We start from the raw sequence: 56,069 nt of genomic DNA, 5'->3' as shown, positions 1-56,069 counted from the left end.
GTAAAATGATGATTTCAACGTCTTGCCTTATTTTTGTTCTGGCATTTTATTGGTTGATTGAAAGATTGTAATTAGGCCATTCATTGATCAATACGAGAGTTAGCGGTATTTTTGCTAGCTCTTTTTTATTATTGCCTCTGGTGACCTCATAATACGAACGTATAGTTCAATAATGAAAGGGCTACCGCTTGGTAGCCCTTTATTCACCTAATGAACAGAATTGTTCAACTTTATTTAATTAGCACAAGCAATATTTTTTGTAATGCAATGAATACCTCCACCTAAAATTGATAATACTCATCGTGCGCTTCATGTTAATTGTGGAGAGCCTTGGGTCGAGGAATGTGAGGAAGAGTTTTTTATTGCGGTTAGACTTTCTAAGGAATGTGGTGAAAAGGACCATGTCCAAAAAATATATAGGATCTTTGATTATTGCGACGAACACCTTATCGACTATGATTTTCCCATTGGTTCGATCATTTGCAAATCCAGTGTGGAGGAAGGGGTCTATGATCCTGATTATTATTCCAATAAAATCAGCTATAAGCATAACAGCGAGCTACTTTATATCAAGCCAAAGGGCAACTATTTGATCATGAATCACAAGGGGTCTTACGAAAGCTTGCCCGCATCCTATGAGAAGCTAAAGTCATATATTGCCTTGCCGCTAGTAATTTGACCATTACGGGCAATGCCTACGAATATGAATTACTTAGTTATTTAGCTGTTGGGGATCCAGATAAGTATGTCATTCAAATCGCGATTCAAATATAAAATTGCATTTCCGCTGTTTAGTGCAGCCTTTCGCTACACTAACGGGCAGCTTAGTAGAGTAATAGTTATAGTATTTGGATTGACAATATCAATGTATGTTATGATGATATAAAGCTATGAGTAAGTTAAAAGATAATCTAGTACTTGGAGGGAGTATCCATCACTAACGTCGTCCTGAATGATGCAATGACCATGTTGAAGAAAACGAGCCGTACTTTTTATATTCCGATAAGTAACTTGGATTTAGGATTGAGGGAGGCTGTAACATCTGCCTATCTGTGTATGCGAGCTATAGATGAAATCGAGGATCATGAGGAACTCACAGACCGATTGAAAGTGGAGTTATTGCTCGGGATACACGAGGCATTTCAATCCCCACATATTATCGATGCAACACAAAAATTACTATCACCTTATGGGGCAGTATTACCTGCTGTTACAATGCAACTCGATGAGTGGGCGCTTCTTTGTCCACCCTCCGGAGCTTCAATCGTATATGATTACATCGCAAAGATGTCGTTACAAATGGCCGAATGGGTTCAGAACGGGTGGAATATTCATACGGAAGAGGATCTGGATCGCTATACCTATAGCGTGGCTGGTATGGTTGGAGAAATGCTATCAGAACTCTGGATGTGGCATGATGGGACGCAATCGGATTTAACGAAGGCGATTGCCTTCGGAAGAGGACTGCAGTCGGTAAATATCCTCCGAAATAGAGCGGAGGATCTTAAACGTGGCGTTGACTTCTTTCCTGACGGTTGGGGATTCAATGAGATGCAACAGTACACACGTCGCAATTTACAACTCGCCGACTCTTATGTCGCAGACCTGAAGGAAGGTCCAGCATTGAAATTTTGCAAGATACCATTAGCACTAGCTCATGCTACGGTAAAACTCATCGCTGTTGGTGGAAACAAATTAACGAGAGATGCGGTTCTAAAAATTGTGAGTCGTGTGACTGGATAACATAATTGTCTTATAGATTTTGATCAACATAAAAAAGACTTCATTCACCGTAAGGAGGAAAGGTGATTGGAGTCTTTTTGCACTTGCTCCTACATCAAAGAATTAACGTTGAAAGCCTTGCAGTTGTTGTTCAGCCATTTGTACCAATCTTTTCGTAATACCGCCACCGATAGAGCCTGCATCGCGTGTAGCGAGATTTCCATTGTAACCATCTGGTTGTAGAGGTATTCCTAATTGTTGAGCTACTTCAAATTTCATTTGATTTAAAGCCGCTTTTGCTTGAGGAACAACTAATGTGTTATTGTTTGCCATGGAAAAAATCACTCCTTTTTCTGGTGTACTCTTATAATGTGGAGTGGAAGGAACTATTATACATTCATATTTACTGCGGTTATGAAAAGGCAAAGTATTGGAAAACATGTACAGTAACGAATTTTGTTAAGATGTTTGTCATAACAGCAAGAGGATAGTCCTGATGATAAAACATCTAGGATTATCCTCTTTTTTGTACCAAACATTTATTCCCCCTTGCTACTTTCTTTCGTACCAATAACCAGGAAGGTCTCTCTCCAGGCGTAGTAGAGCCTCAAGATAAAAATAATCTCCCCAAATGACAAAGTCGTCAGGTGACAGGTTGCCGCGCACATAATAAGATCCGCGTTTCAACAATCCTTCTGCGTCAGGGTCATTCATTGTCGAATAATTCGACACAAGTGAATTCATGGAGCGGTTGACAGCCTCTTTAAAGAATGAAATGTCCGGGTCATCAGCTTGCAGGTGCTTCATCAGCTCTAACATGCCGCAGCACGCAATGGCTGTAGCCGAGCTGTCGCGATAATTGTTGGGATCTTCAGGCAAGTTGAAATCCCAGAACGTAACATAGTCTTCAGGTAAATGTTTGATAAAGTAATGTGCCATTCTGCGCGACGTTTCCAAAAACAGGGGGTCTCCCGTATATTTGTAAGATAAAATAAAACCATAAATTCCCCATGCTTGTCCGCGGGTCCATGTCGAACCATTCGAGTATCCTTGATGCGTGCTCCCTCCGACTGGTTCGCCCGTCTCCATATTGAATGTAAAGGTATGATAAGAGGAATCGTCACCCCTTACTAAAAATTTTCTGCTTTTATTGGCATGTGTAACAGCAACATCCAGGTAACGGGATTCACCTGTTTGTTCGTAAGCCCAATATAGAAGTGGAAGATTTAGCAAACAATCGATAATGATTCTTCCGCCGTTCTTCGGATCTCCAGGTTCACCCCACGCTTGAATATATTGCCCTTCCGGGCGCCAGCGCTCTAACAAACAATTTGCTGCACGCAGTCCAAGTGCTTTGGCGGATTCGTCTTTGTCAATCATCCACTGGGCAACTGCAGAAGGGAGGTACAGAAAGCCGATATCGTGATGGTTAATGACTCTACGCTCTTTCAAGCGGCGATCAAAGCTTCGTACAGTCTGCACAGCTGCTTTCCGGAACGCTTCATCCGAATTGTATTCGTAACACATCCACAACAGTCCGGACCAGAATCCTTCCGTCCAGTCATCATGATAGCTTCTTTTATAGTCTCCGCCGTCTAGACCTGTATAAGGAAACAGTTCCCCAAACTTATTAATATTAATTTTGGTTTTAAGTATTGCGTCTTCAATAGCTGCTGTCCACATATGATTACCTTCCTTTGTTCTTATTAATTTAATACATTCATTATAAATCGGGTGCTATGCCTGCGATATGTTGAATTCCTACAATCAGAGTTTGAAAATAAACAATTCATTAACAATAAATACAATTGGATTAACAATAAGTGCTGAAGTATGAAAAAGATGAGGTCGTGATTTACTTCGTGGATTGAATTATGTCACAATAGGAAAGGTTATCAAGAAGGAGGGACAGCAATGAATCTGGAGAGACTGTGGAGGAAACGAAAAAGCGTCATTTTTGCATGGCTCATCTCCTACACGGCCGTAGTTTTTTTCCCGATTCTAATGAGTGTGATCATGTATCGTGAGGCAAGTATAAATCTAAAAAGCGAGATCAATCGTGCAAATGATGCATTGCTGAAACAGGTACGAGATACAATCGATACTCAGATTGAACGGATGAAACGGTTGGATACAGAAATTACGTGGAATTTAAAAATTCAAGATTTATTTTACACGAACAAAATGGAGAATGAAGCGCAATATACCGCTTATCAGATTGCAAACGAATTGAAATTATATCGATCCTCTTATTCCACTATCAATGATTTTTATGTCACATGGGACAAGCAGCAATCTGTTTTGTGTCCCGGCTGTGTCAGAGATTTTCATGTTGAATTTGATGCTGTACATAATACGGGAGCAATGACTTTCGAAGAATGGGAACAGGCTGTTCTTCATGCTACGGGCAATCGATTCATCATTTTGCCTTATTCTGATGCATTAGCCCCCAAGCAATCGTTTGCTTATCTCACGCACATGCCGGCAGGAACAAGTGAAAAGACGTCCGGTACGGTTGTAGTTATGACCGATGTGGCATGGTTTAAGAAGGCGATTGAGAATTTCCTGGGCTTTAGTGGAGGGCAAATGTTCATTATGGATGAATCCGATCGTGTGTTGATCTCCAACACCAGTGAACCTCCGTCGCAGGGAATTTTGGACCAGTTGAAACAAATGGAAGACGGTTTGTCTGTAGCCCCAAGTGCGTCCGCTCAATCTGAAGTATTTTATATCAAATCGGATGTGTCTGGCCTTAAATATGTCTCGGTGGTCCCAAGCCAAATCTATTGGCAAAAGGCGGAATACGTTCGTCGCTTTACTTACATCAGCATTATTTGCAGCATAATAGGTGCAGGGCTGCTGACTCTTTTCTTTATGCGCCGGAACTATTCTCCAATAAGAAAATTGGTCCAGGTACTCTCTGGAAATGACATAGAAAAAAATGTGTATTCGAACGAGAACGAATTGGGGTTTATCCAAAAAGCGGTTGTCAATACGCTAACGGAGAATGAACAAATCTCCTTGCAGCTGCAGAAGCAAAGTCATATGCTTCGATCCAACATGCTGAATCGGCTGCTTAAGGGGAAGCTCGATGCACATATCCCCATTAGCGAGGCTTTTACTAAATTTGATATTCAATTTGAGTCTGATGACTTTGCCGTTATATTATTTTACGCGGAGGATGTTGAAGCCTTCTATTCGGGTTATCCGGAGATGGATTTGCAAAGTAAAAACAGGCTATTGCATTTTATTTTGACAAATGTAGTTGAAGAGCTTGTTGGGCAAAAGCAGCATCGTGGCTATGTCACCGAGCTGGATGAGATGCTCGCTTGTATCGTTAATTTCACCCATGAAGAGCAGGAGCAGCGTAAAAAAGACTTAAGGTGGATCACTTCGGAGGCTCAGCAATTTCTGTCGGAACGTTTTAAGATTCAACTTACTTTATCTTACAGTGGTTTTCACCAGACCTTGGCCGGAATTGCGCAGGCGTACCAAGAAGCGCTTGACGCTATGGAATATAAGCTGGTGCTCGGAAAGACGGAGATCATTTCATTCGACGAGATTCAAACGGATGTTTGGACTGAGGAGCAGCTAGGTTACTACTATCCGCTTCAAGTTGAGCAGCAGATGATCAATTTTATTAAAGTGGGCGATTTTGATAAAGCCAGCGCTGTCCTTAAAGAAATCAGCGAGAGGAATTTCAACAGGCCGCTCGCTTCGATCACATTGGCGCGCTGTGTCATGTTCAATTTGATCAGTACGATGATCAAGACAATTAACGAAATCGGAGGTATGGAAGAAAGCTTCCTCGCGAAAAATCCTCGTTGGATGGAGCAAATAGCCGCCTGCGGTACGATAAAAGAGATGTATGAGCAGCTCACTTTTTTACTGCGTGAAGTTTGCGAATATGCCTCTTCGAAGCTCGAAACGAATGTCACCAAAGGGAAAGCGGAGTCTTTACGCGGTTTGGTTGCAGAGGTAATGGATTATGTTAATAGTCATTACGAGGATATTAATTTGAATGTCAATATGATCGGAAAGCAGTTCGATTTGAAGCCGAGCTATTTGTCACAATTGTTCAAAAATCTGACTGGGGAAAGCTTGCTTGATTATATCGGGAAATATCGTATTGAGAAGGCTAAGCAATTCATTCGGGAAAAACCGATCCCCATTGCCGAAATCGCCAAGCTCGTTGGTTTCAACGAGGCGGCGACCTTTATACGCGTTTTTAAAAAGTATGAGGGAATTACACCGGGGAAATATAAGGAAATGGAATTGTAATGGGGAGCGGACGAATAAGTCCTCTTCCTCTTTTTTTAGATGGAAAGTGATGAATTGAAGATAGAAATGGACTTTTTGAGCATGTGCGAGCAGGTTTCATCAACGATTTTGGAGCTTTTCAACATTTATTTTTAGTTGTCTGGAAGTCATACTGAGAACTGTAAGCTCAGCGCAAGGCTTCAACAAGATAAATTAAGGGGGACTCTAGCACATGAACAAAAAGAAAAAAGTATTTGCCTCCATGATGATGTTAACGATGGTTGGCAGTTTGATTGCAGGCTGCGCCGGAAAAAGCGATTCCGGGCAAGCGCCGAAAGAGACGACGGCTGGAGCCGAAACTGCGGCAAACGGCAATGTGTATCCGCTTAAGGTAAACAAAAAATTAACCTATTGGGGCGATCTGAATCCGAATGTTGCCAGCACAAAGCCGAACTTTGACCAGGTTCCTTTCTTTCAGGAGTGGCAGAAACGTACGGGTGTACAGCTGCAATTCACTCAACCGCCTGCCAACCAAGCGAAAGAAGCGCTTAACATGCTTATCGCTTCCGGGGATCTCCCTGATATGATTGAATATGCTTGGGGCAGCGACTTCCCAGGCGGCGGGCAGAAGGCAATCAACGACGGATATATTTTAAAACTGAACGATGCCATTGATAAGTATGCGCCCAACCTGAAAAAATATTTGAAGGATCATCCGGAAGTAGACAAGCAAATCAAAACCGATGACGGTAGTTATTACGTATTTCCGTTTATCCGTGGCGATAATGTGCTGAAAACGTATCAAGGCCCGATCGTCCGGAAAGACTGGCTGGATGAGCTCGGACTGCCTGTTCCTACGACAATGGATGAGTGGTATGCCGCACTAAAAGCATTTAAGGAGAAGAAGGGAGTCGCTGCTCCGCTTACTTTCCTCGGAACGCCAACATCCTTGTTTGGTTTAGACGGCGGCGCTTTTGTAGGTGCGTATGGCGTTATCAAAAACTTCTACTTGGCTAACGGTGAAGTCAAATACGGTCCAATGGAGCCGGGCTACAAGGAATTTTTGGCGACGTTCCATAAATGGTATGAAGAGGGGCTAATCGACAAAAACATTGCGACCGTAGATACAAAGACAATGGACTCCAATATGACCTCAGACCGCAGCGGCGCGAGCGTATGGAATACAGGCGCAGGTATCGGTAAATGGACGCCGCTCATCAAGCAGAAGGACGCGAAAGCTCAGCTCGTACCGGCGCCATACCCAGTGCTTAAGAAGGGCGATAAGCCAATGTTTGGACAAAAGGACTTCTCCTATGTGCCAATTGGATCCGTTGCCATTTCAGCAAAGTCCAAAAATATTGAAGCAGCCGTTCGAATGCTGGATTACGGTTATAGCGATGAGGGGCATATGTTCTTTAACTTCGGTACCGAAGGGACAAGCTACAAGCTTGAAACCGATTATCCGAAATATACCGACATCGTGATGAAAAATCCGGATAAACTGGCTCCTGCTCAAGCACTTGCTTTATATGCCCGCAGTGGATATAACGGACCATTTGTCCAAGACAAACGATATATTGAACAATACTTGACGATGCCGGAGCAAAAAGATGCGATTCAAATCTGGTCGCAAACGGATACTGAGAAATATAGGATTCCGCCGATTACACCGAGTCCTGCCGAGAGTACTGAGCTTGCTACAATTATGAACGATGTCAACACATTGGTTGATGAAATGAGCTTGAAAATCATTCTGGGGACCGTGCCGGCCGATTCGTTCGACAGTTATGTCACAAAGATGAAGGCACTTAAAATTGATCGCGCCATTCAAATTGAGAAAACAGCTTTGGATCGCTATAACAAACGCTAATGCACGGTGGCGGGGAAATCCTCCCCGCCTTTCTTGCTCAAAAGGAGGAGCTTGTTCATGAATAGGAATATGCAGGCATCACTTGACACAAGATCAAGACCCTCTGCTAATGTTACTTTCCGTTCAAGATTGCTTAAAGATTTCATACTAAACAAATATCTGTATCTGATGATGCTTCCTGTTTTGGCCTACTATATTATTTTTCAATACGTGCCCATGTACGGGGCGATCATCGCTTTTAAGAACTACTCTCCTATGAAAGGGATATTAGGCAGCGATTGGGTCGGTTTAGACAACTTTAAACTCTTTTTTGGCTCATATTATTTCTGGCGCATTTTGAAAAACACACTCGTGATCAGTCTTTATTCACTCTGCTTTGAATTTCCTATGCCGATTATTCTCGCTCTCTTGCTGAATGAGGTGAGAAATAAGGCATTTAAGAAAACCGCGCAATCCATCGCCTATATGCCTTACTTCATTTCTATGATTGTCATTTGCGGTATGATCAAGGATTTCACCAATAGCGGCGGATTCATCAATACGCTGATCACCCAAGTATTCGGCGGCGACGGTCAAGCCATGCTGCAGAAGCCGGAGTTGTTCCGGCCCATCTATATCATATCGGAAATTTGGCAGCGTATTGGTTGGGAGTCCATTATTTATATGGCTGCATTAACAGGAATCGATCAAGAACAGTACGAAGCTGCGCGAATAGACGGAGCTTCCAGATTACAGCAGATCTGGCGGATTACGCTTCCGGGAATTATGCCTGTCATCGTGATTATGTTTATCTTGCGGACAGGAAACTTGTTGAATGTCGGATTTGAAAAAATTATTTTGCTGTATAATCCTGTTACTTATGAGACGGCTGACGTCATTTCCTCGTTCGTATACCGGAAAGGCCTGCTTGAATTTAACTGGAGCTATAGTACAGCAGTAGGATTGTTTAATTCGGTGTTAAATCTAATTCTATTAGTGGTCGCCAATCGTTTGAGCCGCAAAGTCACTGAAAACAGTCTATGGTAAAGGAAGGAGGCTCCATCATGCCAACAAAAATTAGTTTATCTGAACGCCTATTTGATGGAGCGGTATATCTCATATTAAGTATTCTTATTATCGTGACGGTGTATCCGCTTCTGTATGTTACATTCGCATCATTCAGCGATGCTGGTCGAATCGTATCTCATCAAGGGCTGCTTTGGAAACCACTAGGCTTCAATTGGGAAGCTTATAAGCTGGTTTTTTCAAACTCTGCTATCTTAACTGGCTATAGCAACACGTTATTTATTCTCGTTGTCGGTGTTGTCTTTAACTTGTTCTTAACCGCATTGGGCGCTTTCGTGCTCTCTCGCAAAAACGTGCTATGGAATAAGTTTTTTACCTTTTTGATCTTGTTTACGATGTTCTTCAACGGCGGCTTAGTTCCACTCTTTTTGCTTGTAAAAGGCATCGGTTTGTTGGATTCGCTCTGGTCTGTGATTATCCCGTTTGCGATCAACACGTTCAATTTGATCATTATGCGCACCTCATTTATGTCGATACCGGACGCGCTTGAAGAATCCGCAAAAATCGACGGCGCCAACCATTTTGTCCTGTTGTTCCGGATCATCCTGCCATTATCATTACCGGTCTTGGCCGTTATCTCTCTTTATTACGCAGTTGATAAATGGAACGCTTGGTTCTATGCTTCACTGTTCATTAAAGACCGCGACTTGTTTCCGCTCCAAGTCATTTTGCGCGAAATTTTGATCTCCAATTCGACGGATAGCATGTCATCGGGCGGAGGAGACCAATACCAGATCGGAGAAACGATCAAATATGCAACGATCATGGTTGCGACAGTTCCAATTTTGTTCGTTTATCCTTTCTTACAAAGATTTTTTGTCAAAGGGGCTATGGTTGGAGCTGTTAAAGGCTAAAACTGGGGTTCATTGGCAAAGGAGGTTTTAGTATGCTGATGCAACATCTGGACGGGAGGTCGCCGGAGTCATTATTTGTCTCTTCGGCGGCTTACCGGCCATTTCCGGCACTCCTTGAACGGAGGGCCTGGCTGGAACTACCGAAGCAAACAAGGGATGGGTTACTCAGAGACGGTGAGGATGCTCTCTCGTACACATGGCCTACACTGCCTGCTATTCGGTATTTAGATTATAAACGGGACGGCAATCGAACGAGATTCCAGGAATTATATTTTTCACGCAGAAAGATGCTTGTTAAACTTGTCTTGGCTGAATGCGTCGAAAATCGAGGGAGATTTATTGATGCTATCGTAAACGGCATATGGGCTGTGTGTGAAGAATCGTGTTGGACGTTGCCGGCACATCTCTATTTATCCCCAAAAGCGAAGGATGACGGTCTGCCTGATGTGTCGGAACACGCCATTGATTTGATGGCAGCTGAAACAGGCGGCCTGCTTGCAGCGATTTATTATTTGCTTCGAGAGAGCTTGGATGGGGTAAGTCCTGCAATATCCAAACGAATTCGTCATGAACTTCGGCTGCGTATTTTTGAACCTTATTTGACAAGGAATGATTTCTTCTGGCTCGGGCTAATCTCGGATCGTCCGGTTAACAACTGGAACCCTTGGGTGAATTCGGGCTGTTTGTTCAGTTTCCTGCTGGTCGAGGATGATACAGCTATTCGGATCAAGGCTATAACCAAAATCATAACTAGTCTTGACCGTTTCTTGCAATCGTATGCGGCAGACGGCGGCTGCGACGAGGGGCCTGCCTACTGGGATCGGGCGGGTGGAGCCTTGTTCGATTGTCTCAATATGTTATATGAAGCATCGAATGGCCAATTTGATGTTTTCGACGAGCCGCTGATCCGGCAAATCGGTCTTTATATATGCAGAGCTTTTATCGATCGCGATTTTTATGTGAATTTCGCTGATGCTAGCCCCCGTCTGTCTGTCGACTGCAGTGTTTTATACCGTTTCGGGCTCCGTTTGAATGAGCCGCATATGATTGGTCTAGCGAAGTACGCAATGGCCTCTATGCGGGAAAGGGAAGATAACTCGTCGCTTCACCGTGTGGTGCCGATGTTATTTAAACTGGATGAGATGCAACAAACGGAAAGTACTGCGCCTTATATAAAGGATGTATGGCTACAGCATATTGAACTAATGGCGGCTAGAGAGCAGGAAGGAAGTGCAGCGGGTTTCTTTTTGGCGGCAAAAGGAGGCCATAATGACGAATTTCATAACCACAATGACGTCGGCCAATTTGTCGTTTACTATAACGGATTACCTGTACTTATCGATCCCGGAGCGGAAACCTACAGCGCCAAAACATTCGGCCCGCAGCGATATGAAATCTGGACAATGCGATCCGTTTATCATAATCTGCCTGTCATCAACCAATGCGAACAACAGAACGGACAGTCGTTCACTGCCACTGAGGTATATTATGAAGCAAATGACCTTGCAGCTGAGCTATCCATGAGCTTGGCAAAAGCGTACCCGGCAGAAGCCGGTATTATCGATTGGCGCAGAAGCTGCAGGCTGCAAAGAGAAGCGGTTTCTTCTGTCGTTATTACGGACACGTTTGAATTGCAAGCCTCGACCTCTGACATTCAGATAAATTTTATGACACCGCATGAACCTTGGCTTGAATCTGAAAACAGACTGTTACTTAAGCTTCCCGATGGGACATCGATAGTGATCGAACTGAACCTGGGCGTAGACACACAGATAATGATCGACACCATTCCTTTATCGGATGAGAGGATGAGAAGCGCTTGGGGAGAGCGGCTATATCGTATTGTGTTGTCGCCGAAACTGCCTTTGCGCAGTGCAAAATGGATGTATAGAATTCGTACATGCCAATGAAAAAATGGCGTTGAAATTATGTTTTATCGGGTTTCCTGACAAACGACGACAGGCTGGTAGGGGGTTTCGACAATGACGGCAGAACAGAAGGAACGACTACTCCAGGCGCAGCTGCGCGACGTAGTCGAAATGCAGGCGATCTACGAAGCAGCGGCAAACGGTACAAGCGCTGTGGAAGCTTGCCAGGAAATTCTAGGCGACAGCTTTTCGTTAAGCGCCAACGTAGCCGCTGGAATCGAACAAGGGGGAGCGGTATACGTGTAGTATTGCTTTGCAAGCATAAGGAGCCTATGTCGTTGTCATTTCCAGGAATACAGGAGAAATTTCATGTACGTAAAGTAAAGAAGGTCTGAATATTCAGCCCTTCTTTACTTTACATACGATTGCGAAGCGTTATATCGTTTACTTCATCAATGCGTAAGATCCAGCCTATCCTGGCAATTATCCGAGTGTAACGAAGTGCAAATAGTGCAGGATATGATTGAGGAGTATTCTTACTTAGAAGCTTTCCAAGCATCTATCTGCTTTTGCATTTCGGCAATAATTTTATCGGAGCCTGCTGTTTTGAGTTTGGCTACAAACTCATTATATTTATCTTCAGTAGCAACACCTAGATCGATAGATCTGTAATATTCATCATAGACAGCGCTTACTTTACCGATTTCACCTTTCACTGGCTCAGCATTGAATGTAAAACCCAGTAATTTGGAAGGGATTGCGGAATCGTTAATTTTCTTGGTGTCCTCCCATACCGTTTTAGGCATTCCTTTCTCTACATTTGCCAGATAGTTGGTAGCAAACATCCAAGGTACCTGCGGGTTATATCCTTTTTGATTGTCTCCAGGAACCATATATCCGTCTGCGTCGATCTTGTAGTGCTTATCTTTGATTCCGAAGTTTAACAAGTTATAAAGGTCTTTGTCCGTATTCAACAGCTCAAGCAGCATCATCGCTCTTTCCGGATTTTTGGAATTGCGATTGATGGCATGCATCGTTGCGATAATGCCGCTTGTTGTTAAGTGTGGAGTTCCCGCAGGAATATCAACGTAAGGTACTCCGCCTAAGTTAGATGCGAGTACGTCGCCTCCTGGCTTGAATGCGCCACCGATATTAATAGACCATTTTCCTGCTTTGCCCTCAGCCCAGTCGTCAGCTTTCTTGGAAATGCGTTCTTTGGAATTCAGGTAGCCCTTTGCATTCCAATCCCTCATGATCGAGGCATACTTCTTAACGCTAGCTGATTCGTATTGATTGATTACTTTGAGGCTGTCATCCGAATAAGCTACAGCTCCTGGAACGTTGATACCGACAATTGTTTCAAAATCAAACGCATCTTGGTACATGTTTAAACCTGTGATGAACGCTTTGTCAGGATAATCTTTTTTAATTTTTGCTAAAGTAGGTTCAAGAACCGATAAGTTATCGATGGTCAACTTACCGCTAAGTGCTTTCGTATCGATACTGTACTTATCAACAAATTCCTTCGGCATTTCGACAGCAGGGGTTCTAGCAGAGATCTGCTGGTTGACGAACCCGTAAATCTTACCCTTTACTTTGGTTGCTTCCCAGAACGTTTTCGGAACAGAAGCATAAGATTTTGGTGCATATTTAACGAGTAAGTCATCCAACGGTAGGAAGGCTCCTTTGGCGACGTTTTGGCTGTAGTTATTCATCCAGTTGGATGTGAATGTAAGATCATAGGGTTCACCGGAAGCGATCACCACTTGCATTTTCTGATCGAATTCGCCAAAGCTGAAAGTCTTGAAATCGACTGTTGCATTGATTTTGGATTTAATAACTTTGTTAACCTCTGCAAACACGGCATCTTGCTCAGGCTGTGGGAAGCTTCCTCCGACATACCAAGTGAGCTTCACTTCCGGAAGCGCTGCCGCCGAATCGGTCTTGCCGCTGGTCGCCGGACTGCTGGAGGGGGCTGGTGTCGCACTTGATGTAGTGCTTGAGCTAGTGGATCCGCAAGCAGAAAAAATCATACTGCTAGCAAGAAGTACGGTTGTTACGATGACACCTGATCTCGATAATCGAAGCTGTTGAAACATGTCTAATTCCTCCCTTAAACTTTAATTATATTCTTAAAATGGAATCATCCATGTTTAAGCTAACCTTTCACAGCGCCAACTGTGAGCCCTTTGACAAAATACTTCTGAAAGAACGGGAATACGAGGAGCATAGGGCCAGCAGCCAGGATAGCCATGGCCATTCGAGCGGACTCGGACGGCAGGACAATATTGTTCATCCCCGGAGGCATCATATTGCTAGAGCTCGTCAGATATTGGATGTTGCTCATCATGCGATATAACATGAACTGCAGCGGGACAAGAGATTCTTTCTCGATATACAGTAAGCTTAGCCACCAGTCGTTCCAATATTGCAGCAGGGTAAATAAGGCTATCGTGGCCAGCCCGGGCTTAGCAAGAGGCAGAACGATCTGGAAGAAAATTCTGAACTCGCTGGCACCGTCGATCATGCATGATTCAATAATGTTCAGAGGGATCTTTTGCATGAAGGACCTTAAGATCAAAATAAACCAAGGGATGGCCAAGTAAGGGAGAATAAGCACCCAGATCGTATTTTTCAAATGAAGGAAATTACTGATCAGCATGTAAGTCGGAACTAATCCGCCGTTAAACAGCATCGTAAAGAAAACGTAGAAGCTTAACGAATTTTTGAATTTATAATCTTCCCGAGAGATGGCGTATGAAATCCCGGCCATGATTAACACGGAAAGAAAAGTGCCTATCAAACAAACAAGAATGGATACCTTGAATGCATTCAAAATCTGTACAGGTTTGTATAGAACGTACCTGTATGCGTTTAGGTCGAATATACGCGGAAAAATGCTGTATCCATTTTTAACAATATCGGGTTCATTACTTACAGAAATGGAGATGATGGAGACCAGAGGGATCAAGCAACTAAGACAGAATACGATAAACAAAACATGTATCAATAATTGAGGAATCCTTCTCTTTAAAGTCACGGCAGAGCCTCCCAACCTCTAGAATAATTTATTTTCTTCGTTTACTTTTCTTACCACATAATTACTGAGTATGACTACGATAAACCCCATAAGGGACTGGAATAGTCCGACAGCAGATGACATGCCAATATCGCCAGACACTTTCAACATGCGGTACACATACGTGTCAATAACTTGAGTCACAGGGAATAATTGTCCGATTTCTCGGGGGACAAAGAAAAATAATCCAAAATCGGAGTAAAATATTTTGCCGATAGATAAAAGGGTCATGATCGTGATTAAAGGCATCAGCAGTGGAATTGTAATGTTGCGAATCATTTGGAGCTTGGATGCACCATCGATCGCTGCGGCCTCGAAGTACTCTTGGGAGATGCCCATGATGCCAGCATAGAAGATAATGCTCACATAACCGAGCCCTTTCCAGATATTAATGAATGTAAGGAAAAATGGCCATATCCAGGTTTCAGTATAGAATTCGAATGGAACCCCCATCTGTTCAAGGAATGTAGTAGCGATACCATGAGGTCCAATAAATGAGTAAACCATGTAAGCGACGATGATCCAAGAAAAGAAGTATGGAAAGAAAAATACAGTTTGATAAGCTTTTAAGACTCTTCTGCTGACAATTTCATTTAACAAAATGGCGAACACGACGGAAAGAAAGGTGCCGACCACGATAAAAATGAAATTGTACGCTAATGTATTTCTGATGACGATCCATGCGTCGCTTGAGGTGAAAAAGAACTTGAAGTTCTCAAATCCAACCCAAGGGCTTCGGAAAATGCCATCCGTATAATTGATGTTTTTGAAAGCGATGAATATTCCGCCCATCGGTATATAAGAGAAGATAAAAATAACAACGATAGCGGGCAACGCTAGCAATGTAATCTGGAAATTTTTCTTAGATTGCATCAGCCTTTGTTTTTTGAACTGCAAGTATCTCACTCCTTCATGTTAGTCATTGTCTGGTTTATGGTTTCAATATGACTCATTTTGTTTGGAACCTCAATTCCTCATTTCGTATCAATGTCCTGAAACCGTCTTTATCCTTAGTTCTCATATGATGAATGTATTCTCATTAGGGTTCAAAAAGAAAACTGGCTCAAGCTTGAGCCAGTTTAGTGCAACGCTATTTACATATGACAGTTCTCATTACGTATATGTATTCTCAAATGCACTTTTCTTCCTAGTCATTGCGTTGCTGCGGTATTGATTAGGCGTTACTCCGTACGCTTGTTTAAAAAGATTGTAAAAGTGGCTGCGGCTCAGAAATCCCGACTTTTCCATGATCACATTGATGGTTTCATCGGAATTGGTAATGAGTTCGCTGGCATACTTCAGCCGTATGTTATCGATATAATCGGCAACAGGAATGAAGCGGTGCTTTTTAAAAATATTCCCTAAATAGCGAGGCGATAAATGTACCCGATCGGCAATCGTATTTACAGATAATCCCGGGTTCGTGAATTCTTGGTTTATTGTCAAGATCACGTCGTCAAGAATGTTCAAATACTTGTTGTCTTTCTTGGATGCCAGTTCAAGCGCCAAATTGTCAAATAGTTGAAAGAAGTCCGATTGTATTTCTTTAAGGGTCTCAATTTTCTGGATGTTTTCCAAGTATTTGTTAAAGTTAAAGTCGATTTTTAAACTCAGATTAGTTTCCAGAATTTCTATCGCGTAACGAATGGATAACAATAAACGGATCATAACGGAGTTGATTACGGAATAGCTCTGTGTGGAAGCATTCTCAACCATGTTGGAAAATATGAGTTTCGCTTGGTCAAATTGACCTCGAATGATTGCATCCGTCAATTCTTTATCCTGATCCTGTGGATATTTATAAGTGTCGATGGGGATCAAATAATTATCAGCATAAGTGATCGAACGGTGTCCCAAGATCAATCGATAACAAGATAGATCCACGGTCTTCAAATAAGCGTAATTGAGCCCCGCCAAGGTATGGAAAGCTTCACTGCACGCGATGGATACCGAGATATTCAGGAAAGATTGTAGCTTTTGTTGAAACTCTTGAACGAGGTCGACAAATCGTTGATCATCGGAAGGAGGCTGTGCAGTATCGCCTCGACTCATCAATATGACCATGCGATCCTCGTCCATTTCAATACATTCCTGATGGTGTAATTGAGCTAAAATTTCCGAAACAATATTCACCATACCAAACATAAGCAAATTGCGGTCGGTGCGGTTATATTTGGTACTAAAATCCGAGAAATGATCAATTCTAAGCAGCACGATGACAAAGCAATCAGAGGGTTCGAGTTCAACATGGAATTTATTAAACTGTTTATTAAGAAATTCCGACGATGGCAACTCATTAGAAGCAACCAATGATCTTAGGAATTCTTGTTTCCTCATATAAAAGTCATTTTTCTTCTCGGTTTCCATAAGAAGGTAATTTTGAATAACAGAAGAGATAGGCACGTACAGTCGACGCGACAAATAGAAGGAAAGCAGGATGCTGCCAATAATGAAAGTTACCACAAGCAGTAACGTTTTTTGCTTCATTTTCTCAAGATCATGGATAATATAGGAATAAGGTGTAATGCTGATTAGCTTCCAATCGAACACATCAGTAGCGGCAAATGTAACAAAGGAATCGACACCATCAATCTCCATCCGGAAGTTCCCCATCTTTTCACTCGAGGATTGAATCTTCTGGATGTAGTTTTCTTGCTTCAATTCGCTTAACAAGGGATGCTTTTCATCGTCAGATAATAATAACCCCTCACGATTAACAATAAAGATACGATTATTGGGATCAGACGAACTAATGCTCTTCTTAACCCAATCTTCCGATACATTAAGGATAATTGCTTCATTTACTTTGCCGCTCTGTTCTTGGGAATCAAAAAATAAATAAGAATATACGTTAATAGAATCTGCAGCGTTAGAAGTAATGCCGGATAATATGTTCGGGATGCGTCTTAATACAATGCTATGGGTCTTGTTGTTATGGATATCATCAAGAATTGGGAAAATACTTGGATCATAGAATGAATTTCGATCATATACAAAACCTTCACTTGGAAGCGTATACATATGTTGACCGTTATAGATATAAATCGATTGAAGAAAGGGATAGATGTTTTTATACGATTGCAATTTGCTTTTGTATTTCACGAAATCTTCCGAATCGACATCGGAATACAAAAGATCTTTCACCATACTATCGAAAAAGGCGGTGATCGAAACCGTCTTGACCGATTCTTCCATTACGCTGACATTACGACTTGTATGCTCCAAATCTGTTTTATGCTGATTATAAACCAAATGAAGAGCATAATTCTCGAAATTGTTGTTTAGAAGGGAGAATTGGACAAACAGGAGCAATACCGTGCTCACAAGAAAAGGCAACAAAATCGTTAGAAATAGTTGAAACGGATTTTTAAATATGAATTTTTTAAGCATAATCCTATCCCCCCTTTCCATACATTACCTTCAATATTGAATGGAAACATGTAAGGTTTATAAAATCTCTTTCTCACTGTTTACCTTCACATTTTGTAATCTGTATTCGGTGAGCGAGACACCAAAGTATTTTTTAAAGCTGGTATAAAAGTAGTTCGATTTTTCGATCCCACATTTTTCTAAAATATCATTTATCGGCAATTGAGTTTGTCCCAGGAAGTCCTTGATCTTCTCCATACGCACTGTTGTAATATACTCGGCTACTGATTTACCGGTTGCATTTTTAAACAACTTTCCAAGATAAACGGAAGAAATGGACAACGCTTCGGCGCAGCTTGTTAATGTAAGGTTTTTATCAGAATAGTTAGCGTGGATCATGTCGGCTACGGTGTCGACGATCATATTCTTTTTCTTATCTTTTGTACCATCCTTTAAAAGAATAATATCATCGAATAACGTGAAAAATGTCCTTTCGATTTCTTCTAAGGTCTCAAACCCGGCCACTTTGTTGAAAAAATCGATCGAAATAGCATTGAATGTAGATTGTGAGCCTTCCACGATCCGATTTAGCGAATTGTAAATGGAGAAAAACAAGAATATAACAGATGTTAGGATCGTGTCATAAGATGAATGCTCCATTGATTTAATAATGTCCTTGTAGGCTTCCTTTGCAGCTTCACCGCTCCCTAACTTAAGAGAGTCAATGAGCTGTTTTTCTTTAGAGGCGGGAAATAGGAAAGAGCTGTCATCCACTTCCTTTAACATTTCAGGAGTAATAAGGCTGTAATGCCCTGATTTAATTCTATACATGGACAGGTTAAGCGTTTTTTCATAAGCGTACTTGATTTGATCCGGCGACTCGATAACATATCCAAGCGTTCCGGTTAACGAGATGTTCAAATACTTTTTGACGCAAAATTGGATTTTAGCTATGATGTCGTGAAAGATGTCCATGGACGGATCCGATTGCTCAGAAAGCCGTTCGATGTCAACCAATATTGTAAATTGATCGAATGTAGTTTCTATGACTTCGTTTCTGTAGTGCTCGTTTGTGATTTCCTTGGCTATATTAGCAATTCCAATTTTATATAAGGATCGGTCTTTTTCATTATGTTGGTCAACGAAATCTTTGTAGAAGTCAATTTTTAACAGGAATAAGAACAGATTGTTTTTAAAATTCAGATCAATTTGAAGTTCATTTTCTTTGGCCGACATTTTTTCAAGAGGTAGATAAGTTTGGCCAATGATTAAATTTTTTAGAAAATCATTTTTTAGAAGGGGAGCTGTATTTCGTTTCATATTTTCCAAAAGGATTGTTTTATCGATGATTCCTGTGAAAGCAGTTGAGAGAAAGCCAACCTCATCGATGTTTTTCTCCGGTTTACCATCTTGACCCAGCTTTTGTTTGATCCCCTTCGTGAGCGTTCCAATAGGATGATAAAGCTTCTTTGAAGCAAGGAAGGCGAATAATAGTCCCATTATAAGGACGATAAGACAAAAGGCAAGGGTAATCACCCCGTTCTTTTTAACACTTGAAAAAAACGTGTCATACGGCGTTATACTTATAAATTTCCATTTCAATTCATTGGAAGATACATAGGAAACGACATATTTTTTATGATTCAGTACATTAAAAAAGGTTCCTGATGGTTCTTTTGCATGAAGAATAGTACGGATATAACTCTGATCTGAAATATTTTGCTTGAACATATCGGGCGAGTAGTGGCTTACGATATCGCCTTTATCATCCAAGACGAAAATTTCATTTCCATATTTACCCATTTTATTATCCAAGGATGAAATAGTTAGTCTTAGCCAGTCCGCATCCACATTCAATACGATGGCACTGTCGAAGTCACCTTTATTATTATTTGTATCGAACAAAATATAGGTATATACATTGACATCGTTTACATTTGAACCATTTGTAACTGGGATTTTTCTTGGGATTGGATATAGACTAGGCGATTTGGCTGTTTGGGGACTTTTTAACATGCTTACAATCTCTTTATCATAAAAATCAGGACTATCATAAAACGTTTCTGTTGTGATAAAGGTATCGATTTTTTGGTTGTATATATAAGTAGAATATATATAGCTGTTGGGGATTGTTAAATTATTCAATGTTTTAATGGCACCGCCGATATTTAGAATATCCTGATCCCTGCTGTACGCAAAAGCCTTAATGGAATTATTAAGCATTAAGGATTGACAGAACTTTTTTGAAATATTATCCATATATACAGAGCTGTAGCTGATATTAGATAAAATATTTCCCTTCATTTCTTTTACAGTTTCAATAGAAGAAGAGGTGTAATTGTAGTACAGCAAGGAGGAAAGAATTAATATCAACGTGGTGATACTTGCTATGAAGGTAACAAGTAATTTTTTGTACATGCAATCACCTCTATAGAAGGATAATCGATCGAAATCAATTTTAATATATCCCCCAAAGAAACTCAATTTAAATGTGTTATTTTTCCATGACTGTTCATTTTTTAGAGATTCGGTCAATTATCGTAGCGCTATTTCTATTAAAAATCGGTGTTTTACTGTTTTTTTTCTGTATTCAGATCGTTGGTATTCGACTTATGATAGGAGCATCAAATCATTGCCGCCATGCAAAGGAGAATGCTTGTGGATTCGAAAACAACTATTAAAAAGAGAGTACCTGTCATAAGTGAGTTGATCAAAAACAAAATCTTTTATCTCATGATGCTTCCCGGGCTGATCTTCATAATTGTGATGTACTACCTTCCTATGTTAGGGGTTGTCATTGCTTTTCAACAGTATAACCCGATTAAAGGGCTTCTAAAGAGTAAATGGGTTGGTTTCACGAATTTCAAGTTTCTCTTTCAATCTGATTCACTTTTTCAAATCACATTCAATACGATCGCATACAACCTGATCTTCATAGTACTCGGTATTGGATTATCGCTCGTGTTTGCGATTCTCATCAATGAAATTGGCAATCGCTTTCTTGCAGGAGCGTACAAAAGCATTTTACTGCTTCCCTTTCTCTTATCCTGGGTAGTAGCTGAATATTTGCTGTACTCCTTCCTAAGCATGGACAAAGGTCTAATAAACAATCTTCTAGCACAGTTGGGAGCGGAGCCTGTTCAGTGGTATTCTGAACCGCTCTACTGGTGGTTTATATTACCGGCGGGTTATGTATGGAAGAACGTCGGGTACTTCTCCGTCATTTTTGCAGCAGGAATAGCAGGGATTTCCACAGAGTATTATGAGGCCGCGAAAATGGATGGCGCAAGCAAGTTTCAGCAAGCCATCAAGATTACGATTCCGATGCTGGCCCCGATCACAATTACTTTACTGCTGCTGCAGGCGGGGAAAATTTTTTACGCCGCTTTTGGGGATTGGGGATTGTTTTATAACCTGCCCAAGGAGTCGGGCGTGTTGTTCAGTGCCACGAATGTCATCGACACTTACGTTTACAGATCTCTGAAAAGCATGAGTGATTTCGGCATGTCTTCTGCTGTAGGACTTTACCAATCGTGTGTTGGATTTATCCTCGTTCTTGTATCGAACTTTTTGATTAGACTTTATGATCGCGACAGCGCATTGTTTTAGGAGGATGACAGGATGAGCAAACGACTTACGTTGCCTAACCTTATAATTAATGTTGTTTTTATGGTGTATTGCGTACTTTGCCTGATACCTTTGCTCGTTGTACTTTCCGTTTCTCTATCTGATGAGCAGTCGATATTCCAGTTTGGCTATAAGTTGATTCCCCTGAAATTTAGTTTAAACGCCTATTCCTACATTCTGAACGGAAATTCACCCATACTGAGAGCCTATGCCGTTACCATTATCGTTACACTCGCCGGCACGCTATTACATCTTATGATCTCGTCCTTGTTTGCGTATAGTCTTTCAAGAAAAGAAGTGAAGTACAGAAACATCGTGTCCTTCTTGGTCGTATTCTGCCTTCTGTTCAGTGGAGGGTTAGTACCGTGGTATATTCTGCTTTCGAAATACCTGCATATGAAAGATACGATATTTGTGCTTTTCGTACCTTACTTGGTTTCATCGGTAAATGTACTGATTATGAGAAATTTTTTTACACATACAATCCCAGAATCGATTATAGAATCTGCGAGAATAGATGGTTCAGGCGAGTTTCATACATTTTTAAGGCTGGTCATCCCCTTATCAACGCCAGTGCTCGCAACCATAGGTCTTTTCACTGCTGTCTTTTTTTGGAACGATTGGTTTACTGCTGCTTTATTCGTTGAGAACGGTAAGCTGTATACGCTGCAGTTTCTCCTGCAGTCTATCATGAACAACATCGCGTTTCTCCAAGCCAATTCTTTGACGGCGAAAGCCGTAGCTATCCAACCGGACGAGACGGCCAGAATGGCAACGTGCGTTCTAGCCGTCGGGCCTATTATTCTTACTTACCCTTTTTTGCAGAAATATTTCGCCAAAGGCCTTACTTTAGGCGCGGTGAAATCTTAAAGATTGGCTTTACCGGGCTTGATCCCGTTAAGCATATACAAAACAAATATGGAGGTCAGAACATGAACAAATCGAAGAAAATGGTAAGTTCTCTTGTTACGCTGAGTATTGGTTTTTCTGTCGCACTTACTGGGTGCAGCACTCCAAAGGCTGAGCCAACGGCTTCAGCTCCTGCGCCGAGTACTGCGGCAGCTCAAACGGCTCAACCAACGGCAACTCCATTAGCGCCAGTTGAACTTTCGTACTATTTCCCGGCTGGGCCTCAGAAAGATATGCAGTCCGTAGAAGATGCTGTGAATAAGCTAATCAAGCCAAAAATCAACGCGACGGTTCGCCTTAAGGGCATTGATTGGGGTGCTTACGAAGAAAAAATGAAAGTTACCATGGCTTCTGGCGAGCCCTACGATCTCGTCTGGACAGCGGCAGGCTTTAACAATTACTTTCAAAATGTGGCAAATGGAGCTTATGCGCCATTGGACGATTTGATTGCCAAATATCCTGACATGAAGAAAGGTACTCCGGATATGTTCTGGAATGCGGTCAAAGTTAAAGGACATATTTATGGCGTGCCTGTCTTCCAACAGTCAACCGCAGGGTACGGCTACATCATACAGAAAGCAGTAGTAGATAAGTACAAACTCGATTGGAAGTCTGTGACCAAGCTTTCGGACCTGACGCCTTTCCTGGAAACGGTCAAGAAGAGCGAGCCCAATCTAATACCTTGGGAATATAGCCAAGGGGGGGATCCGTTCCTTACAGCTCCGCCCATGTTTGGTTTTGAAAGTTTAGGAGATTCGAAGACACCTGGAGATCTGTATTTAAAAGATGGAAGCAAGGTTGTCAATCAGTATGAGACACCTGAATTCAAAGCCTATGTCATGATGATGAGAGACTGGTACACCAAAGGATACTTAAGGAAAGACGCAGCGACCTTAAAAGAAACTTCGGCAGATCGTAAAGCTGGAAAGAATGCACTTCAGTTAGGCCAGATCGATATTGACTCCGCAGCATTTGTGCAAGCTGGCATGGAGGCACCTGGAAGAATGTCTTACGCTAATAAAGATGTACAGTCTTACGACTTCCAGTTCGTGAAACCGCTGCTTACAACCGATAAAGCTGCAGCAACAATGACAGCTATATCTGCCAATTCGCCAAACAAAGAAAGAGCCATGATGCTTCTCAATCTTCTTAACACTGATAAAGAAATATACAACACACTTGTCTGGGGTGTTGAGGGTAAGCATTACAAGAAAGTAGCGGATAACCGGATTGAAACGATTAAAGACAGCGGCTTCCAAATGAGTTCTCCATGGGAGTTTGGCAACATGTCGCTGAGCTACTTGTCAGAGGGTGATCCAAAAGGAAACGATCAGAAGTTTACTCAAATGTGGGTAGATCTGAATAAAAACGCAACACCTTCTAATGCGCTGGGATTCGTATTTGACTTTACACAGGTTAAAGCAGAGAAGGCTAATGTTGACGCTGCCGTAGATGAACTTTTCTATGCCATCTCCAGTGGTTCCGTAGACCCTGACAAGTATTTGCCGCAATTCCTGGATAAGTTGAAAAAGGCGGGGTCCGACAAAATTATAGCTGAAAAGCAAAAGCAATTGGATGCTTGGAAAGCTACTAATAAGTAATTGAAGCTAAAGTGGGAACTTTGCATGTAATCCTACTCGTAGTGAATACATAAAAAGTTCCCCTTTTAACTCATTTTTTCATTACACCTATGATTATCTGGTTTTCAATCCATCACCTATGAACTTCCGAAAAAAGCATTAAAAAACTTCAAAAGTTAAATGTTAAAGGAGTGTTTGGTGGACTATGAAAAGCAAATTAAGACTTTTATCAATTATTCTAACCTTATGTTATTTCGTAACAGTTTCGCTTCCGTCATATGTTGCGGCGGCGACGGCAACAGGTACCCCTCCGGGAAATCTTGCACATAATGCCACTGTAACGGGGTCCACTTATGATTCAACTGGTCAGAGTGCCGGTGCTTGGTGGGGAGCCGCCCCATTTTCACTCAAAAACATAACAAGCGGCATAATAAATACCGATTTATGGGTTGCACCGAGCAAAAACGGCACTCCCGGCACTCCCGGCGATACTGCCGACGTATATCTTCTCATCGATTTAGGAACAGCAAAAACGATGAATGCCATTAAAATTTGGAATTATTATAGAAATCACGAAGCAGTAGGCTTAAGAACATATCATAACCAGATTGTTCAGCTTTCGGCAGACGGCATCAACTGGGTCAACGTATTCAATCAGGATGTCAACGATGTCGCTCATCAGGATCCAAATGACTCAAACCAGACATTTGCAAACGGCACTCTTGTAAACGGTGCAATCACGGGTGTTTCGGCCGGAAATGACGCCGAATATCAGGAGGATACAAATGCCGGCGGTCATCAGATTAACTTTGCACCGACAACTGCACGCTACATCAGATGGTGGTCTGGCGGCGAAACCGGCACAATCTCCAACAATAACCTTCCGCAAATGTGCCAGCTACAGGCTTACTATATGAACACCGTCACTTATGATTATAATGACGGAGTTAACCCTTCATCTACTGTAAAAGTAAGCAACGGCACCGTATTAACAAAGCCCAACGACCCTGCTTCCCAAACATTGGGTCAGGTTTTTGACGGATGGACAGTGGATGTTGCCGGCGGACCAGCGTGGGATTTCTCTCAGCCGGTAACAGGTGACATGAAGCTTGTGGCTAATTGGAAAACCATTCATGTATACACCGTTAAATTTTCTTACAGCGAGAATGCGGAACCAATTACTGTAAAGGTCACGGAAGGCAAAACGGTGACCCCTCCTGAAGGTCTGACAAGCGATGGTATGATTTTGGTAGGATGGGAGCTTAATGGAGTTCCTTATGATTTTTCCACTCCGGTTACAAATAATATAACTATGGCAGCGATATGGGTACCTGTGCCCACTCCGGATGCTTATGTAATTCCAGCAGGGTTGTTGAATATCGTGGTAAACAGCGCCGGTCAGGTTACAAAACTTATCAACACTCTTGATGGCACCGACTATGTTACAACCGGTCCGGACAGAAAGGCATCGTATCTGATGTCCCTGATTGTTAACTATGTTCCGCAGTATCCAACAGCGATACATTATGCAAAAGAAAACGGGACCTTAACCTTGGATTTTGCCTCTGTAAAGGGCAAGGCTACCGTAAATATTGATACAAAGGGCGGCTATACCAAATTTACACTGACAGATTTGACATTACCGTCGGGATGGTCGGCGCAGGCAGTATTATGGGGTCCCATTAAGGTTGGCATAACATCAGGCGGTCAGGTTGCAGGTGTTGCATACAACGACAAATTCGGCATCGGGATTCATGACTTGAACAGTAAGACCGTCGGTGGTTGGCCGGTTGAATTTAACAATTTAAGCTACCCATCGAATCTTCCGAACGTTAACGGATTCGCACATCCCCTCAATACCAGAGGTTTCAACAATGTCTCGGCTTCTTTCAGCACATGGGGCAGTGCGTTGCAGTCTTACACATGGGATTATACGAAGCCAACCGAGCGTAAGGTTCAGGCATGGAACGCCGCTTCACCTACGCGCACCATTCCCGCGCTTACCGGTGATTACGCAGGTGATGCGAGCATGATAGGCTCCTCAATTGCCTTGTTCGGAACAAGAACTCCCAACATTCTAAACGTTTTATCCAACATAGAGGTAAATGAAGGCTTGCCGCACCCGACGATTAACGGTAAGTGGCAAAAGACCTCTCTGGAAACAGCACAGGATTTCCTAGTGTTTACCGACAATATGTCCAATAACATTGTTAATGACTCCCAAATGGCCCTCGACGCAGGTATTAATTACATCTACGGGCAATACGGCGCGTCAGGTCCATGGATCACAGACGGCGGATTCCAGTTTAACGGCAACTTCGGCGGTTCCGATGCAGCGGCAAAACAGATGGTAGACACCGCTGCAAGCTACGGCATTAAGGTGGGCGTTCATACCTTGTCGAACGAGATTTCCCCGGGCGATGTGACATATATCAAGCCCCTTGCTAATGCCGGGCTCGCAAGCGCGGGCATTGCGCATCTGACAAGACCGATGTCGGCTACCGACACTACCGTTTATATCGATAACGGCAAGGAATTCTCACCGGATGCTGTCAACGCAGCAGGTTCAAATAGCGTTCTTATCGACAATGAAATGATTGCTTTTGGCACCTGCACTAAAGTGAGTGACAACGAATGGCAATTGACAGGCGTTACGCGCGGTTATCGTGCTACTACGGTAAGCGCTCATGATATAGGAGATGCCGCTAAGCTGCTTTGGTTCTATTATGACAGATATATTGCGGATATAGAATTGAATAAGCAGATGACCGACCGTATGGCAAACATATTTAATAACGTAGGTGTCCATGCAATGTCTTATGATGCATTAGAGGCAACCAAAATGACGACTTACGGTCCTCTTCAATTCAGCGAATTTCCTATCGCAGTTTATAATCGTATAAATGCAGCCGGAAACAAAGACGGATTTATTACAGAAGCAAGTGATATGGGCTCAAATTTATGGGGTGTGTCATCCAGAATCAGCTGGGGAGAATCCAATACACCGGTCAATCTCATTTACAATTATTTGGATTTTTACGGTCAAAATTTTTTCCCGGAAATGCTTGGCTGGACATACACCAGCGGAGGTCATGGAGCTGGCAACGAGCCTAACCTACTTATGAACCTTGCTATGAAGGCCGGTTGGAATGCCGGAACCGGCTGGTATGTTAATGCAAACACATTTAAATCTTTGACTTACATGGCAAATGATATCAAGCTTTGGAACAATGCGATAAAACATGGCGCGTTTGTTGTTGGCGGCAATTTCACGTCTGCGGTGCAGGCTAATATGAGAAAAGCATGGTCTAACGGCATGATCTGGAAGCTGACCGAGGTTGTACCGAATCAGCAATGGACCTTGCAACAGGTTACCAAAAACACTAGCTTCACTCCTATCGGAAACCCCATAACCCTGTATGCAACAAACGATATTCATGTTGTGCAATCCGCAAACGGTGATATTGCCACCAGCACAAGTCTTAACTACTCAAGGGCGCACAGCAGCGACACTGTGACTATTTACACCCAGGCATATTCAGGCTTTCAGCTTGACAAAGCCACTTTGAAAGTTACAGGCGCGGATAACACCGTATATCCGATAACGGCAAACGGTGACGGTACTTACACATTCCCAATGCCGTCGCAGGACGTGACAATAACGGCACAGTTTAAAGGATCTGATACCACTTCACCAGTTACCTCTGCAACAGTAACCGGAATTGCAGGAGCTGACGATTGGTATACGTCGAACGTAACGGTTTCGCTCCAGGCAACGGATGACGTATCCGGCGTTGCTTCGACTGAATATGCGCTGACAGTCGTACAAAGCGTTTACGGCACGCAATCGACAAGCGGCTTCGTTCCATACGCTTCGCCGATTGTGCTTGGCAACGGAATTTATGAAGTGAAATTTCGCTCGACGGATCAAGCGGGGAATTTAGAAAACGTTAAATCCATTCTCGTTAAGTCCGATAATGCGGCACCTACGTTCAAGGTATTGGCGAACGGAAATCCGCTGGCGGACGGCGATGCATTCGAGGATAGCCAAACGGTTACGTTTAATTTGCAAAGCGGGGATAACTTATCTGGAGTTGCTTCTCAAACCGTGACGGTGGATGGAAGTCCTTATGTGCCAGGAACAGCACTGAACTGGGCGGGGCAGCTCCGGGCCCATGTCATTCAAGTAACCGTAACGGATCAAGCGGGTAACTCTACGCAATGGAACGCAAACGTAACCGTAACGACAAGCGGCAATTCGATGCAGCTTCTTTTGAAAGCATTCTCTACATCCGGCGATGTGTCCGGGCCGCTGCTGATCCAGCTTTCCAACAAATTGACTCAAGCGCTGGATCATTTTGCCAAAGGTCATATGGATCAGGCGGTTAAACATATGCAGGATTTCCTTAAGCATATGGATAATACAGCTCTGGAGAGTAACATCTCCAACGATGCGAAGCAAGTACTGACTACAGATGCAAATGAGGTAATTAAAGCGTGGTCAAAATAAAAATTTAATTAAGCAAGAGGCCATGAAGAGCAAAAATGCTTTTTATGGTCTCTCTTTTGATTCTACGCAGTTTTCTTTTTTGTTGAATGTACGGAAATGAATTTTCGCCAGAAATCGAAGATTTTTCATTTTTTGTTGTTTTCGTATGTGAGGTAAGCAGGTATGATCAGGTCAATAAGTTGACTTATTGTTAAAAGGAGAGAATATCAAAATGGCGACCATGACAGCGGTATTGATAGGAGCGGGACAACGAGGTGCCGAAGCTTATGCTTCCTACGCATTGGACTACCCCGAAGAAGTGAAATTTGTGGCGATTGCAGAGATAGACCCTCTAAAGAGAACACGTTTCCAGCAGGCTCACGCTATCGATGATGGGTATGCTTATGAAGGCTGGGAGCAGCTGTTTGAAGGGCCAAAGCTCGCTGATGCGATCTTGATTTGCACGCAGGATCAAATGCATTTTGAGCCGGCCATCCGGGCTTTGGAGAAAGGGTATCATGTTCTTCTCGAAAAGCCGATGTCCCCTAACCCGACCGAATGCATTCTCATGGGGGAATACGCTGAAAAATATAAGCGAGTGTTTTCCATCTGTCATGTGCTTAGATATACCGAGTTCTATAAAAAGCTCAAGCAAATGCTTGTAGATGGAGCGATAGGCAGACTTATTTCTATCCAGCATACGGAAAATGTGGAGCACCGGCATCAAGCGCACAGCTTTGTAAGAGGGAATTGGAGAAATTCCGAAACTTCCAGCCCAATGATTTTAGCGAAGAGTTGTCATGACATGGATATTTTGCTGTGGCTAGCCGATGCAGACTGTACGAAGGTATCGTCATTCGGTGCGTTAACACATTTTCGCTCCGAAAGTGCCCCGGAAGGAGCGCCATTGTACTGTTTGGACGGCTGCCCTGCCCAGAACGAATGCCCGTATTATGCTCCTAAAATGTATTTGGAGAGAGAGGATTGGGTAGGTTCTGTGCTACGAAAAGTCGTCAGCAACGATGACAGCAGCGAGGGTGTCCTTCAAGCTTTAAAAAAGGGGCCATACGGTAGATGCGTATATCACTGCGATAACAATGTGGTGGATCATCAGGTTGTAAATCTGGAGTTTACGAACGAGGTTACTGTCGCTTTTACGATGTGTGCTTTCACGAAAGAAGGCGGTAGATCGATGAAGCTGATGGGAACACGAGGTCAGATCAGAGCCGATATGGAGAAAAACGTCATCGAAGTGAGCAATTTTGTTTCAGGTGTGACCGAAACGATTGAGATTGACGCTCCATTGGAAGGACATGGCGGTGGCGACTACGGCATCATGCGGGACTTCGTTCGGTTAGTGAGCAGAGGTGGGGATGAAGTTGGACTTACTGGCGCACGGAATTCCGTACAAAGCCATCTGATGGCATTCGCTGCCGAGAAGTCGCGTTTGGAGAGTCGGGTGATTAGCATCTGCGATTATAGGTTGGAGCTGAGAGAAAGCATCCATAAATAACGAATTTCATCATTCAACATGCAAGGAGTGATTGGTGTGAAAGATCTGAAAGGCAAAGTAGCACTCGTAACTGGATCAACTAGTGGTATCGGCAAAGCAGTGGCGATTGAGCTGGCTTCCCATGGCGCAAAGGTAACCGTCCATGGCATGAACGAAGAACGCGGACGTCATGTGGTGAGTGAGATTCACTCGCTCGGAGGCGATGCCATATTTGTACAGATGGATTTGTCTTCTCTAGAAGCCCCAAGGAAGCTTGTCGAACAAACGACGCAGCACTGGGGGGGACTGGACATTCTTGTCAACAATGCGGCGCTCATTTGCAATAAACCGCTGGAAAGCATTGAACACGGCGACTGGGATTCGCTGTTTGCGGTAAACGTGAAGACGCCATTTTTCCTAACAAAGGAAGCGCTTTCGTTACTCAAAGCAAGCGACAGCGGCGTCGTCATTAACGTAAGCTCGATCAACCGGCTTGTGAATAGCCGAAATAACCTCGTTTACGACGCTATGAAAGCCGCTTTAAACCATATGACGCGCGGTCTTTCGCTCGATTTGCGCGAGTCGGGCATTCGGGTGAACGCCGTCATGCCGGGGGGCACAGCAACGCCGCTTCTGAAGAAATGGTTTGATATGACGAACCATACGCCTGAAGAAGCTGAGAATCTATTGCAGACAGCGCGGAACATTACAACTCCGGAACAAATTGCACATGTGATCGTCTTCTTGGCCAGCAGCCAGTCTGCTTGGATTAACGGGGCGGAAATTCCGTTGGACGGCGGTTATTTCATCGGTTGAGGCAAGCGAATGGAGGACAATAAGCTATGACTGTTAAAATCAGCTTCCGAAAGTTAATACGTCGAACATGTGGGATCAGACGTTTCAAATCTTGAAAGACCGCATTCTAATAGGCGAGTGGCGCGAGTTGCGCTATGGCGCGGGAATGGATCAATTCGGTTTTCTATATGTTTGTTTAGGTACCGGAATCGGCGCAAGCTTAGTGGTCGATCACCATATCTATCATGGGGATCTCGGTCCGGCTATCATTATCGGCGGCGGGTTCAGTCAATCTGGCGATCTACTTCTGGAAGCTACAAGAAAAACGGTGCGGGCAAGGTTTCCAAGCGAAGATGTGATGAAAGTGAATATTTTACAAGCCGCTTTCCCGACGACGGCTGGTATGTTAGGAGCAACGGCGAATATTTTTCAAAAATAAGCGTAGAAGGTGGATGCATATGCTTCTTGATCAATATATCAGAAACATTCAAGAACAAATCGCCAACATACAAACCACACAGAAAAATGCCCTTATTTTAGTTTCCTGCAAAATTGCGGATTCGATAGAAAATGGTGGCATTATGCACGTTTTTGGGAGCGGTCACTCTCATATGATTGCGGAAGAAGTGTTTCATCGCGCTGGCGGACTTGCTTGCGTAAATGCAATGCTTGAGCCGTCGTTGATGGAAATCAACGTAGGCCGGGCTTCGCTGCTGGAGAGGTTGCCTGGTTATGCGGAAGTATTGCTAAGTGGATACGATTTGCGACCGGGGGAAGTCATTGTGGTCGTTTCCAATTCCGGCATTAACGCCGTCCCGATTGAAGTTGCGCTGGAGAGCAAAAAGCGGGGATTGTTCGTCGTTGCGTTAACGAATATGGATCATTCCTTAAAGACGGCGTCGCGTCATCCCAGCGGGAAAAAACTGTACGAAGCAGCGGATATCGTATTGGATACTTGCGGGGTACACGGTGATGCCACCTTGTCTTACGACGACAGTTTGCACAAAATAGGGCCAACTTCAACGATTGGCGGCATTGTGATTATTCAAGTTTTAACGGTAGCGGTTGTTGATGAATTAACGCAGAGAGGAACTGTTCCTCCGGTTTTGGTTAGTGCCAATCGGGATGGAGGAGACGGACATAACCGAGAATTAATTGATCGGTATAAGCAACGGGTCAGGTATTTATAAGAAGCACAAAAAAAGGCAAACAGGGAGAGGAGCCGAGTCCCATGCAGTATACCATTTTCGGCAACACAGGACTGAAAGTATCCAAGCTCGGCTTGGGCGGTGCGCCGCTGGCCGGAGACTTCGGGAAAACGGATGAACAGGAAGTTCATAACCTCATCCACGAGGCGATCGATAGCGGCATCAATTTCATCGATACAGCGCCCTTGTACGGGCGCGGCGAGTCCGAGCGGCGCATTGGCAAAGCACTTGCCGAAGGCCGCCGAAACCAAGTGATTATCGCTTCGAAAGCGGTTCGGTCGGATATTCGCTATGACTACGAAAGTACCATTCGTTCCGTTGAAGAAAGCCTGCAAAGGCTGCAGACGGACAGGATCGATATTTTGCAACTCCACGATGTCGAGTCTCAGGCTTACGATTTGATTATGAATGAAACAATTCCGGCGCTGCAAAAGCTGAAGCAAGACGGCAAAATTCGGTTCACCGGCGTGACGACCCGCAAACTTTCGCTGCTCATGGACTATATGAAAACGGATAGCTTCGACGCTATTCAATTTTACGCTCGCTATATGTTGATCGATCATACCGCCAAAGACGAGGTATTGCCGCTGGCGAAGAAAATGGGTATTGGGGTCATCAACGGAAGCGTACTGGGACTGGGTTTGTTGGCGGATGCGGCGGCGCATTTTTTGAATCCTGACATTTTGGAGAAAGCAGCGTTGCGGATGGAACAACTGAAATTTTTGCGCAAAACGGAGCCAAGAGGGTTGATCGAACCCGCCGTGCGCTTTAGCCTCAGCAACCCGGATATTCACGTGACACTGACGGGGACGTCGAAAGTTAGCTCTCTGCGCACGAATTTAGCATTTTGCGATGGGAAAGGGCTTGAGCCGGAGGAACTGCAAAAAGTATACGAACTGTTCCATGATCAGCCATTGTTGGATTAATAATAACCGCCAAAACGAAGGGAGAACCATGCCGTGACCAATTCTCAATTAAAGAGTTCCATTGCGAGCATCACCGCCTCGGAGCGTGTAGCCCTGCCGCATTGGGCGCTGCAGGAGCAGTTACTATTTGATACGTTGAACAAAGCGGCAAAAGAATTCGTCGCGCGCTATACCCGTCCGGACGGAACGCTCATTTGGTTCGATCATTGGCCGGGAATGGACGGATCGGATGATACTTATGAGGGTTTTATGAATTTGGCACTTCTGTACATGCTTGGGGGGAGCAGCGAGCTGCATGAAATAGCGCGACGCATTTTCGACGGTATCACCTGGCAATGGACGCATTACGGCCAAATCCACCGGGAGTTTGACGCTTATTACGACTGGATGCACCACGGTGAAGGTTATTTATACTTGTATTTTCTCGGGTTGGCGGGACCAGCTACGCTGAAAGATCGCCAGCGCGCACTTACATTCGCGAGCATGTACACGGGAGATGATCCGGAAGCGCTCAACTACGATAAAGAACGGAAGCTGATCCGTTCGCCGCTCAACGGCAGCCGCGGTCCGCGGTTTGTCGTGAACGAAGAGGACTGGAGTACGCACCGGGGCATTTTGGACGATTATCTTGCGCCCTATGAGGACATTCCCGGAGTCGATTTCGCCAGCGGCAAATGTGCCTGGTCGAACGACGAGGTGTATAAGCATCTCATTTCCATAATGAACGAGAGGATGAACCGTGGAGACGTGCCACTGAACTTGAACGCGACCGGGCTAGTCACGCATGCGTACATGCAATCCGGCGATCAGAACTTGCGCAATTGGGTTGTCGAATATGTGCAAGCGTGGCAGGAGCGGAGTGATCGCAACGGCGGCATTATTCCGGACAACGTCGGACTGACCGATCAAATTGGGGAGTACAATGATGGCAAATGGTGGGGCGGCTACTACGGCTGGCGCTGGCCACACGGCTTCATGACGATTATTGAGCCGTTGACGAATGCATGTATGAACGTAGCGATGCTGACAGGCGATTTGACCAGGCTGCAGCTTGCGAGAGAGCAGCTTGATCGGAATTGGGAATTGCGCAAGGAACAGGACGGCAAGTGGCTCGTCCCGTACAAGCATTTTGACAGCGGTTGGACGGATTACCGCGAAGCGCTCCCGAAATATCCGATTTACTTATGGTCGATGTCGATGGCAGATGAAGATTTGGATCGCATCGAGCGCATTCCAAAAGACCACGATTGGAACGAAGTGATCGTACCCCGGTTTTCAGGTCGCGACCCGAAAACAGGAAGGGAAACGAAGCATTACATCGGTAACACGCAGCCGTGGTTTCAGTACATTCGCGGTCTGAATCCCGACTATCCGGAGCAAATCTTGCGCGCTAACTACGAAATGATTGGCAATCAACTGGCGAAAATGCGGGCGCCAGACGGAAATCCGCACAATTGGACGGAGCATTATAATGAAGGAATGTATTCCGCCATTCATATTTGGCAAGAAATGTGTCCGGTTTACTTCGAAGGTCTCGTGCAGTTGACGTTAGGGGGGCCGATGCATATCTCTCATGGTGGGCTGCAGCACGGCCGAGTCCGTTATTTCGACGATGCAGAGAAGCGTCCGGGGTTGCCGCAAGGCGTTTCGGCTTTAGTCGAACAGCTAACGCCGGACTCCGTAACGGTCCAGCTCGTGAATACGAGCTTGTTCGATACGCGTGAGCTCATTATTCAGGCTGGCGTGTTCGGCGAGCATCAATTTACGATCGGCGAAATCATCGGCAGTAACGGCGAAGTCACTGGGACGGTGGCGGTGAATGGAAAGTGGCTTCGTGTGGAATTGCCGGAGGGGACGGGCATTACGCTTCGCCTAGGCATGAAGCGCTTCTCGAATACGCCGACCTACACGATGCCCTGGCCGGAAGATGACAAGCAGCTTATTCAAGGGCGGGTTGGTTCATGATTATCGATGCGCATCAGCATTATTGGAAGCTGGACAGAGGCGATTACGGCTGGCTGACGCCTGAGATGGGGAGAGTGTTGTACCGGGATTATCGGTCGATTTACTCATTAGACCTCAAGCGTTTTTCGGAATAAGACAATTATTAACACTTGTGCCTAAGATGAAAGCCGTTGTCGATCACATCGGATTTCCCGACATTGCGAGGGGCTGGGATACGGCTTGGGAGAGCGGCATAGCTCAAATGGCGAAGTTTGCCAACGTGGCATGCAAGTTGTCCAGTTTGGCGACCGGAACGGGAGGCTGCAATTGGAAAGCGTCGGACTCGGCGCCTTACATCAAGCGTGTTGTCGACGTATTCGGCCCGGAACGGATGATGTTCGGCAGTGATTGGCCGGTGTGCTTGCAGGCTGGAGGCTACGAAAACATGCTTCAGCTAGCAGGCGATTCGCTGCCCCCCGAGCTCGGTGAGGGGGAGAGGAGTACCATTTTTGGCGAAAACGCTATGAATTTCTATCGATTGCAAATGAAAGTTTGAGGTGGATGCCATGTCGACAAACGCAACCCGCAAAACGGAAATCAAGATCGCCAAGCTGCACCCCGAACAAGTGCAACGATATCAGCAGCTGCATGACGAAATACCGGAACAGAATATAAAGCATATGCAAGAAGCAGGTATCCTGTCGCTACGAATTTTCCGCGAAGGTTTGACCTTGTTTATGATCGTAGAGTCGGATTCATCGCTGGAAGTACCGGGTCGGAACGTGGATGAATTCGTGGAAAGGGAATGGCAACGGCTTACCGGCGCATGCTTCGCGAAGATGTGGAAAGAAGCAAATGAAATTTACACCTTCACCCTTAGAAATATATAATTTCAACATGATATCTCCATTTCTTGAGAAAACGATGGCCTTACGAGAAATCGTAGGGCTTTTTGATTTTTCAAACTTGGGTAGCAAAGATCAGAGGTATAACAAACTATAACATCAGGTACCATGCCATTTCTTCTCCATTAGGCAACACAAACAAGACAGGGGAGTAGGCTATTGTCGTTTTTGACTTATTTAACAACATTTTTCCTGAAATGCCCCGGCGTTTCCCCCGTTATTTTCTTGAATGCGTTTGAAAAATGGGGGACGTCTGAGAAACCGCAAAATTGTGTGATTTCTTCCATGGTGTAGTCCCCTTGTTTGAGTAGCTCTTGAGCATGCTGTATGCGTAAATGTAAAAAATATTGATGGGGTGAAACACCAAATTTTTCTTTGAATAGAGCAGAAAACCTTGAAGGCGAGAGTCGTGCTCTCTTAGCCATATCATCAAGTGATAACGATTCCGAAAGATGGCTGAAAAAGTACGAAGTGATCCAGTTCAAAGATTGTGGCTTTAACGATTTATCTTCTTGCTTCAAATCACTAAATTCTTTCAATAAACTAATGATCAAATCCTGGAGCAAATGATTGGCTTCCATTTGGCTGATCACATCCCCATTTTGCCAAAGCCCAACCATTTTTAACAAAGACTCTTTGTAAACGGAGCGATGTGTAAGCTTAAATTGGACAGGGATCGAAATGTTCATGAAGTCGTTCAATCGAGGCTGCATAAGATGCTGGTATTCTCTTAGATCTATCTGTCCCGGCTTTGTTGGAAAGCTTTGTTCACGTGCTGGATTATAGAAAAGATCGAAATGTGCAAATGGCGTTATCGTTCGAGTGATCCCCTTTAAAGAACACAGTTCACCCGGTTGAATAAGGCAAAAGTCGCCTTCCTGAAATTCGAATAAGCTGCCGTCTAGCTCGATTTGACAGCTTCCTTCCTGAATGTAGATGAGTAAATAATCCAAGAGTTTCCGATTAGGTACGGTCCACCCTGGTTGTCTTACTGCATAGTCGGATTCTCGGATGTAGGGGGCGATGGGGCGCTCTTTTATGGCTTCAAGAAAAGATTGTTTCAAGGGGACAGCTCCTTCTAGAACTTTTAAAGATAATAAGATTTTACAAGAAAACAGTAGGGTTTCACAATGCTTTTTTAAGATAATTACTATATATTTAAGATAATTCTTAAAGATTGGAAAGGGAGGATTATACATGGCAAGAGTAAATAATAACAATTTAGGCTTGATCCCACTTGCAGGTGTTTGTAGTTATGAAGACGCTTGCAAAGTTGGCTATGACATCGATCATAACGTGAATTTACTAAGAAGATATTTGTATTCAGAAACGCAGTTGAACCAAATTTTCGCAGCGCATATCTCGAATACCCCTGAATGGGAAGTAAAGGGTGCTTTTGGGTTGCATATTTGGCTAGACGCTGAGCATAGTGCCGCACTTCGGAAACGGGTTATGGAGATGAGGGAACCGCCTTTGCATTTGGATAAAGTGCCGGACGCTCAGATCGAGGCATTCTTTGGCGAAGTGATACGCGCAGAGACCACACTGGAGCTTCTTGTGGGAATTTATCGAGTTGCAAAACCGGAATTAGTACGTTCCATGAAAAAGCATTTATCGGAAACAAATCCGTTAGTCGACCAACCAACCTGTCGTGTCTTGAAGTTGATATTAGTAGAAGAGGAAGAAATGATTCAATGGGGAGAGGCTGCTGTACAAGCGCTTATCCGTACGGATGAAGATCAGCATGCCGCAATTAAGTGGCAAAAGCATCTGGAGTCTTTTCTGTTCGCCGCAGGAGGCATTTCAGGGGATCTGGCAAAGCCTGAAGACTGGCAGCCTTCGGAGCCCCGTTCAAACGGGCAGCCTTTTGCAATTAAAGTTGAGCCTCGTCGTGATGCCAGATTTTCGGATACCTATAATTCAGCAGCTAAAATCGACCATCACTATAATGATGGAAATCGCCTAGCGGACGAAAGAACGTATGCGCTACTCTATAAACGTCTGCGTGAGATGGACGTACCTGAGTGGATGGGACCTATTATCTATAAAACCAATGGCAAGCCGTGGGAGTACTATCAGGACTTGAGTCGACAGCTATGGGACGAGGCTCGTCATTCGATGATGGGTGAAGTTGGACTATACCAGGACGGCGTTGAATTTTACAAATATCCGGTAGAATTTTTAACAAGCATGGCATTGAACAGTACAGCTACACCACTGGAGGCGCATCTTGTTCTTTGGTACATTGAGCAAGGATTAATGCCCAAAGACACTGGCAAACATCTTGAATGGATCATAGCCAAAGAGTCGGATAACGATCTTGCAAAAACGTTTCAGGATTATGATTGGGCCGATGAAGTATTGCACGCGCAAATCGGCAGAAAATGGTTGGTTCCTGAGTTTAAGAACATGGAAGAGCTTAAACAGCAAGCGGAAAGTGTAATGAAACGGAACCTAGAAGAAAAGGTCAGATTGAGTGCACAATCGGATCAAAAAGATTGGTGGCCTGAATTTCTCGCAGAAATTCGTGCCGGAAGAGAGAGAACACGTGGAGGAGTGACAGCATAATGAATTTGACTGATAAAGTATGTGTGGTCACCGGAGCAGCAAGAGGGATTGGTTTCTCTCTAGCGAAACAACTTCTTGCTGCAGGCGCTAAGGTCATGCTTAGTGATGCCGACGAGAAGGGATTACAAGAAGCTGTGAAAGGCCTTTCTTCCGATCGTGTCAGCGCATGGAGGACGGATGTACGCTTGGAATCAGATATCTCTATGTTGGCAGAGAACGCAGAATCTCAGCTAGGGCCGATTGCAGTATGGATCAATAATGCAGGCGTTGCAAGGCATAAGCTGATCACGGAATATACCGAGGATGATATCGATTGGATGATGGATGTTAATTATAAAGGAACTGTCCTAGGCTGCAAGCATGCGCTTCGAAGAATGAAAGATCAGCGGGCAGGCCACATTATCAATATCATTTCTACAGCTGGATTGACGGGTGTGCCTACAGAGTCCGTCTATTGCGGAACTAAATTTGCAGTCAGAGGATTTACACAAGCGCTTCAAGAGGAAGCCGCACAATTCGATATTCGTGTTTCCGGCATCTTCCCAGGTGGCGTTAATACAGCTTTCTGGGATACGGCTCGCGACCAAAAATCACCTGTAGAGAAATATTTAACGCCAGACGATGTTGCAAAAGCCATTGTTTCTGTCATTGAAATGGACGATAACTGCGTCACACATGAGATTGTGCTCCGCTCGATGAGAGATGCGAATTTTAACTTACAGGAATTAACTAAATGAGGGTGCAATTATATTCCGAAAGCTTTCAATCAGCAGCTTTAAACGCACGTCGAGTCTACCGTCTTTTGCTGCCGGAACCGCGTCCAGTTGATAGACTGCCCTTATTGGTTTTGTTGCATGGTGTCCATGGTTCCGAGATCGATTGGACGGAACAAGGTCATGTACTTCAAACCATGCAAGATTTGTTAGAGGAAGAGCGGATAGGTCCTATGGCGATCCTCATGCCATCGGATGGATTGACCGCCATTGGTACCGGTTATCTGAACTGGGATGCTGGCAGGCCGCATCTGTATGAAGATTATTTATTAGAAGATCTGATCCCACATGTTGAACAGAAATGGAATGTAGGCGGTAAAAAGGAAACACGTGCGATCAGTGGTTTATCCATGGGGGGATATGCATCCATTCGGTTGGCTTTCACCCAATCGGAACGATTTGTATCTGTCTCCAGCTTAAGCGGATTCTTCAATGTTCAGGAGTTGGCACAACTGATTGGTTCAGAGGACTATGCTCCAATTTTTCAGACGAACGAGAAACGAATGGAGGAGGTATCGCCTTTAACGATGGCGATCCCTACCTCCAACGACTTGCCCAAAATTTACTTTGATTGTGGTGTAGAAGATTCCTATATCCATATGAATCGTCAATTGCATGAACGGTTGGAAGGGATTGGAGCTCCCCATACCTATGCTGAGCATCCGGGCGCTCATTCTTGGGACTATTGGCGTGAACATATTAAGAGACATCTGATTTTTCACTCACATGCTTTTCAGGAGTCCTCTTCTTGAGGGCTCTTTATTTACGTATAATAGAGAAAAGTGCAAAATTTATGCATCGGGAGAGAACTCCATGGCAGCTAAATCAGATTACAAGAAGATGAGCCACATTTTAAATGAAAACGCAGTCGATTTGCACGGTGAAGATATAAGTTTTAAGGTGCATTATTGGGGGGCTATGCCGGAACACTTTGATAATCCTCTACATCGACATTCCTTTTTTGAGGTTTGTTATGTTCTGGCAGGTGAGGGGAGCTACTTGGAGTCAGGTGAAGAATATCCGCTCCAGCAAGGAACATTGTTTTGTTCAAGACCTGGCAAATGGCATCAAATTAAAAGCGAGGCAGGGATCGAACTCTACTATGTTGCCTTTGAAACAGACAGTCCTAGGTCTTCGGAAGAGACATTAAACCGTTATTTACAAATGATGAATTTGAATAAAATTGTTGTGCCCATGGCAGACGAAACGGTAACCGCACAGACTTGGCGCATGTTATTTACGCTGTGTAAGCAGGATCGTACCATGACAAAAGAAATGATTCGCAGTTTTTCCTACGCATTGCTTGTTTCTTTTTGTAGTGAATTTGCGGAGGTTATCGAAAGTGACGAGTTTCCGGAGCATCAACCAATTTCTTCCTATTATTTGCAGCGAGCGAAGCTTTTTATCGAGGACAATCTAACTTCTTCCTTAAGTCTTCACCAGTTGTCAAACTATCTCCATATAACAGAGCGTCACTTATCGCGATTATTTGCTATGAAGGTCGGGCAAACTTTTTCTCATTATGTGCAAGAGAGAAGAGTTAGGAAGTCTATGGAGCTTCTTCTCGAGACGGATTGGACCATAAGCCGTATCGCCCAGGAGGCTGGGTTTGATTCAGTTCACTATTTTACAAGAGTTTTTACCCGAAAAATAGGCGTTCCCCCAGGACAGTTTCGCAAATCTCAATTGTCAGAAATACCCTTTAACTAGTTGTGAATGTCCATATAGTGCAAACGAATGTCCTCTTATTTCAAAGACAGTGAGTCTTTGAAAGTTTATCATTTAAGAAAACGCTAACACATGGTGAACTAGGAGGCAAACCAGTGTCCGATAAAAACTATAAAAGAGATTACTCACTCACAGGACCAGAAAACAAGCGAGCACAGGAAAAAGGATTAGTAGCGGCTGAATGGTACGTGAGCCCGATTCCACGTCAGCGTCTTAAAGAGCTAATGAAGCGTAAGGATGGGCCTGCAATTCGGGATACGATCATCATGTTTGCATGGCTCATAGTTACGGGAATTCTTGCCTATTATTCGTGGGGTACATGGTGGGCTATACCCGCATTTGCCTTATATGGAATTAGTTATGCTTCGACTGCCGATTCAAGATGGCATGAATGCGGTCATGGCACAGCGTTCAAGACAGCATGGATGAATGATGCCCTTTATCAAATTGCCTCTTTCATGGATTTAAGACCACCAACCCCTTGGCGTTGGAGTCATGCTCGTCACCACACTGACACCTATATCGTCGGTCGTGATCCGGAAATTGCTATGACTAGACCACCCGTTTGGCATATCATTTTTGGAGAAATCGTGCATATCTATGGCGGTTCAAGAGATCTCAAAAGCATATTAATGCACTGCTTCGGGAAGTTGACTGACTCGGAAAAAGACTATGTTCCAGAGACTGAATTCAGAAAAGCTGTTTGGATTTCACGCATATGGGTGCTGATCTTACTAGGCTTCATTATCTGGTCCATTCAGATTGGGAGTATTTTACCGCTTATGTTTGTGGGTCTTCCGACCTTCTATGGTCCGATTCTCCTTTTATTAGTCGGTCTAACTCAGCATTTAGGTCTGCATGAAGACGTTCTGGATCATCGTTTAAATACGCGTACGATTTACTTGAATCCTTTCTTTAGATTCCTCTACTGGAACATGAACTATCACATTGAGCATCACATGTTTCCGATGGTTCCTTATCACGCATTACCTGCCCTTCACAAAGAATTGAAGTTTGATTATCCGGCACCAAGTCCTAGTCTTTGGGCGGCACTGAAAGAGGTTATTACAGCACTAATTAAACAGAAGAAAGACCCGAATTATGTGGTTGATCGCCCTCTGCCTAGTACAGCAAACCCTTATTATTATGGCGCACACGCTGAAAAGGTAGTGCCTTCGCGAGTAAGTGCTGAACCACAAGCAATGACTAAATAGAAAATTTGAAATCGTCCACATGGTCTTGTTAAATAAACCTACACTTAATTACTTGGAGGTACGTATGCAGCATTTAGAGGGTTGGGTTGAAGCTTGTGAAGTCGATGAAATTGATGAGGAAGATGTCATTCGATTCGATCATGGAGATCGTACGTTTGCTATTTATCGCACAGCTAAAAGTAAGTATTATGCGACCGATGGGTATTGCACCCATGAGAAGTTTCATTTATCCGAAGGGCTAGTTATGGGCAATACTATCGAGTGTCCCAAGCATAACGGTCGATTTGACTATACGACGGGTGAAGCGAAGCGTACACCGGTATGCGTTGATCTTAAGACTTATCCTGTAAAGATTGAAGATGATAAGATCTTCATCAAGATAGACTGAGGAGAGAAAAGGAAATGGCTGATTTAGGAATGGTTATTGTAGGTGCAGGTGAAGCCGGTGCGCGAGCGGCTGTGGAGCTCCGAACGGAGGGTTGGAGTGGGCCGATCACGCTAATAGGAAAAGAAAAGTTGGCACCTTATGAACGACCGCCGCTTTCCAAAAGCTCATTGGTCGATGAAGACGAGCCTTCACCAATGACTATCCTTGATGAGGCTAAACAATCGCAGTATAACATTCGCTTAATAACGGATAGTTCCGTTGTTAAGATTGATCGGGATCAACATGTAACAGAACTTAGCAATGGGCAGCAGATAAGGTATGAGAGGCTCTTGCTTGCCACAGGAGCCTATCCACGTCGATTGAACATGGAAGGCTCCGATACCACGGATTTATTATATCTACGGACGTTCGCTGACTCGCTTGTACTCCGCAGAAGATTTCAATCAGGAAAGCACATTGCTGTAATAGGGGCAGGCTTTATTGGTCTTGAATTAGCGGCAAGCGCGCGAGAAAAAGGATGCTCGGTTACCGTTATTGAGGTTGGACCGCGTATTCTGATGCGAGGAGTTCCTGAGGAAATTGCGAACATTGTAGAGGCTCGTCATCGCAAAGCAGGTGTCGAGTTTAAACTTGGGGTAGGGATTGGACGCATCGAAAAAACGCGGGATGGACATTCGATTACACTGGTCGATGGAACTGTCATCCATTGCGACGCGGTTGTCGTCGGTATCGGCGCTATTCCTGAAACATCGTTAGCTGCTCAAAGTGGGCTTTCGATAGATAACGGTATATGGGCGGATGAGAGACTCGCAACGAGTGACTCGGATATTTTTGCTGCAGGTGACTGCTGTTCCTTCCCGCATAGTCTCTACGGAGGCAAGCGTATTCGTCTTGAAGCTTGGCGCAATGCACAAGATCAAGGAACGCTCGCAGCGCATAACATGCTAGGCGCTTTTAAACCTTATCTAGATATCCCATGGTTTTGGTCTGATCAATATGAACAAACCTTACAAGTCACTGGATTGCCGGATTTTGGTGTGAAGACAGTGGTTAGAAATTTGAGTGAGTCCGACAAGTTTTTCTTCCATTTGTCCGGTGAAGATCAATTGGTTGCGGCAAGCGCAGGAGGTTTAAACTCGAAAATTGCCAAGGATATTCGTCTTGCGGAAATGCTCATTCAAAAACAAGCGGTACTCGATCCTAAAGACTTAGAAAATCCGGATGTGAAATTAAAGGCGCTTTTGAATTCTTAATAATCATTGTAAGGAGATAAGCATGAGCCATTGGAATCGAATTAATGATGGAACCTTAAATCCACCTAGACTGGATGTCCAACAAGCTATATGGGGCATGGAAGGATTAGGAGAGAACGGCAAGGAATGGTCGCTGGAGCAAAAGTTCGAGAAAATCGCTGAAGCGGGATTTAAAGGTGTTAGCTATTTGCTGCCTTCTCCTGAAAATATGGATACCTGGCACCGTTTACTTGACCGCTACAAGTTGAGTTTCAGTGCCATTGCTTACCCTTCTAAACCACAAGATATGATTGAGATCATCAAGCATGCCAACGAATTTGGCAGAGTTCAATATATCAACTCGCAGGTGCTGGATTCCTTCGTCATTGATAAAGAAGCAGTTCATTTACTTGATGGCTTGTTAAAAGTGTCTGAGGAATCCAAAATTCCACATTTTATCGAAACACATAGAGGAACTGTCACGCAAGATTTGATTCGCACCGCAAGATATGTAGAGTCACTGCCAGAGCTCCGACTGATGATCGATTTATCCCATTATGTAGTTGCTGGTGAAATCCTAGGAACAAGTGATAAAGTCGAGGCCTATTTTGATAAGATTCTAGAACGTTCAGCAGGTATGCATGGCCGTGTCTCGAGTGGAGAACAGGTCCAGGTAGATGTAGGTGTGGATGGCGATCATCCTATGATGGAGCATTTTAAGCGATGGTGGCGTAAAGGTATGGTGCATTGGCTCAAGCAAGCGCAGCCTGGGGACTTGTTCCCATTCTGCTCAGAGCTTGGTCCGCCCAACTATTACGGGATCACTCGCCGAGATGAGCAAGGGCAAGAACATGAAGTCTCTGATCGCTGGCAGCAAGCACTACTATTGAAGCGGATTATAGAAGAGCAGTGGATTATGGCGCAAGACGAGTTCTGAGTTAACCACTTTACGTTAAAAAATTCAGTTATTTCAATCTTTAATAAAAATATAATTTGTTTAAAGCAAAGGGAGGAAATTCATTCGTGTGGCACGAGGCGATTGATGATGCGGTCGGGAAAGTCCGCCGTAATTTAGAACAGCATGGGCTTACATTCCCGCATATTACCAATGAGAAGCGTTATGAATGGTCGGCGAATGAAGATTGGATCGAAGGCTTTCACACCGGCCTTGTATGGCTGAGTTACGAGTACAGTAAAGATCCTTACTTCAAAGAGCAGGCACAGCTGCAGATTGCAGATTTCAAACGCAGATTGCAGCAGCGAATATGTTTGGAGCATCACGATATTGGTTTTTTGTATGGTCTATCTGCCTTAGCGGGATGGATCGTAGAGCGGGATAGCGATGCTCGCGAGCTAACCCTGAAAGCTGCCGATCTTTTAAGGGACAGATGGCGTGCGCAAGGCGGCTATTTGCAAGCATGGGGTCCTGAGAACGACGAGCAAAATGGCGGGCGCATCATCATTGATTGCTTGATGAATTTACCGCTGCTGTACTGGGCATCCGAGGTATCCGGTGATCCGAGCTACGGGGAAGTAGCGTTCAAACAGGCAGAACTATCCAGACGCTACTTAGTTCGTGGCGACGACTCCTCTTATCATACATTTTACTTTGAGCAGGCGAATGGCAATCCGCTCGGCGGAGGCACACATCAAGGTTATCAGGACGGTTCCACTTGGACGCGTGGTCAGGCTTGGGGCATTTACGGCTTTGCCCTTTCGTACCGATATACGAAAAATGAGGCGTTTCTGAGGACGTCGAAGCGGCTGCTTCGTTATTTCATCGATCATTTGCCGGAAGATCATGTGGCGTATTGGGATTTCAACGTACCGATTGAAGAGAGTACAAGTCGGGATAGCTCGGCTTCGGCCATTACCGCTTGCGGCATGCTTGAGCTGTTGGAACTGCTTCCTGAAGCCGACCCGGATCGCGCGTGGATCTCAGACAGCTTGGAGCGCACGATGCAATCGTTAGTAAAGCATTACGCTACAATCGGAGAGGAAGCCGAAGGTTTGCTGAAGCATGGCTCTTATCATGTTAGAGGCAATAGTGGATTGGATGATTTTATGATCTGGGGAGATTACTATTATTTGGAGGCGCTGATGCGTCTGGAACGATCTGTGCCGGGTTATTGGTATGAGCGAAATTAAAGCAATGTGGTGCAAAAGCTTGAGAAATCAAGCTTTTTTTTATGTTGGTACACTAGTGTCATCGGTAATGCACAAATGTACCAGTCGCATTTCTGATTGATTTCTCCGGCTGTATGCAAAAATTGCGACAATAGCTCGCAATAGTTCAATTCAACACAAGAAAGAAGCCGTGCAACAATTGCGCCTTGTAGGCGACCGTTTATTAATCGTAAATTGAGTAAGTTAGAAGCTTTGAACAAGCAACAAGAGGTGGTGAGAGATGAGGATTTTAACGAAGTTGTAGAAGGTTTGAAAGCGCTTTAAAGATACGGAGGAGTTGAAGGAGGTATTTTATTGTGTCAAACATGAGCAAATTTATTCAAAAGAGTATAAGCAGGAAATTAAAAATCACGCTGGCGCTTTTGTTTTTCTTGGCACCGTTTTTCTCATTTGGCAATCAATCGTTTTTTGGCGAGGCCAACGCTCTGGCGGCAGGTCCGAACACCATTCAATCTACTAAACTGAGCGTGACAGTGGATGATTCTTTCCCTAGAATTATTCAATACCAATGGTTGGGAGAGGGAGCGTCTCAAAATGCCGTATTTTACGGAAATGAAGACACGCTGAGTCAGGTTAAAATCAACGGTACGACTTACACACCAGCTGTAACTAGTGTTACAACAGGGGATACGATAACCTATACACTAAATATTTCTAGTATTGGGGTAACAATGACTGTGTACTTCAAGGTTACCGATAACGTAGTCGAATTCAAGGTAAGCGATATTACCGAAAGCGGCGCGACGAAAGTGATGACCTTTGAAATTTCGAATCAAAATTTGATCTCCATTCGGGATAATCAACCAGGTGCCAAAGAAACAGGGGTTGATGTAAAAGGCTCTGTCAATTACGATGACAATTCCGTGGAAGAACACAACGTATTGGGTACGAAGGCAGTTGACGCAAACCCGGTGGCCAAATCGTATCTCTTCTTGAGTACCGATAAGCTTGCAGCAACGATGTATAATAACAGCATTAATCTGACGCCGACTACTGGAAACAAGATTTTGGGCGTTAAGAATGAAGCTAGATACTATTACCAGACGGTGAATAAGACCGGCTATAAGAGAATGGGCGCGTGGAACAATGCTTGGACGTACAGGGAAGTGGCAACGGAGATTATGGAACTGCCATATGCCAAGATCGCCATTACACCTGATGCCAACAATGACGGAACTGTAGACTGGCAGGATGGCGGAATTGCCTACAGACAGATCATGAAAATTCCATACGGTGCTGACACAATTAAGAAAAGCTTCGCCCATATCGCATATACCCGTGCTAGCCTTGCGCAGTGGCCGTTCCTTAGAACGCTGGATATGGTTAAGAAGATATACCTGAATACCGACGGCTTCGGGCAGTTCTTGGAATATAAGGGACATCAGGCCGAAGGTCACGATTCTAACCACCCTGACTACGGAATCAACATCAATAAGAGGGCAGGGGGACTTAACGACTTTAACTATTTTGTGAATGAAGCAGCTAAATATAACACGAACGTAGGCGTGCATATCAATGCTACCGAGGCTTATCCGGAAGCAACCTACTACAGTGAAGGTCTACTCAGACAACCGCATGAGCCAGGTTGGAATTCGCTCGACCAGTCGTACATGATTGACCAGTACAAGGATGCTACCAATTTTGGGCCTCACGGCTTGGCTGACAGGCTTGCTGAACTTAAACAAAATGTTCCTGGCTTGAAGTGGGTTTATGTGGATGTTTATTATTTCCAAGGTTACCCAGAGTGGAAGCTCGGAACAGAATTAAACAAGAATGGTTGGATTGTAGGTACGGAGTTCCAAGGCTCGCTGGAAGATTATGCAGTATGGAACCATGTGCCGCAGATGAAGAGTCAGGTGGTAAGATTCCTTAAGAACGGCGTTGCAGATTCCTACGGCTTCAACCACATGCTTTTGAAATCAAGACATGCGGGCTCCATGGGCTACGGGGATGACGGCAACGACGATCAGGGGAACAATACGACCTTGACGGGCCAAATGAAAATATTTTATACCAACAATCTGTTGATGAAGTACATGCAAAACTTTGACATTATGAAATGGACGAACAACAGAATCGATTTCAATAACAATGTTTATGTAAAACAAACGACATCTGATCCTAATCCAGTAGTTGAGTTATACAAGGACAACAAAAAGCTCGCCGTATATCAGAATAATTATGATACTTCAAACTATAACATCGAAAACGTAAGCGCCAAAGTGTTTGTTCCTTGGGATCCTCAGAATGAGACGAAGATCTATCACTATAACACGTTCGGAGGAACCACTACTTGGGATCTTCCAAACAGTTGGGCCGGGATGAGTACTGTGAAGCTGTACCAGTTATCCGATACCGGTAAAACTTTTGTGAAGGACCTGGGTGTAACGAACGGTCAGGTAACGATCGACGCGACAGCGAATACCCCTTATGTCATCTACAAAGGTGAACAAACGAACCCAGTATTGATTTGGGGAGAAGGCGGATTTGTGAAGGATCCAGGTTTCGACAGCCATGACTTATCACCGGCAACCTCAGCATGGACTACAGCGTCTACTAGCGGTAGCACAAGCCATATGATTATTGAAAACAGCAGCGTTGGCGAGACTTATTTGAAAGTGGGCGGAAACAACGGCGCGGATGGGACATTGAGCCAGACCATAACAGGGCTGACTCCGGGCAAGACCTATCAGCTTTCTGCGTGGATGGAGGTTAATGGAAGGACTGGAACGATCGGTGTCAAAAACTATGGTGGACCTGAAATAACGAACACGATGGAAAAATCGGAATTTACAAACCAGATCTATAATACGTTAAGGTTCAATCGGAATAAAATGCAGCGAATCAAGCTTGAATTTACAGTGCCTGCTAATCAAACGAGTGCAAACATTTACTTCACTGCAAATGCAGGGACGCCTCAATCTTATATGTACCTTGATGACGTACGTATTGTAGAAATGAATACGACGCCATTTGGAAGTCACTATTTCTTCGAAGACTTTGAGAGCAATGACGAAGGCATTGGACCTTTTGTTCAGACCAAGATGGTCGGACGTATCCACAGATCAGAGTTTCATAGTGGTTTTACGACTGATACGATCCATGGCAATTATTCATTGAAGATGCGTCAGACCACTTCAACTGAAACAGGCGAATACATGAGGACTGCGCCGTACAACGTCAAGCTGCAGCCTAACACGATGTACAAACTTAGCTTCAACTATTTGCTTGGTTCGCAATACAATGGTGCATATTCTGTTGCTATTATGGGGAATAACGGTTCAACTGCTTTGTCTAACGTAGCGCTTCCTTCATCGACCAGCGATACCGTATATTCAACATATACCAAGACTTTTGTGACTGGAAATAACGACGATACCTACATCTCGTTTATTAAGAACGGGGGAGGGATGATCGATTTTGTCATCGATGACTTTGCGATTGACGTTGTAACCACAAAGCCTCCTCTGGCCGTACCAACAGGATTGAAAGCAACTCCTTTAAGCCCGTCCCAGATTAGCGTTAGCTGGAATGAGACGGATTTAGCAACCGGATATGATTTGGAGGTAGATGGCCAAGTAGTTCCACAAGCTATATACCCATACATGCACTCCGGGCTGGCGCTAAATTCTACTCATACTTACAGGGTTAGAACCAAGAACGCTACAGAGACAACGGATTGGAGCGCACCTGTGAGCGCAACTTCACTGAATGCGATTTCAATCGTTGCAAAAGCGGATTCCTATGTACGTGACGGCGGGTCGGCGAATACGAACTTTGGTACAGAGCAAACCACATCGGTAAAGTGGGATGCACTAGGTTATAACCGCGAAGCATTCTATAAATTTACCTTGAATAGCATACCGGCTAATGTAACCAGTGCAAAGATTAAACTGTATCCGACGACGGCCGGCTCAGTATCGCCAGGGATTAATGTTGAGCAAGTTCAGAATAATTGGAGCGAGTCTACGATTACTTGGAACAACAAGCCTGCCGTAATAGGGACGAAATTGAATGCAAGTCCGATTATTCCTGTGCTTAACACTGCGCTTGTCATTGATGTGACGAATCTTGCGAAAAGTGCAATTGCCAGCCAAGATAAAAACATCTCCATCAAACTATCGAATGCTCTCCTGAAAGGCGGATCTTCAGACAGTCAGTTTGCGACGAAAGAGAATAGCTTGTCTCAATACTGGCCAGTGATCGAATATACCGCACCTGGAAGCCTTAAAGGCAAGGTAGTAGACAGTAATAATATGCCAGTTGCCGGCGCAGCTGTGACCGCATCTGTTACCAGTTCAGTATATAGTTCAGTCTATACGGCAATGGACGGAACCTATTCCATAACTGATATACCGTCTGGCTCTGGCTATACCTTAACGGTAAGTAAAGAGGGATTCATGGACGCATCACGCTCAAATGTTATTGTGCCGATGGGAGATGTAACAATCCTTGATATGACACTTTCGCCCACGATCAGCCTACCGTCTAACAACGCAGATCTGAAAGGGCTGAGTCTGTCGAGCGGTCAGTTGAATCCTACCTTTGCAGCGGGGACGACTTCTTACACTGTGAATGTGGCCACTGATATGAGCAGCATTACAGTAACAGCGTCGGTTTACGATACCAATGCGACATTGACAGTGGCTGGTCAGCAGGTAGAGAGCGGGCAAGCAAGTGGACCGATCAGCCTGAATGTAGGCAGCAATACGATCAACATTGTCGTGACGGCACAGGATATGACGACGAAAACGTATATGCTGACCGTGATCCGCGAGTCACCAGATGGTATACCTCCAACAACCGAAGCTACTTTGGAAGGAGTGAAAGGCTCCGATAATTGGTTTACTTCTGATGTTACTGTAACGCTTAAATCTCAAGACGATAATTCCGGTCTGGTGTCTAGCGAATATTCATTGACCGTAGTGCAGAGCGTTTACGGCCAGCAATCGACCAATGGATTCGTACCTTATACTGCTCCGTTCTTACTCAGTGAAGGAATTTATCAGCTGCAGTATCGATCAACGGATCACGCTGGGAATGTAGAAGTTCCCCAAACGATAACCGTGAATATCGATCGAACAGCACCAACAACAGTGCTTACTGCAAATGGCAGCCCATTAGTGAATGGGGCAACATTCCAAGACAACCAATTGCTAACTCTAAATATCCAATCGGAAGATCAATTGTCCGGTGTGGCCTCACAATCGGTTACTATCGATGGAGCAGTGAGCTCAGCGACACAGAATATTGTGAATTGGGAAGGTCAATTAGGGAACCATGATATTCAAGTTATTGTGACGGATCGGGCTGGGAATGTGAAGATAACCAAGATTACCGTGAATGTCACGACTAGCGCAAGTGCTATGCAGCAGCTTATCGCTAAATTTATAGCATCCGGTGAAATAAATGGACCGCTCGGGACGCAAATCACAAACAAATTTACTCAGTCTCTAGACCAATTAAGCAAGGGGCATAATGATCAGGCAATTAAGCATATTCAGGATGTGTTAAAGCAAATCGAGAAAGCGGAGCAGGGTGAAATTTCAGCCTATGCGAAGCAAGTTTTAACAACAGATGCCAATGCCATAATTGCTGCTTGGTCCAAATAATACCAATAAGAACGCGATCAGGAGCCATTGCTCTTGATCGCGTTCTTATTTCCTATTTCTTCTATATCATTTCCTTGAAAGCAGCCATAATATGCATCTGCAAAAATTGTGCCTTGCTTGCGACAAAAGGTATCGGTTACACTACGAATACTTGGGCATCGTTACATCATAGAGAGGTGAGTCGTTTAAATGAAAATTTTCGGATTGTTTTCCAAAAGAAAGAAATCGATGCTGAGGAAAATGATCATCGTCTCGCTCTTTATTTCGATTGTGCCGACGGTCATCACTGGACTGGGAAGCTACCTATATGCTTCGTCCGTCTTAGAAACCGAAGTTAACAAAGCTAACTACCAGATTTTGAAGACCGCTTCCGATAATGTGGATAAAAAACTGCAGACGATTCAGATCAACCTGTTGCAAATATTGAACTCGCCTTATTTTCTCACGGATTACAACGCGGATTTGAAAGTTGATCAGATTGACTTCTTTGGTAAAGTTTATAAGATACTGGGGGCTTTTCAAAATACGAACAAGGATTTGCGCGAACTCGCGCTCTATATCCGGGATATCGCGTATATCTCCCCGACGAACGGGACGATCAGACCTGATGGTTTAAGTACGTCAGTTCGGGACAAATTCGATCATGAGTTGAATGATAATTACCGGATTCGTTGGTTGAATGAGACATTTCCAGTGACCCGCAATACCGATACAGACAGAGGCGTTACACTGGTGAACAAGTTTCCGCTCGGTAGCAATGATCCGATTGGACTAGTCATCGCGTCAGTAGATCCGCGTCAATTCCTTGAAATCATCGGCGATTCGACTGTTTATAAAGGGCAATTCATGTTCGTTGTCAGCGATTCGGGGAAGTTAGTTACAACAACAACGGACGACCTTCAGCCAAGCAATTTCTATGAGAGCATTTTGCAGGCAGGTGAAGGGAAGTCCAAGTATAATTTTAATTGGAATGGAACCGCCTATCTGGTTACAAGCATCTCTTCAAACTACAATCATTGGAGATATATCGATGTGATTCCAGTGAAAGAATTGAACGCCAAGTCTAGAGGCATTGCGTTCATGACGATGGGCATCGTCTTCTTTTTCATCCTTGTTAGCGTCAGCGGTTCATTCTTTGGCAGTCGAAAAATTTACCAGCCTGTGGAACGATTGCTTGCTAGCATCAGAGGTGACTCCGGTAAGGAGATTGATTCCGATGAGATGGGTTTCGTCCATCGAAATTGGTTGGAACTCAAAGATACGGCATCTCAACTAAGAAAAGAGCTCTCGCATCAGTTGCCGATCATTCGCGAGACTTTCGTCCTGCAGCTGCTGCAAGGTCAATTTGCACATTATACCAACAAGCAGTTAGGCGAACAATTGAAGCGTTATCAGCTTCCGGATCAAGCGGAGTTCGCTGTACTCTCGGTGGCGTTCGATATGGATGCAGCCCATGAGGGGAAATTCCGTGACAGTGACAAAGAGCTTATGCTCTTCTCCATGAAAAATATTATTGATGAATTTATTCCTCAGAGTGGCTGGTTAGGCGTTACAGTCAATGTATTTAACGACAGTCTAGTCTCTTGGTTATGGCATGTGCCGGAAACGCCGGAAGCGGACAAGGAGGAACCCGATTTCTTCGCTTTCGCTGAAAACATGCGAAATACGCTATCCATTTATTTGCATCTCCCGGTGACGGTCGGGCTAAGCGGTATCGGTTATGAGACGAAGGAAGTACCGCGCTTGTACCGACAAGCGATGTTCGCACTGGAATCGCGCATCATTACGGGTAGAAATAAAGTGCTGCAGGAGGTAGGCAGCCTCGTCAACGAGAACAGCTACCCTGTAGAGCTGGAGCAGCACTACGAGAATTCGCTGAAGCTTGGCAATCAAGAGGAAGCGGAGCGCATGTTGAACGACTTCATGGAGACAGTTAGAAGGCAGGCGGGATCTCCAGAAGGCGTACTTCTATACTACAATCAACTGCTTGCCGCTACAATGAGAACGGCATATAGCTTGAAAGTGGAGCCGAAGCAACTGTTCGAACAATACGATCCTTATACGTATTTACGCAAGTTGAGAAGCATCGAGGATATTAACATATGGTTTGTGACAGCGCTGATTTCACCCATTATTTCTGCCGTTCAAGGAAATCGACACGGTGAGTATGAACGAATGGTGATGAGTGCCGTAAGCTATATTCACGACAATTATCATCGGGATGTCTCGCTTGAAGAATGCGCAGATTACTGCGGTGTTAGCACATTCCAGATTAGTAAATGGTTTAAGAAAATGATGCAGACTGCCTTTATTGATTATTTGACGGAATACCGTATTGAGAAAGCAAAGCAAATATTAGCGGAAACCGATTTGCCGGTCAGCGAAGTCTCTCATCTTGTCGGGTATCAGCGTCAAAATTTTATGCGCGTTTTCAAAAAACAGGTCGGGACGACTCCTGGACAGTATAGGGAGTCAGTCAAAACATAAGTATGCTTGCGGGATTAAGTCCTGCAAGCATTATTTTTGTTGTTTCAAATCGAATCCTGTCGAAAGTCGTATCTTTTGTTTCAGGCGATCCCGCTGCCGCAAGGAATGCGACACGACCAGGAAAAGCCTTGGTCTGACGGGTTTGCGACTCTGTGCAACAATTGCGTCTTGTAGGCTACAAAGCATGAAGCGTATATTGCAAGTATGAAATCTGCGCTTGCAGTTACGAGAGGTGACGAATGATGACATTATGGTTAAGGGGCTGGGGCACTGCCCTGAAACGAGACAAGTATTTATATTTATTAATGACGCCAGGCTTACTCTTTTTTCTCATCTTTAAATACGGACCGATGTGGGGGTTGTCATTAGCGTTCCAAAACTACTCTCCCTTCCTTGGGTTCTGGAAGAGCGAATGGGTCGGCTTCAAATATTTCAGCGATTTCTTGACGAATCCTGATTTCTTTAAGCTGCTGCGGAATACGCTTGCGATTAGTTTCCTGAACATCCTATTCTTTTTCCCCGCACCGATCATCTTGGCATTGATGCTTAACGAAGTGCGCCGAATAAGGTTTAAGAAATTTGTACAAACGGCGATCTATTTGCCTCACTTTGTGTCATGGGTCGTCATTGCTGGTATTTCCTTCATTTTGCTAAGTAAGTCCTCAGGGGTCGTTAACGGGCTGATTTCTGACGCGGGAGGGACGAAGATTGACTTTCTGACGAATGCGAAGTTGTTCTGGATCTTATTGACGTCGCAAAGTATTTGGAAGGATGCTGGATATGGGACGATCATTTTCCTGGCGGCGCTGACCAGCATCAATCCTGAGCAATACGAAGCGGCACAGATCGATGGGGCAAGCAGATGGAAACAGCTGTTACACATCACGTTGCCGGGGATTAAATCCACCATCGTCATACTGCTCATTCTGCGATTAGGCTCGGTTATGGATGTTGGTTTCGAGCAGGTCTATCTGATGAGCAGCGCTCCTGTAGAAAGTATTGGCGACGTGTTCGATACGTATGCCTACCGCGTCGGTGTTCAGCAAGGGAGATTCAGCTTTGCAGTCGCTGCAGGCATGTTCAAATCGATTGTCGGCTTCATATTAGTCATTGCGGCCAACCGCATAGCAAAGAAAATGGGCGAGGAAGGAGTGTATTAGAATGGATCGTTCCTCCAAATGGTTAGATGTCTTCATCTATACAGTACTATTTTTGTTTTCAATCTCTACCGTATTGCCGTTCATCTACATCACGATCGTGTCCTTCACAGATCCGCATGAGTTTATTTCGACCCCTGTGATGCTGTTCCCGAAGACATGGAGTTTAGCGTCGTACCGTTACATCATGTCGTCGGGCCAATTTGTCAATTCCTTCTTCATCACAACGATGCTGACGATCGTCGGTACGGTCTGTGCGCTCTTCGTGACGTCAGGTTTGGCATACGGATTATCACGCAAGAGGTTGAAAGGTCGAAATTTCATGCTGACGGCGATATTGTTCACCATGTTGTTTAATCCTGGCATCATGCCAAACTATATGTTAATTCGAAGTCTAGGCCTATTGAACAGTTTCTGGGCGCTGGTACTGCCTGGGTTAGCGACTGCTTTTTACGTGCTGCTCATGAAAAGCTTCTTCCAGAATGTTCCTGAAGAGCTGGAAGAATCTGCAACCATAGATGGCTGCTCGGATATCGGCATCTTTTTCCGGATTATTCTCCCGATTTCGCTTCCAGTAATCGCTGCGTTCAGTTTATTTTACGGTGTTGGGTATTGGAACACGTATTTCAACGGAGTGCTTTACATCAATAATGACATGCTGCGCCCGCTGCAAGTGGTATTGCAGCAAATGCTGGCCGCAAGCTCATCTCCTGCCGATCTTTCCGAGGCCTCTGCGTCTGTTATTCCGGCGGAAACAGTGA

41 protein-coding genes (1 of these 41 cut by a window edge) are annotated in these 56,069 nt (G+C 44.2%); 33 read left to right on the top strand and 8 right to left on the bottom strand.

The annotated features are described in order from the left end of the window. The first annotated feature begins 960 nt into the window (after nucleotides 1-960). Nucleotides 961-1,743, top strand: coding sequence for a squalene/phytoene synthase family protein (locus AC58UU_RS23665; protein WP_497319345.1), 783 nt, complete (start codon nucleotides 961-963; stop codon nucleotides 1,741-1,743). Nucleotides 1,744-1,845: 102 nt separating this feature from the next. Here AC58UU_RS23665 and AC58UU_RS23660 read toward each other — a convergent pair whose 3' ends face one another. Beyond that, nucleotides 1,846-2,055, bottom strand: coding sequence for an alpha/beta-type small acid-soluble spore protein (locus tag AC58UU_RS23660; protein WP_171644979.1), 210 nt, complete (start codon nucleotides 2,053-2,055; stop codon nucleotides 1,846-1,848). Nucleotides 2,056-2,274: 219 nt separating this feature from the next. Continuing rightward, complete coding sequence (locus AC58UU_RS23655; protein ID WP_497319344.1) at nucleotides 2,275-3,405, bottom strand: glycoside hydrolase family 88 protein; 1,131 nt, start codon at nucleotides 3,403-3,405, stop codon at nucleotides 2,275-2,277. A 231-nt stretch (nucleotides 3,406-3,636) separates the two neighbouring features. On the opposite strand from AC58UU_RS23655, the gene AC58UU_RS23650 reads away from it, so the two are divergent. The 6 genes from AC58UU_RS23650 to AC58UU_RS23625 all read left to right on the top strand — a co-directional run bounded on the left by AC58UU_RS23650 (nucleotide 3,637) and on the right by AC58UU_RS23625 (nucleotide 11,945). Next, nucleotides 3,637-6,003, top strand: a complete 2,367-nt coding sequence (locus AC58UU_RS23650) for a helix-turn-helix domain-containing protein (protein ID WP_497319343.1) — start codon at nucleotides 3,637-3,639, stop codon at nucleotides 6,001-6,003. A gap of 211 nt (nucleotides 6,004-6,214) precedes the next feature. After that, the gene (locus AC58UU_RS23645; RefSeq protein ID WP_497319342.1) at nucleotides 6,215-7,852 is read left to right on the top strand and encodes an extracellular solute-binding protein; all 1,638 of its coding nucleotides are present in this window, start codon (nucleotides 6,215-6,217) and stop codon (nucleotides 7,850-7,852) included. Nucleotides 7,853-7,921: 69 nt separating this feature from the next. Beyond that, nucleotides 7,922-8,878: an ABC transporter permease gene (locus AC58UU_RS23640; protein ID WP_497319361.1), complete on the top strand. Its 957-nt coding sequence runs from the start codon at nucleotides 7,922-7,924 to the stop codon at nucleotides 8,876-8,878. A gap of 17 nt (nucleotides 8,879-8,895) precedes the next feature. Continuing rightward, entirely contained in the window at nucleotides 8,896-9,771 is an 876-nt protein-coding gene (locus tag AC58UU_RS23635; protein WP_497319340.1) for a carbohydrate ABC transporter permease, read from the top strand. A gap of 32 nt (nucleotides 9,772-9,803) precedes the next feature. Then, on the top strand, nucleotides 9,804-11,681 hold the full coding sequence (locus AC58UU_RS23630; RefSeq protein ID WP_497319339.1) for a heparinase II/III domain-containing protein: 1,878 nt from the start codon (nucleotides 9,804-9,806) through the stop codon (nucleotides 11,679-11,681). 72 nt (nucleotides 11,682-11,753) lie between these two features. Beyond that, nucleotides 11,754-11,945, top strand: coding sequence for a hypothetical protein (locus tag AC58UU_RS23625; RefSeq protein WP_497319338.1), 192 nt, complete (start codon nucleotides 11,754-11,756; stop codon nucleotides 11,943-11,945). Between the two features lie 230 nt (nucleotides 11,946-12,175). Here the strand turns inward: AC58UU_RS23625 and AC58UU_RS23620 are convergent, their stop codons facing one another. From AC58UU_RS23620 to AC58UU_RS23600, 5 genes are all read right to left on the bottom strand, one after another. Next, nucleotides 12,176-13,738: an ABC transporter substrate-binding protein gene (locus AC58UU_RS23620; RefSeq protein WP_497319337.1), complete on the bottom strand. Its 1,563-nt coding sequence runs from the start codon at nucleotides 13,736-13,738 to the stop codon at nucleotides 12,176-12,178. A gap of 59 nt (nucleotides 13,739-13,797) precedes the next feature. Beyond that, complete coding sequence (locus tag AC58UU_RS23615; protein WP_497319335.1) at nucleotides 13,798-14,679, bottom strand: carbohydrate ABC transporter permease; 882 nt, start codon at nucleotides 14,677-14,679, stop codon at nucleotides 13,798-13,800. An 18-nt stretch (nucleotides 14,680-14,697) separates the two neighbouring features. After that, complete coding sequence (locus AC58UU_RS23610; protein WP_497319333.1) at nucleotides 14,698-15,624, bottom strand: ABC transporter permease; 927 nt, start codon at nucleotides 15,622-15,624, stop codon at nucleotides 14,698-14,700. Between the two features lie 207 nt (nucleotides 15,625-15,831). Then, a complete protein-coding gene (locus tag AC58UU_RS23605) occupies nucleotides 15,832-18,108 on the bottom strand; it encodes a helix-turn-helix domain-containing protein (RefSeq protein WP_497319332.1) in 2,277 nt (758 codons plus the stop codon). Nucleotides 18,109-18,165: 57 nt separating this feature from the next. Next, complete coding sequence (locus tag AC58UU_RS23600; protein WP_497319330.1) at nucleotides 18,166-20,505, bottom strand: helix-turn-helix domain-containing protein; 2,340 nt, start codon at nucleotides 20,503-20,505, stop codon at nucleotides 18,166-18,168. 315 nt (nucleotides 20,506-20,820) lie between these two features. Here AC58UU_RS23600 and AC58UU_RS23595 point away from each other — a divergent pair, with 315 nt between their 5' ends. The 13 genes from AC58UU_RS23595 to AC58UU_RS23535 all read left to right on the top strand — a co-directional run bounded on the left by AC58UU_RS23595 (nucleotide 20,821) and on the right by AC58UU_RS23535 (nucleotide 35,947). Beyond that, nucleotides 20,821-21,696: an ABC transporter permease gene (locus AC58UU_RS23595; protein WP_497319359.1), complete on the top strand. Its 876-nt coding sequence runs from the start codon at nucleotides 20,821-20,823 to the stop codon at nucleotides 21,694-21,696. A 12-nt stretch (nucleotides 21,697-21,708) separates the two neighbouring features. Then, nucleotides 21,709-22,584, top strand: coding sequence for a carbohydrate ABC transporter permease (locus tag AC58UU_RS23590; protein WP_497319328.1), 876 nt, complete (start codon nucleotides 21,709-21,711; stop codon nucleotides 22,582-22,584). Nucleotides 22,585-22,646: 62 nt separating this feature from the next. Further along, entirely contained in the window at nucleotides 22,647-24,224 is a 1,578-nt protein-coding gene (locus tag AC58UU_RS23585) for an ABC transporter substrate-binding protein (RefSeq protein ID WP_497319326.1), read from the top strand. Between the two features lie 184 nt (nucleotides 24,225-24,408). Continuing rightward, nucleotides 24,409-28,713 (top strand): InlB B-repeat-containing protein, encoded by a 4,305-nt coding sequence (locus tag AC58UU_RS23580; RefSeq protein WP_497319324.1) that lies wholly within the window; start codon nucleotides 24,409-24,411, stop codon nucleotides 28,711-28,713. Between the two features lie 211 nt (nucleotides 28,714-28,924). Continuing rightward, nucleotides 28,925-30,205 (top strand): Gfo/Idh/MocA family protein, encoded by a 1,281-nt coding sequence (locus tag AC58UU_RS23575; protein ID WP_497319323.1) that lies wholly within the window; start codon nucleotides 28,925-28,927, stop codon nucleotides 30,203-30,205. 36 nt (nucleotides 30,206-30,241) lie between these two features. Beyond that, nucleotides 30,242-31,000, top strand: coding sequence for an SDR family NAD(P)-dependent oxidoreductase (locus AC58UU_RS23570; protein WP_497319321.1), 759 nt, complete (start codon nucleotides 30,242-30,244; stop codon nucleotides 30,998-31,000). 67 nt (nucleotides 31,001-31,067) lie between these two features. Then, nucleotides 31,068-31,418: a hypothetical protein gene (locus tag AC58UU_RS23565; RefSeq protein ID WP_497319319.1), complete on the top strand. Its 351-nt coding sequence runs from the start codon at nucleotides 31,068-31,070 to the stop codon at nucleotides 31,416-31,418. A 19-nt stretch (nucleotides 31,419-31,437) separates the two neighbouring features. After that, nucleotides 31,438-32,169 carry a sugar isomerase domain-containing protein gene (locus AC58UU_RS23560; protein WP_497319318.1) on the top strand — a complete coding sequence of 244 codons (732 nt, stop codon included), beginning with the start codon at nucleotides 31,438-31,440 and terminating at the stop codon, nucleotides 32,167-32,169. Nucleotides 32,170-32,210: 41 nt separating this feature from the next. Further along, nucleotides 32,211-33,113, top strand: coding sequence for an aldo/keto reductase (locus AC58UU_RS23555; protein ID WP_497319316.1), 903 nt, complete (start codon nucleotides 32,211-32,213; stop codon nucleotides 33,111-33,113). 33 nt (nucleotides 33,114-33,146) lie between these two features. Next, entirely contained in the window at nucleotides 33,147-35,078 is a 1,932-nt protein-coding gene (locus tag AC58UU_RS23550; protein ID WP_497319314.1) for a DUF8034 domain-containing protein, read from the top strand. Beyond that, nucleotides 35,075-35,212, top strand: coding sequence for a hypothetical protein (locus AC58UU_RS23545; RefSeq protein WP_497319312.1), 138 nt, complete (start codon nucleotides 35,075-35,077; stop codon nucleotides 35,210-35,212). Before AC58UU_RS23550 ends, AC58UU_RS23545 begins: the two co-directional genes overlap by 4 nt. 17 nt (nucleotides 35,213-35,229) lie before the next feature. After that, nucleotides 35,230-35,613 (top strand): amidohydrolase family protein, encoded by a 384-nt coding sequence (locus tag AC58UU_RS23540; RefSeq protein ID WP_497319310.1) that lies wholly within the window; start codon nucleotides 35,230-35,232, stop codon nucleotides 35,611-35,613. 10 nt (nucleotides 35,614-35,623) lie between these two features. Beyond that, on the top strand, nucleotides 35,624-35,947 hold the full coding sequence (locus AC58UU_RS23535) for an L-rhamnose mutarotase (protein WP_497319309.1): 324 nt from the start codon (nucleotides 35,624-35,626) through the stop codon (nucleotides 35,945-35,947). A gap of 188 nt (nucleotides 35,948-36,135) precedes the next feature. Here AC58UU_RS23535 and AC58UU_RS23530 read toward each other — a convergent pair whose 3' ends face one another. Then, on the bottom strand, nucleotides 36,136-37,026 hold the full coding sequence (locus AC58UU_RS23530) for a helix-turn-helix domain-containing protein (protein ID WP_497319307.1): 891 nt from the start codon (nucleotides 37,024-37,026) through the stop codon (nucleotides 36,136-36,138). Between the two features lie 133 nt (nucleotides 37,027-37,159). On the opposite strand from AC58UU_RS23530, the gene AC58UU_RS23525 reads away from it, so the two are divergent. From AC58UU_RS23525 to AC58UU_RS23465, 13 genes are all read left to right on the top strand, one after another. After that, nucleotides 37,160-38,530, top strand: a complete 1,371-nt coding sequence (locus AC58UU_RS23525; RefSeq protein ID WP_497319306.1) for a hypothetical protein — start codon at nucleotides 37,160-37,162, stop codon at nucleotides 38,528-38,530. Next, nucleotides 38,530-39,267 (top strand): SDR family oxidoreductase, encoded by a 738-nt coding sequence (locus AC58UU_RS23520; RefSeq protein ID WP_497319304.1) that lies wholly within the window; start codon nucleotides 38,530-38,532, stop codon nucleotides 39,265-39,267. The genes AC58UU_RS23525 and AC58UU_RS23520 overlap by 1 nt, the downstream gene beginning before the upstream one ends. Then, nucleotides 39,264-40,055: an alpha/beta hydrolase gene (locus AC58UU_RS23515; RefSeq protein ID WP_497319303.1), complete on the top strand. Its 792-nt coding sequence runs from the start codon at nucleotides 39,264-39,266 to the stop codon at nucleotides 40,053-40,055. Before AC58UU_RS23520 ends, AC58UU_RS23515 begins: the two co-directional genes overlap by 4 nt. A gap of 61 nt (nucleotides 40,056-40,116) precedes the next feature. Continuing rightward, nucleotides 40,117-41,013, top strand: coding sequence for a helix-turn-helix domain-containing protein (locus tag AC58UU_RS23510; protein WP_497319301.1), 897 nt, complete (start codon nucleotides 40,117-40,119; stop codon nucleotides 41,011-41,013). Between the two features lie 113 nt (nucleotides 41,014-41,126). Next, nucleotides 41,127-42,245: a fatty acid desaturase family protein gene (locus tag AC58UU_RS23505; RefSeq protein WP_497319300.1), complete on the top strand. Its 1,119-nt coding sequence runs from the start codon at nucleotides 41,127-41,129 to the stop codon at nucleotides 42,243-42,245. Nucleotides 42,246-42,309: 64 nt separating this feature from the next. Next, a complete protein-coding gene (locus AC58UU_RS23500; protein WP_497319298.1) occupies nucleotides 42,310-42,633 on the top strand; it encodes a MocE family 2Fe-2S type ferredoxin in 324 nt (107 codons plus the stop codon). Between the two features lie 14 nt (nucleotides 42,634-42,647). Further along, nucleotides 42,648-43,886, top strand: coding sequence for an NAD(P)/FAD-dependent oxidoreductase (locus AC58UU_RS23495; RefSeq protein ID WP_497319297.1), 1,239 nt, complete (start codon nucleotides 42,648-42,650; stop codon nucleotides 43,884-43,886). A 22-nt stretch (nucleotides 43,887-43,908) separates the two neighbouring features. Continuing rightward, nucleotides 43,909-44,802 carry a sugar phosphate isomerase/epimerase family protein gene (locus tag AC58UU_RS23490; RefSeq protein WP_497319296.1) on the top strand — a complete coding sequence of 298 codons (894 nt, stop codon included), beginning with the start codon at nucleotides 43,909-43,911 and terminating at the stop codon, nucleotides 44,800-44,802. 86 nt (nucleotides 44,803-44,888) lie between these two features. Then, nucleotides 44,889-46,013, top strand: a complete 1,125-nt coding sequence (locus tag AC58UU_RS23485) for a glycoside hydrolase family 88 protein (RefSeq protein ID WP_497319294.1) — start codon at nucleotides 44,889-44,891, stop codon at nucleotides 46,011-46,013. 344 nt (nucleotides 46,014-46,357) lie between these two features. Further along, nucleotides 46,358-51,664: an endo-alpha-N-acetylgalactosaminidase family protein gene (locus AC58UU_RS23480; RefSeq protein ID WP_497319358.1), complete on the top strand. Its 5,307-nt coding sequence runs from the start codon at nucleotides 46,358-46,360 to the stop codon at nucleotides 51,662-51,664. A gap of 189 nt (nucleotides 51,665-51,853) precedes the next feature. Further along, nucleotides 51,854-54,151 carry an AraC family transcriptional regulator gene (locus AC58UU_RS23475; RefSeq protein WP_497319293.1) on the top strand — a complete coding sequence of 766 codons (2,298 nt, stop codon included), beginning with the start codon at nucleotides 51,854-51,856 and terminating at the stop codon, nucleotides 54,149-54,151. A 239-nt stretch (nucleotides 54,152-54,390) separates the two neighbouring features. After that, nucleotides 54,391-55,311 (top strand): ABC transporter permease, encoded by a 921-nt coding sequence (locus AC58UU_RS23470; protein ID WP_497319291.1) that lies wholly within the window; start codon nucleotides 54,391-54,393, stop codon nucleotides 55,309-55,311. A gap of 1 nt (nucleotide 55,312) precedes the next feature. Continuing rightward, a protein-coding gene (locus AC58UU_RS23465; protein ID WP_497319289.1) for a carbohydrate ABC transporter permease crosses the window boundary here: on the top strand, nucleotides 55,313-56,069 show its 5' portion. It continues 104 nt past the right edge of the window; 757 of the gene's 861 nt are visible here — the first part of the coding sequence; it begins with the start codon at nucleotides 55,313-55,315; the stop codon falls past the right edge of the window.

The organism is Paenibacillus sp. JT22N1 (assembly GCF_059692155.1).
Note: the sequence above shows the minus strand (reverse complement) of the source record. Positions and strands in the feature narration are given on the sequence as shown.

Bases quoted from the DNA above. Each gene is read 5' to 3' on its own strand.
- AC58UU_RS23665 (WP_497319345.1), top strand. From the start codon at position 961: ATGACCATGTTGAAGAAAACGAGCCGTACTTTTTATATTCCGATAAGT.
- AC58UU_RS23660 (WP_171644979.1), bottom strand. From the start codon at position 2,055: ATGGCAAACAATAACACATTAGTTGTTCCTCAAGCAAAAGCGGCTTTA.
- AC58UU_RS23655 (WP_497319344.1), bottom strand. From the start codon at position 3,405: ATGTGGACAGCAGCTATTGAAGACGCAATACTTAAAACCAAAATTAAT.
- AC58UU_RS23650 (WP_497319343.1), top strand. From the start codon at position 3,637: ATGAATCTGGAGAGACTGTGGAGGAAACGAAAAAGCGTCATTTTTGCA.
- AC58UU_RS23645 (WP_497319342.1), top strand. From the start codon at position 6,215: ATGAACAAAAAGAAAAAAGTATTTGCCTCCATGATGATGTTAACGATG.
- AC58UU_RS23640 (WP_497319361.1), top strand. From the start codon at position 7,922: ATGCAGGCATCACTTGACACAAGATCAAGACCCTCTGCTAATGTTACT.
- AC58UU_RS23635 (WP_497319340.1), top strand. From the start codon at position 8,896: ATGCCAACAAAAATTAGTTTATCTGAACGCCTATTTGATGGAGCGGTA.
- AC58UU_RS23630 (WP_497319339.1), top strand. From the start codon at position 9,804: ATGCTGATGCAACATCTGGACGGGAGGTCGCCGGAGTCATTATTTGTC.
- AC58UU_RS23625 (WP_497319338.1), top strand. From the start codon at position 11,754: ATGACGGCAGAACAGAAGGAACGACTACTCCAGGCGCAGCTGCGCGAC.
- AC58UU_RS23620 (WP_497319337.1), bottom strand. From the start codon at position 13,738: ATGTTTCAACAGCTTCGATTATCGAGATCAGGTGTCATCGTAACAACC.
- AC58UU_RS23605 (WP_497319332.1), bottom strand. From the start codon at position 18,108: ATGCTTAAAAAATTCATATTTAAAAATCCGTTTCAACTATTTCTAACG.
- AC58UU_RS23600 (WP_497319330.1), bottom strand. From the start codon at position 20,505: ATGTACAAAAAATTACTTGTTACCTTCATAGCAAGTATCACCACGTTG.
- AC58UU_RS23595 (WP_497319359.1), top strand. From the start codon at position 20,821: ATGATGCTTCCCGGGCTGATCTTCATAATTGTGATGTACTACCTTCCT.
- AC58UU_RS23590 (WP_497319328.1), top strand. From the start codon at position 21,709: ATGAGCAAACGACTTACGTTGCCTAACCTTATAATTAATGTTGTTTTT.
- AC58UU_RS23585 (WP_497319326.1), top strand. From the start codon at position 22,647: ATGAACAAATCGAAGAAAATGGTAAGTTCTCTTGTTACGCTGAGTATT.
- AC58UU_RS23580 (WP_497319324.1), top strand. From the start codon at position 24,409: ATGAAAAGCAAATTAAGACTTTTATCAATTATTCTAACCTTATGTTAT.
- AC58UU_RS23575 (WP_497319323.1), top strand. From the start codon at position 28,925: ATGGCGACCATGACAGCGGTATTGATAGGAGCGGGACAACGAGGTGCC.
- AC58UU_RS23565 (WP_497319319.1), top strand. From the start codon at position 31,068: ATGTGGGATCAGACGTTTCAAATCTTGAAAGACCGCATTCTAATAGGC.
- AC58UU_RS23560 (WP_497319318.1), top strand. From the start codon at position 31,438: ATGCTTCTTGATCAATATATCAGAAACATTCAAGAACAAATCGCCAAC.
- AC58UU_RS23555 (WP_497319316.1), top strand. From the start codon at position 32,211: ATGCAGTATACCATTTTCGGCAACACAGGACTGAAAGTATCCAAGCTC.
- AC58UU_RS23545 (WP_497319312.1), top strand. From the start codon at position 35,075: ATGATTATCGATGCGCATCAGCATTATTGGAAGCTGGACAGAGGCGAT.
- AC58UU_RS23535 (WP_497319309.1), top strand. From the start codon at position 35,624: ATGTCGACAAACGCAACCCGCAAAACGGAAATCAAGATCGCCAAGCTG.
- AC58UU_RS23525 (WP_497319306.1), top strand. From the start codon at position 37,160: ATGGCAAGAGTAAATAATAACAATTTAGGCTTGATCCCACTTGCAGGT.
- AC58UU_RS23520 (WP_497319304.1), top strand. From the start codon at position 38,530: ATGAATTTGACTGATAAAGTATGTGTGGTCACCGGAGCAGCAAGAGGG.
- AC58UU_RS23515 (WP_497319303.1), top strand. From the start codon at position 39,264: ATGAGGGTGCAATTATATTCCGAAAGCTTTCAATCAGCAGCTTTAAAC.
- AC58UU_RS23510 (WP_497319301.1), top strand. From the start codon at position 40,117: ATGGCAGCTAAATCAGATTACAAGAAGATGAGCCACATTTTAAATGAA.
- AC58UU_RS23500 (WP_497319298.1), top strand. From the start codon at position 42,310: ATGCAGCATTTAGAGGGTTGGGTTGAAGCTTGTGAAGTCGATGAAATT.
- AC58UU_RS23495 (WP_497319297.1), top strand. From the start codon at position 42,648: ATGGCTGATTTAGGAATGGTTATTGTAGGTGCAGGTGAAGCCGGTGCG.
- AC58UU_RS23490 (WP_497319296.1), top strand. From the start codon at position 43,909: ATGAGCCATTGGAATCGAATTAATGATGGAACCTTAAATCCACCTAGA.
- AC58UU_RS23480 (WP_497319358.1), top strand. From the start codon at position 46,358: ATGAGCAAATTTATTCAAAAGAGTATAAGCAGGAAATTAAAAATCACG.
- AC58UU_RS23475 (WP_497319293.1), top strand. From the start codon at position 51,854: ATGAAAATTTTCGGATTGTTTTCCAAAAGAAAGAAATCGATGCTGAGG.
- AC58UU_RS23470 (WP_497319291.1), top strand. From the start codon at position 54,391: ATGATGACATTATGGTTAAGGGGCTGGGGCACTGCCCTGAAACGAGAC.